42 protein-coding genes (1 of these 42 running past the window's edge) are annotated in these 47,380 nt (G+C 67.4%); 30 read left to right on the forward strand and 12 right to left on the reverse strand.

The genetic code is table 11. The features are described from left to right. The 3 genes from AC3WTE_RS23955 to eccD form a co-directional block, all read right to left on the reverse strand. Positions 1-215 carry the 5' end (the start) of a hypothetical protein gene (locus AC3WTE_RS23955; protein ID WP_492441505.1) on the reverse strand. The gene continues 280 nt to the left of window position 1, outside the view, so the window shows 215 of its 495 coding nt (coding positions 1-215); the start codon lies at positions 213-215; its stop codon lies off the left edge, out of view. Between the two features lie 290 nt (positions 216-505). Continuing rightward, on the reverse strand, positions 506-1,816 hold the full coding sequence (gene mycP / locus AC3WTE_RS23960; RefSeq protein WP_492441507.1) for a type VII secretion-associated serine protease mycosin: 1,311 nt from the start codon (positions 1,814-1,816) through the stop codon (positions 506-508). Beyond that, entirely contained in the window at positions 1,813-3,078 is a 1,266-nt protein-coding gene (gene eccD / locus AC3WTE_RS23965; protein WP_492441509.1) for a type VII secretion integral membrane protein EccD, read from the reverse strand. The genes mycP and eccD overlap by 4 nt, the downstream gene beginning before the upstream one ends. A 109-nt stretch (positions 3,079-3,187) precedes the next feature. On the opposite strand from eccD, the gene eccCb reads away from it, so the two are divergent. The 16 genes from eccCb (at position 3,188) to AC3WTE_RS24045 (ending at position 22,184) form a co-directional block, all read left to right on the forward strand. Beyond that, complete coding sequence (gene eccCb, locus AC3WTE_RS23970; protein WP_492441511.1) at positions 3,188-6,736, forward strand: type VII secretion protein EccCb; 3,549 nt, start codon at positions 3,188-3,190, stop codon at positions 6,734-6,736. Continuing rightward, positions 6,733-7,863 (forward strand): type VII secretion-associated protein, encoded by a 1,131-nt coding sequence (locus AC3WTE_RS23975; RefSeq protein WP_492441514.1) that lies wholly within the window; start codon positions 6,733-6,735, stop codon positions 7,861-7,863. Before eccCb ends, AC3WTE_RS23975 begins: the two co-directional genes overlap by 4 nt. A 74-nt stretch (positions 7,864-7,937) precedes the next feature. Then, on the forward strand, positions 7,938-8,261 hold the full coding sequence (locus AC3WTE_RS23980; RefSeq protein WP_492441515.1) for a WXG100 family type VII secretion target: 324 nt from the start codon (positions 7,938-7,940) through the stop codon (positions 8,259-8,261). A 13-nt stretch (positions 8,262-8,274) separates the two neighbouring features. Then, the gene (locus AC3WTE_RS23985) at positions 8,275-8,571 is read left to right on the forward strand and encodes a WXG100 family type VII secretion target (protein ID WP_138232125.1); all 297 of its coding nucleotides are present in this window, start codon (positions 8,275-8,277) and stop codon (positions 8,569-8,571) included. 162 nt (positions 8,572-8,733) lie between these two features. Continuing rightward, positions 8,734-10,026: a GAF domain-containing protein gene (locus AC3WTE_RS23990; RefSeq protein WP_492441518.1), complete on the forward strand. Its 1,293-nt coding sequence runs from the start codon at positions 8,734-8,736 to the stop codon at positions 10,024-10,026. A 112-nt stretch (positions 10,027-10,138) separates the two neighbouring features. Continuing rightward, positions 10,139-11,662 (forward strand): aldehyde dehydrogenase, encoded by a 1,524-nt coding sequence (gene adh, locus AC3WTE_RS23995; RefSeq protein ID WP_492441520.1) that lies wholly within the window; start codon positions 10,139-10,141, stop codon positions 11,660-11,662. 265 nt (positions 11,663-11,927) lie between these two features. After that, on the forward strand, positions 11,928-13,373 hold the full coding sequence (eat, locus tag AC3WTE_RS24000; RefSeq protein ID WP_492441522.1) for an ethanolamine permease: 1,446 nt from the start codon (positions 11,928-11,930) through the stop codon (positions 13,371-13,373). After that, on the forward strand, positions 13,370-14,779 hold the full coding sequence (locus AC3WTE_RS24005; protein WP_492441524.1) for an ethanolamine ammonia-lyase subunit EutB: 1,410 nt from the start codon (positions 13,370-13,372) through the stop codon (positions 14,777-14,779). The genes eat and AC3WTE_RS24005 overlap by 4 nt, the downstream gene beginning before the upstream one ends. Positions 14,780-14,783: 4 nt before the next feature. After that, on the forward strand, positions 14,784-15,566 hold the full coding sequence (eutC, locus tag AC3WTE_RS24010; protein WP_492441525.1) for an ethanolamine ammonia-lyase subunit EutC: 783 nt from the start codon (positions 14,784-14,786) through the stop codon (positions 15,564-15,566). 15 nt (positions 15,567-15,581) lie between these two features. Next, positions 15,582-16,856: a haloacid dehalogenase-like hydrolase gene (locus AC3WTE_RS24015; protein ID WP_492441527.1), complete on the forward strand. Its 1,275-nt coding sequence runs from the start codon at positions 15,582-15,584 to the stop codon at positions 16,854-16,856. Positions 16,857-17,103: 247 nt separating this feature from the next. Then, on the forward strand, positions 17,104-17,547 hold the full coding sequence (gene rplM / locus AC3WTE_RS24020; protein WP_020101494.1) for a 50S ribosomal protein L13: 444 nt from the start codon (positions 17,104-17,106) through the stop codon (positions 17,545-17,547). A gap of 11 nt (positions 17,548-17,558) precedes the next feature. Further along, the gene (rpsI, locus tag AC3WTE_RS24025) at positions 17,559-18,035 is read left to right on the forward strand and encodes a 30S ribosomal protein S9 (protein WP_459370464.1); all 477 of its coding nucleotides are present in this window, start codon (positions 17,559-17,561) and stop codon (positions 18,033-18,035) included. 88 nt (positions 18,036-18,123) lie between these two features. Further along, positions 18,124-19,461, forward strand: coding sequence for a phosphoglucosamine mutase (gene glmM / locus AC3WTE_RS24030; protein ID WP_492441529.1), 1,338 nt, complete (start codon positions 18,124-18,126; stop codon positions 19,459-19,461). 88 nt (positions 19,462-19,549) lie between these two features. Next, positions 19,550-20,332: an IclR family transcriptional regulator gene (locus AC3WTE_RS24035; protein ID WP_492441531.1), complete on the forward strand. Its 783-nt coding sequence runs from the start codon at positions 19,550-19,552 to the stop codon at positions 20,330-20,332. A gap of 128 nt (positions 20,333-20,460) precedes the next feature. After that, complete coding sequence (locus tag AC3WTE_RS24040) at positions 20,461-20,763, forward strand: type VII secretion target (protein WP_492441533.1); 303 nt, start codon at positions 20,461-20,463, stop codon at positions 20,761-20,763. Further along, a complete protein-coding gene (locus AC3WTE_RS24045) occupies positions 20,763-22,184 on the forward strand; it encodes a hypothetical protein (protein ID WP_492441535.1) in 1,422 nt (473 codons plus the stop codon). Before AC3WTE_RS24040 ends, AC3WTE_RS24045 begins: the two co-directional genes overlap by 1 nt. Here AC3WTE_RS24045 and pdxR read toward each other — a convergent pair. Further along, positions 22,164-23,588 carry a MocR-like pyridoxine biosynthesis transcription factor PdxR gene (pdxR, locus tag AC3WTE_RS24050; protein WP_492441537.1) on the reverse strand — a complete coding sequence of 475 codons (1,425 nt, stop codon included), beginning with the start codon at positions 23,586-23,588 and terminating at the stop codon, positions 22,164-22,166. The two genes, AC3WTE_RS24045 and pdxR, sit on opposite strands and share 21 nt — an antisense overlap. Before the next feature lie 30 nt (positions 23,589-23,618). Between pdxR and AC3WTE_RS24055 the strand changes: the two genes are divergently transcribed. Further along, positions 23,619-24,044, forward strand: coding sequence for a hypothetical protein (locus tag AC3WTE_RS24055; RefSeq protein WP_492441539.1), 426 nt, complete (start codon positions 23,619-23,621; stop codon positions 24,042-24,044). A gap of 68 nt (positions 24,045-24,112) precedes the next feature. On the opposite strand, the gene AC3WTE_RS24060 is transcribed toward AC3WTE_RS24055, so the two are convergent. Next, positions 24,113-24,964 carry a dienelactone hydrolase family protein gene (locus AC3WTE_RS24060; protein WP_492441541.1) on the reverse strand — a complete coding sequence of 284 codons (852 nt, stop codon included), beginning with the start codon at positions 24,962-24,964 and terminating at the stop codon, positions 24,113-24,115. A gap of 85 nt (positions 24,965-25,049) precedes the next feature. Here AC3WTE_RS24060 and glmS point away from each other — a divergent pair, with 85 nt between their 5' ends. Further along, positions 25,050-26,918 carry a glutamine--fructose-6-phosphate transaminase (isomerizing) gene (gene glmS / locus AC3WTE_RS24065; RefSeq protein ID WP_492441543.1) on the forward strand — a complete coding sequence of 623 codons (1,869 nt, stop codon included), beginning with the start codon at positions 25,050-25,052 and terminating at the stop codon, positions 26,916-26,918. A gap of 133 nt (positions 26,919-27,051) precedes the next feature. On the opposite strand, the gene AC3WTE_RS24070 is transcribed toward glmS, so the two are convergent. The 3 genes from AC3WTE_RS24070 to AC3WTE_RS24080 form a co-directional block, all read right to left on the reverse strand. Beyond that, the gene (locus tag AC3WTE_RS24070; protein ID WP_492441545.1) at positions 27,052-28,290 is read right to left on the reverse strand and encodes an HNH endonuclease; all 1,239 of its coding nucleotides are present in this window, start codon (positions 28,288-28,290) and stop codon (positions 27,052-27,054) included. Positions 28,291-28,641: 351 nt separating this feature from the next. Next, on the reverse strand, positions 28,642-29,400 hold the full coding sequence (locus AC3WTE_RS24075; RefSeq protein WP_492441547.1) for a DeoR/GlpR family DNA-binding transcription regulator: 759 nt from the start codon (positions 29,398-29,400) through the stop codon (positions 28,642-28,644). Positions 29,401-29,424: 24 nt separating this feature from the next. Next, a complete protein-coding gene (locus AC3WTE_RS24080; RefSeq protein WP_492441586.1) occupies positions 29,425-31,326 on the reverse strand; it encodes a PTS mannitol transporter subunit IICBA in 1,902 nt (633 codons plus the stop codon). 288 nt (positions 31,327-31,614) lie between these two features. Here AC3WTE_RS24080 and AC3WTE_RS24085 point away from each other — a divergent pair, with 288 nt between their 5' ends. The 10 genes from AC3WTE_RS24085 to AC3WTE_RS24130 all read left to right on the forward strand — a co-directional run bounded on the left by AC3WTE_RS24085 (position 31,615) and on the right by AC3WTE_RS24130 (position 41,109). After that, positions 31,615-32,688 (forward strand): zinc-dependent dehydrogenase, encoded by a 1,074-nt coding sequence (locus AC3WTE_RS24085; protein WP_492441549.1) that lies wholly within the window; start codon positions 31,615-31,617, stop codon positions 32,686-32,688. 190 nt (positions 32,689-32,878) lie between these two features. Next, positions 32,879-34,291: an NAD(P)H-hydrate dehydratase gene (locus tag AC3WTE_RS24090; protein WP_492441550.1), complete on the forward strand. Its 1,413-nt coding sequence runs from the start codon at positions 32,879-32,881 to the stop codon at positions 34,289-34,291. Positions 34,292-34,334: 43 nt separating this feature from the next. Next, entirely contained in the window at positions 34,335-35,684 is a 1,350-nt protein-coding gene (gene gad / locus AC3WTE_RS24095) for a glutamate decarboxylase (protein ID WP_492441588.1), read from the forward strand. A 99-nt stretch (positions 35,685-35,783) separates the two neighbouring features. Next, a complete protein-coding gene (gene alr / locus AC3WTE_RS24100) occupies positions 35,784-36,941 on the forward strand; it encodes an alanine racemase (protein ID WP_492441552.1) in 1,158 nt (385 codons plus the stop codon). 5 nt (positions 36,942-36,946) lie between these two features. Then, a complete protein-coding gene (locus tag AC3WTE_RS24105; RefSeq protein WP_492441554.1) occupies positions 36,947-38,038 on the forward strand; it encodes an alpha/beta fold hydrolase in 1,092 nt (363 codons plus the stop codon). Next, positions 38,031-38,492, forward strand: a complete 462-nt coding sequence (gene tsaE, locus AC3WTE_RS24110; protein WP_492441556.1) for a tRNA (adenosine(37)-N6)-threonylcarbamoyltransferase complex ATPase subunit type 1 TsaE — start codon at positions 38,031-38,033, stop codon at positions 38,490-38,492. Before AC3WTE_RS24105 ends, tsaE begins: the two co-directional genes overlap by 8 nt. After that, complete coding sequence (gene tsaB, locus AC3WTE_RS24115; RefSeq protein ID WP_492441557.1) at positions 38,489-39,112, forward strand: tRNA (adenosine(37)-N6)-threonylcarbamoyltransferase complex dimerization subunit type 1 TsaB; 624 nt, start codon at positions 38,489-38,491, stop codon at positions 39,110-39,112. Before tsaE ends, tsaB begins: the two co-directional genes overlap by 4 nt. After that, positions 39,109-39,609 carry a ribosomal protein S18-alanine N-acetyltransferase gene (gene rimI, locus AC3WTE_RS24120; RefSeq protein WP_492441558.1) on the forward strand — a complete coding sequence of 167 codons (501 nt, stop codon included), beginning with the start codon at positions 39,109-39,111 and terminating at the stop codon, positions 39,607-39,609. Before tsaB ends, rimI begins: the two co-directional genes overlap by 4 nt. Continuing rightward, complete coding sequence (gene tsaD / locus AC3WTE_RS24125) at positions 39,606-40,643, forward strand: tRNA (adenosine(37)-N6)-threonylcarbamoyltransferase complex transferase subunit TsaD (RefSeq protein ID WP_492441559.1); 1,038 nt, start codon at positions 39,606-39,608, stop codon at positions 40,641-40,643. The genes rimI and tsaD overlap by 4 nt, the downstream gene beginning before the upstream one ends. Positions 40,644-40,677: 34 nt before the next feature. Further along, positions 40,678-41,109, forward strand: coding sequence for a nuclear transport factor 2 family protein (locus AC3WTE_RS24130; RefSeq protein ID WP_492441561.1), 432 nt, complete (start codon positions 40,678-40,680; stop codon positions 41,107-41,109). 7 nt (positions 41,110-41,116) lie between these two features. Here AC3WTE_RS24130 and AC3WTE_RS24135 read toward each other — a convergent pair whose 3' ends face one another. Genes AC3WTE_RS24135 through AC3WTE_RS24145 form a run of 3 tightly spaced genes read right to left on the reverse strand, consistent with a single transcriptional unit; the run spans position 41,117 to position 44,845 of the window. Further along, complete coding sequence (locus AC3WTE_RS24135) at positions 41,117-42,832, reverse strand: GMC oxidoreductase (RefSeq protein ID WP_492441562.1); 1,716 nt, start codon at positions 42,830-42,832, stop codon at positions 41,117-41,119. Positions 42,833-42,842: 10 nt separating this feature from the next. Next, complete coding sequence (locus tag AC3WTE_RS24140) at positions 42,843-43,874, reverse strand: Rieske 2Fe-2S domain-containing protein (protein ID WP_492441563.1); 1,032 nt, start codon at positions 43,872-43,874, stop codon at positions 42,843-42,845. After that, entirely contained in the window at positions 43,871-44,845 is a 975-nt protein-coding gene (locus tag AC3WTE_RS24145) for a PDR/VanB family oxidoreductase (protein WP_492441564.1), read from the reverse strand. The genes AC3WTE_RS24140 and AC3WTE_RS24145 overlap by 4 nt, the downstream gene beginning before the upstream one ends. Positions 44,846-45,090: 245 nt before the next feature. On the opposite strand from AC3WTE_RS24145, the gene AC3WTE_RS24150 reads away from it, so the two are divergent. After that, positions 45,091-46,359, forward strand: a complete 1,269-nt coding sequence (locus AC3WTE_RS24150) for a PucR family transcriptional regulator (RefSeq protein ID WP_492441565.1) — start codon at positions 45,091-45,093, stop codon at positions 46,357-46,359. 89 nt (positions 46,360-46,448) lie between these two features. Then, complete coding sequence (locus AC3WTE_RS24155) at positions 46,449-46,622, forward strand: hypothetical protein (RefSeq protein ID WP_492441567.1); 174 nt, start codon at positions 46,449-46,451, stop codon at positions 46,620-46,622. A 20-nt stretch (positions 46,623-46,642) separates the two neighbouring features. Here AC3WTE_RS24155 and AC3WTE_RS24160 read toward each other — a convergent pair whose 3' ends face one another. Further along, positions 46,643-47,155: a DUF732 domain-containing protein gene (locus AC3WTE_RS24160; protein WP_492441569.1), complete on the reverse strand. Its 513-nt coding sequence runs from the start codon at positions 47,153-47,155 to the stop codon at positions 46,643-46,645. Positions 47,156-47,380: the final 225 nt, after the last annotated feature.

Genomic DNA, 47,380 nt, shown 5'->3' on the forward strand with positions numbered 1-47,380 from the left:
AAGTACGATTCCGAGGCGCCACCCGGCAAAGAGTTCTGCGAGCAATGCAACCCAGCAACCGCAGACGGCGGGGGCTTGAACCGCACGCACGCTTCAGCCGAATATCCCGGCGGGAGCGCTCGATAGAGCAGACTGTATGCGTCTGCTGTCGCGACCGACCCGAGACCGACGGCGGTCGCGGCGGCACCCACCACGTAAACCAATGCCGCACGCATCAGTCGAAGCATCGCGAATCAACCCCTAATTGCGCCATGTGCCGAGTTCGGCCGCGTCTATACCTCTCAGTCTTGGCGCTTCGAAGCCAAAACTGGAAGGGACTTAGGTCACCATCGGCGAGCCCGATAGCCCGGTCACCTTCATATGTGTTTGTCACGCCGCGGTCGACACCGCCGCCGACCCTACGTCGCACGACGACGCGTTTCGTTCTGGACCATCGGGATTTGGTGGAAGGATAAGAAATCGAAACAAGTTGTGCGATCGCCAAACCAACCAATTGTCTGCCCACCTAGCGTCGTGATCGCCGGCGACCGGTCGCTGCAATGGCCGCCACCGCGATGCAGATGGCGGTGCCGAGGAACGCGATGCGCCGCGATGGTCGACGATCCGGACCGGCCGCGGGTGCTGCTTGTGCGGCAGCCACCCGCGCCGGGGCGGGTGCCGGTCCGCCGCCGCTCAACGCGGCCAGCGGATCGACCACCCCGTGTCCGACCTGAGCGTTCCAGCCGTCCGCAGGGTGATGGGCGGTGTCCTCGATGCGGGCCATCACCTGCCGGGCGGACAGCTGTGGTGACCGCGAACGGACCAGTGCGACAACACCACTGATGACGGGTGCGGCGTAGCTGGTCCCGGACAGTGGTCGACCGTCGGGCCGGCTGTCGACCAATCCGTCGCCCTGTGTGCTCAGCGAGACCACCGTCTCGCCGGGCGCGGCGATGTCGACCCAGGGGCCGGCCAGGCTGAATGGTGATGGCGCTCCGCTCGGGCCGACGGATCCGACCGTGAGCACGTAGTCGTCGTACCAGGCGGGGCTGACCACGCTGTGCACGGTGTCCCAGTCCGGCGTTCCCGGCCGTTTGGGATCGGATAGTGGATTCTGTTGTGCGCATTCGCCGTTGGTGTTGCCGGCCGCGGCGACGACGACAACATTGCGCACATCGACCGCATAGGCCAGAGCGGCACCCAACGACCGGTCGTCGATCGGATCGGCGGCGGGCATGCAGGCAACGGACGAAATGTTGATGACGGTGGCGCCCGCGTCGGCGGCCGAGCGGACCGCGCGGGCGAGCGTCTCGACATCGCCGACACCGGACAGCTCGTGGTCGTCGGTGAGACGAAATTTGTTGCTGGACTGGCGAATCGCCAGGATGGCGGCTTCGGGTGCCACGCCACGGAAGGCGCCGGGCGTGGTGTCCGCGGCGGTGGCGCCGATCAGGCCGGCGATCGCCGTACCGTGGCCGTCGCAGTCCTGCGTGCCGTCACCCGACGAGACGTAGTCACCGCCTGCGACCAGATGCGGCAGCAATCGGTGCCGCCCCACGCCGGTATCGATCACCGCCACCGTTTGCCCGCCGCCGCGGGAAAGTGGCCACACCGCACCAAGATCGAGCATGTCGAGCTGGTGCGCGGGACGGTCGTCAGCCGGCTTTGCCGTCGAGCACCGGTCGGACTGTTCGGTTCTGCCGGGCGGCATCGGTGCTGCGGGTACGGGAAGTTGTCCATGGTCAATGGGCTGGGGAGCGATAGCGTGGGCGCACGGCGCCGCTGTCGTCATCACCACCGTCAGTGCGATCGCGACGGCCTGATGCATGCCGGTCATCCGCCGCGTACCAGACTGAAGATGTCTGCGGCCCACAGCGCACACGGCGGCACCGCGACCAGTGCTGCGCATTCGAGATACCTGAGGCGCTGGGCTGCCGGGGCGCTGACGTGCCCGATACGTTGGATACCCACCGCGATTGCCACGACGGCACCGCCGAGCCAGGCTGCCCAGGCGGGAAACGCCATGGCAGTGACGGCCAGAGCCGCAGTGGTGCACACCATTCCCGCGATCAGGATGCTCCACCGGCGGAGCGGAAGCCGATACGACGGGGTACGCAGCGCAACCGCGGCGGCCACCACCCAGCTGAACACCAACGTCGCGGTGGTGGGCCGGTCGACGGCGGCCAGCGCCACCAAGACCGCGCCGACTGCCGCGGCCGCAGCCGCACCCATCGCCGCCGCCGTGAGCACCCGATGTGCCAACTCGATGCGCTGAGCATCGCCGTCGACGACTTGCGCCGACTGTGGCGTGAGCCCCGCGACGGTGACAGCGCACCGCGGGGCGGCCGACAGGACCACCAAGGCCAGCGCGGTGGCGGCAGTCGCGGTACCGGTCGGCGGAAGCGACCAGATGCTCGCCACCGCCGACGCCATGATGATCGGCACCGAGAATGCCGCGGCCGCAACGGATATGCCGTGCGCACCGATCCGTAGCAGGACGAGGGCAGCCGCGAACATCGCCGCGGACCCGAGCAGTACGTTCGGAGCGGCCGGGCTGCCCGGTACAGCCGAGAATCCGGCCGCGAAGGCGAGCACGACGACGGCCGCGGGCCAGTGCGCACGACCCGACCACCACGACACCGTCAGCGCGGCCAGCACGCTCCCACCGCTGACGGCGGCTGCTGTGGTGTGGTCGCCGTGCGTGGCGGACCAGATCAGGGTCATGGCAGCGACGGTCACGGCCCACAGTCCGAGTGCTGGGCCGACGAGAGGACGGGTCGGATCAGGAGCGGACTGGCTTGCAGCCATCATCTCCACGTGCTTGCGCCGTATGCCGAGTTCCGGGATGGTCCCGCGCAGCAGCTGCAGCACGTCACCGTCGTGAACGCCGTTTTGCCGCAGCGACAATGACCCGTCGATCGGACCGCCGACGGCTCGATCCAGGCACCAACCCACACCGCCCGGCGATTGCGGCTGAGCCAGTGCCACGATGTCGGGTAGTAGCGAGTCCACGGCGGTACCCGCCGGCAGGATCAGATCAGTGATCTCGTCGGCCGTCTCGCCATCGGACCGGACTGAAAGGCGAACAGATTCGGACATCGCACCCCCCGGATCGATATGCCCGCTCTCACGCTAACCGCACTTCGGCCCCCTGCCCGACACGAAAATCGATGGAACCGAACGGTGTCCGGGTACGTCAGATAGTTCGATGGAATTCACCAGAGTCGAGCGATCTCCGGCGGCCCCACCGGCGGAGGGAGACATCGCGGTCCGTGCGGCACCACCGGTGCCGCGATTGGCGGCCGGCAACGTCGCTACCCGCGTCGCACCGGTACTGATGCTGTTGGCGATGGCCGGGATGATGGTGTTCTACTTCCGGTCGGGTTCGGCGAGCGGCCGGAATCCGATGTTCCTGCTGTTCCCGGCGATGATGGTGCTGTCCCTGGTCGGCAGCACCGTCCTCGGGTCGCGCGGTGCGCGCCGGGCGGGCGAGATCGACGCCGACCGCCGTGAATACCTGGTGTACCTCGACGCGATTGGTGAGTGCGCGGGCCGAACCGCGACTGAGCAGCACCGCAGGCTGCATCAGAACCATCCGCCGCCGGACGCGCTGTGGACTCTCGCCGGCACTGAGCGGATGTGGCAACGGCGTTGGCGCGACGACGATTTCACCGAGATTCGCGTCGGGCTCGGCGAGCGTCCGCTCTCCACCGCGCTGGTCCCGTCGCCGGCCGCCGGTGACGGTGCGGCCGACCCGCTGACGACCTCGGCACTCGACCGGTTGCTGCGGACCGCCGCCATCGTGCCCGAGGTTCCCGCGACCGTCGTCGTGAACCGGTTTCGGCGCATCGACGTCGGCGGCGACGATCCCGGGGGAGTGGTCCGCGCCATGGTGTGTCAGCTTGCGTCGTGGCATGGACCCGATGAGGTGAGGATTGCCGCGGTCACCGCGTCGGCGGAATGGGACTGGCTGAAATGGCTACCGCACCATTACCGCTCGGGTGTCCTCGGCGGAACGCCACTGCGTTTCGCCGATGTCGGCTCGGTGACCGCGATCGCCCGATGCCACCTGGTCGTGCTCACGGATGCCGCAGCGGTGACCGGGTTCGAGGACACGGCCGGGGTGACGCTGTTAGTGGTCGGCCAACCGGGTTCGGCGTCGACTCTGCCGTCATGCTCGACCGCGGATTCCCTCACGCTCACACAGGCGCAGACGTGCGCGCGGAGGCTGGCGCGCTACCGCTTGGCCGGCAGCACGGACGTGTCACGGTGCCAACATGATTGGGTTCCCCGGTGGTCGGACCGTCCGGGGCGACACCGGTTGCGCGTGCCGATCGGCACCGATGACGCCGGCGCGCCGGTCGAATTGGACCTCAAAGAACCGGCCGAGCACGGCATGGGTCCACACGGCTTGTGCATCGGCGCAACGGGTTCCGGAAAGTCCGAGTTCTTGCGAACTCTGACGTTGGGTCTGATCAGTGCCCACTCGCCGGACGAGCTGAACTTGATCCTGGTTGACTTCAAGGGTGGTGCAACGTTTCTCGGTTTCGAGAAAGCCAACCACGTCGCAGCCGTCATCACCAATCTGGCGCAGGAAGCACATCTGGTCGCCCGGATGCACGACGCCCTCGCCGGCGAGCTGACCCGGCGTCAAGGGCTGTTGCGGGCGGCCGGGAACTTGTCGGGCATCAGCGACTACCGGCGGGCCCGCGCGGCCGGTGCGGACCTGCCCCCGCTACCCGCCTTGTTCATCGTGGTCGACGAATTCTCCGAACTCCTGAGCCAGCACCCGGATTTCGCGGAGCTGTTCGTCGCGATCGGGCGCCTCGGGCGATCACTCGGTATCCATCTGCTGCTGGCGAGCCAGCGACTGGACGAAGGTCGCCTACGCGGCTTGGACACGCACCTGTCGTACCGGGTCTGCCTCAAGACTTTCTCGGCGGCAGAGTCCCGGGTGGTCATCGGGGTCACCGACGCGCATGAGTTGCCGGGAACCCCGGGCGCCGGACTGTTGCGGACCGCAGGCGGAAACCTGGTGCGGTTTCACACCGAATTCGTGTCGGGGCCGGTCCCACCTAGCCATCGCGACGATCCGGTGCCGAGCCTGTTCACCGTCGGGGCACCAACGGCGCTGCCAGAACAGCCGGCCGGCCCGACCCTCATGGACACGACCTTGGGCCGGCTGACCGGTCTCGGTACGAAAGCTCATCGGGTCTGGTTGCCACCCCTGGCCGGTTCACCCGTATTGCCCGACTTGCTCGCGGCCTGTCCGGACAGCGGTCCACTGCGTGCGCCGATCGGGTTGGTGGACAACCCCTTCCAGCAGCGGCGCGACCAGCTGGTCGTCGACCTCAATGGGTCCGGTGGGCATGTGGCTGTCGTCGGCGGCCCACGCTCAGGAAAATCGGTCGCGTTGCAGACGTTGTTGCTGGGGCTCGCTGCATCAACACGGCAGCTCAGCATCTACGGCCTCGATCTGGGGGACGGCGCTCTGACCGCGTTGCGTCGGTGTCCTCCGGTCGGCACCGTCGCCGGCCGGCATGAGCCGGAGTTGGTGCGGCGCATCGTGTCTCAACTGTTCGCTCTGTGCCGCCGCCGTCAGGAGTTTCGGCAGCAGCATGGGCCGCAGGTGCCGTTTCCGGACGACTATGGCGAGGTCATCCTGGCGGTCGACGGCTGGGCGGTGTTGCGCCGCGAGTTCGACGCACTCGAGGACACCGTCACTGCGATGGTGGCGCAAGGACTCTCGGTCGGTGTCCACGTCGTGCTCACCGCCAATCGGTGGGCTGAGTTACGGCCCATGCTGAAAGACCACGTCGGCACCCGGATCGAGTTGCGGCTCGGTGACCCGACGGAGTCCGAGATGGATCGTCGCCGCGCCCAGTTGCTCACCACGTGCCCGCCCGGCCGCGGCCTCACCAAGGACGGCAAGGAGTTCGTGGTCGCGCTGCCGCAGCTCGACCGGGTCGCGACACTTTCCTCGGTCCCCGCGCCCATGATCGAACTGCTACCACCGCATGTGGATTACGCCGAGCTGGTCTCGACGTCCGATGCGCCACCACCTCTGCGGTACGTCATCGGTGTTTCGGAGGAGGAGCTCCAACCGTTCGTTGTGGATCTTGCCGGCGATCCGCATCTGGTGGTGTTCGGCGACGCGGGTAGCGGTAAGACGTCCGTGCTGCGGACCTTGTGCCGCGCAATCATCGGGCAGACCGATCCCCATCGGGCTCGCCTGCTGATCGTCGACTTCCGGCGGACGTTGTTGGGCGTGGTGCCGCCGCCCCATCTGTGCGGCTATGCGATGTCGACCCTCACCACCGCGGCGGAGCTCACCGAGGCGCTGTCGCTGCTCACCTCACGGCTGCCGGGATCCGGCGTCACCCAACGGCAACTCCGCGACCGGTCCTGGTGGTCTGGCCCCGACATCCACGTCATCGTCGATGATTACGACCTCGTAGCGGGTGCCGCGGGAAATCCGTTGAGCCCCTTGCTCGACCTGCTTCCGCACGCATCGGACATCGGCCTTCACGTGGTGGTCGCGCGGCGCTCCGGCGGTGCCGCGCGCGCCATGTTCGATCCGCTGCTGTCGCGGATGCGGGACCTCGGCGCAGTGGGCATCGTCATGAGCACCAGTCCCGAGGAAGGGCCGCTGTTCGGGACCGCGCGGCCGATGACGCTGCCACCCGGCCGGGCGGTCGTCGTGCGCCGCGGTCAGCCCGATCAGCTGGTCCAGTTCGGCTGGACCGACCCGCCATGACAGCTGTGGTGGTCGGCCCGGCAACCATCCGCGGACCGGGGAGCATTGGTGCCGAGCTGGTTTCGTCCGCGCTGGAATGCATCGACGAGCAGCTGGGTCTGCTCGACACGACCGTCCTGCCCGCCGAACGCATCTGGCGCGAGGCGATGAGCGCGGCCATCGGTGCCGTAGCGGCGGTCACGGTGGTGTGCCCGACATGGTGGTCAGCGGCGAGGGTCAACCGGGTGCGATCGGCTGCACAGTCCGGCGGATCACACGTCGTCTTCGAGCCTCGGACCGATGCACTGCGCGCGGTTGTCGGCGACGCCGATTGCCCGGTGGTCGAATTGGGGGAGGACCTCGTCACCATCACTCGGCCGGGAACGGCGTCGTGCGTCGTGCGAAGAACCGGTGGCGCCATCGCAGAAGCCGTCGTTGCCCGGGTCGCGGCGGATTCCCACGTGGTGATCGACGCGCCGATCGATATTGCGGGTGCCGAGCACCTCGCCGCCGAAATCCGAGCGTTGCTGCACTATCGCGGTGTCAGGGCACAGATTCTGTGTTGCGACGACCTGCTAGACGCTGGGGTGTCGACAGTAGCCACACAGCGATCAGCGTGGGGACGCGCAGCGATTGGCGCCGCGGCGGCCGTTGCCGTCGTCGGTGCGGTGGGAGTGGGCCTGTCCAATCGGGACGGCCCCGCCGCGGCGGCCGTCGTGCCCGCGGATCCAGACCTCACGTGGCTGGTGGAAGGCCGCGTCGCGATGCAGATCCCGGCCCGCTGGGTCGTAGAGCGGACGCTCGCGGGCGCGGGATCGGCTCGGTTGCAGATCATTTCGCCCGACGATCGCGGTCAGATCATCCACCTCACCCAATCGGTGGTACCCCGAGATCAGACGCTGGACGTGGCGGCGCGGTCCCTGCGGGACGCCGCGGCGAGGCTGCCGGACGGCGTCATCGTCGGCTTCGAGGACTCCGCTAGCAGTGCCGGACGCGCGGCCATCCGGTACCGCGAGGTGCGGGGCGGGCGGATGGTCGACTGGTCGGTGCTGCTCGACGGCCCGGTGCGGATCGCCGTGGGGTGCCAGGGTACGTCCGTCCAGCCGGCCTGTGACTCCGCGATTCGTTCGGCGCGCAGAACCGATTGAAAAAACCTGGCCCGCAATGGAACCGAACGGCTTCGGGAAACGTCTAAACAATCAAACCCAATGGAGAGGAAATCATGACAGCTCCCGAAAGTGGCACTCTCACTACGGATTTCGACCTGATGACGGGCATCGCGGGAAAGGTGGAGGTCCGCAACGAGGAGATCCGGGCCATGCTCGGCAACTTCATCGGTCAGATGACGGCCATCCCGCCGACAGTGTGGGGTGGCGTCGCGGCGACCCGATTCCAGGACGTGGTCAACCGGTGGAATGGCGAGTCGATGAAACTGCATGCCTCGCTCCAGCGCATCGCCGAGACCATCCGGTCCAATGCCGCAGTACTGAGCCAGGCTGCCGATACCCACGCCCAGCGCATCGGCGCCACCGGCCACACGATCTGACGGGACCAGGCATATGCAATCGGCGCTGTCCTACCACTTCGGCGAGATCGAATTCACCGTCCGCCAACAAATCCATGCCACGTCGGCGCGGATGAACACGTCATTGGAAGAACTCCGGCACTTGGTCGCGCCTCTGCAGCAGTCGTGGACCCGCGAGGCGGCCGAGGCGTTCCAGGCCGAGCAGGCCCGCTGGAACCAGTCGGCGGCCGCCCTCAACGAGATCCTGCACAGTCTCGGCAACGCGGTTCGCGATGGTGCAGACGACGTCGCGGCGACCGACCGTCGCGCCGCCGGCGACTGGGTTTTCTGACCCACCGAAAGCCCTGTGTGGTCCTGCCCTTGGAGGAGAGCCGGGGGCAGGACCACACAGTCGCCGTTGCGGTCAAGGACCCAAGTTGTGTCCTGGAACACCCAGGTCGACTACCCTGGCGGCACGCGGGTGCGTATCCGACCTGCGAGGAGTGTGAGTGTCGTGGGAACCAGCCGCACCGAGGGGTCGCCGGCCGGCTCGACGCTGCGCGCGGTACACCAGCGGTTCGTCACCGGTGAAATCGACGTGCAGCACCTGGATCCGTCGGCGGTCCGGCCCATCATCGCCGACAGCTGGCGCCGCAGCCTGGCCACCGGGGTGGACCCGGACCTCGGTGGCGCGCAGTTCGGGCCCGTCGTACCGAAGACCCTGGACCAGCTTCGCGCCGAACAACCCATCGCGGCCGCATTGCCGGTGATCCGCAAGCTGCTGGTCGAAGATGCCAAGGACAGCGGCGTCATGGTGGCGGTGGCCGCGGCCGACGGCACCTTGCTCTGGGTGGAAGGCGACGAGACAGCTCTGAGCAAGGGCGAGGCCATGAACTTCGTGCCGGGCGCCAACTGGAGCGAGCGCAGCGCCGGGACCAACGCCCCAGGCACCGCGCTGGCCCTGGACCGCGAACTGCAGATCCACGGCTCGGAGCACTTCGCCCGCCTGGTGCAGCCGTGGACCTGCACGGCGGTGCCGGTGCACGACCCGTTGACAGGCGAACTCATCGGCTGCGTCGACCTGACCGGCGACAGCCAGATCGCCTCCGCGCAGACCTTGAGTCTGGTGCGCGCCACGGTGATGGCCATCGAGAATCATCTGGCTCTGCAACGGCTGCTGCAACCTGCCTCCGCTGCGGCGGCGGCACCGCGCCTGACGGTGCTGGGCGGCGACCGTCCGCGCTGGGTGGCCACCGGCGACGACGGGCAACCCCACCGGCACTCGCTCAGCGGGCGGCATGCCGACATCCTGGTCCTGCTGAGCCGTCATCCCGAGGGGCTGAGCGCCGACCATCTCGCAATGTTGTTGGACGACAACGACCTTGACGCGGTGACCATCCGCGTCGAGATGTCCCGGCTGCGCCGCGTCATCGGTGCGCAGTACGTGGCGTCGCGCCCGTACCGGCTGCTCACCCCGGTAGAGAGCGACGTCGCCGACGTCTTCGCCGCGCTGCACCGCGGCGACGTCGACACGGCACTGTCCCATTACTCGGGTGCGCTGCTGCCGCAGTCGGTATCGCCGGCCATCGCCCGGTTGCGCACTGAACTGGGGGAGAGTCTGCGTACGGCAGTGCTGTCCGCGTCCGCGGCGGGACAGGTCGGCCTGCTGCGCCGGTGGCTGGCGCTGCCCGACGGTCGCGACGACCGGCACGGCTGGCAGTTGCTGCGCAACCACCCCTCGGCCGACGCCGTGGTGCGGGCACAAGCCGTCGGACACCTGGCGGGACTCGACGCCGACCTCGGCTGATCCGAGCTCGCTTCCAGCGCGTTCAACGATGCAACTGTGTTGCAACCCACTTCTGCGTACCGTGAGTGACCAGCAGCACACTTGTGTTTGACCCACTGCGAGGAGTGAACCCATGACTGTTTACGCGCGTCCCGGTGCCGACGGTTCGGTGATGACCTACCCGGCCCGCTACGACAACTTCATCGGCGGCGAATGGGTGGCACCGGCTGCCGGACGCTACTTCGAGAACCGGACCCCGGTGACGGGTGAGGTGTTCATCGAGATTGCCCGCTCGGACGAATCCGACATCGAGAAGGCGCTGGACGCCGCGCACGCCGCCGCCCCCGCCTGGGGCAAGACCGCCCCGGCCGCCCGAGCCCGCGTGCTCAACCTGATCGCCGACCGCATGGAGCAGAACCTCGAGGCCATCGCGGTCGCCGAGTCCTGGGACAACGGCAAGCCGGTCCGCGAGACCCTGAACGCCGACATCCCGCTGGCCATCGACCACTTCCGCTACTTCGCGGGCGTGCTGCGGGCCCAGGAAGGCTCGATCTCCGAGATCGACGACGACACCGTCGCCTACCACTTCCACGAGCCGCTCGGCGTCGTCGGCCAGATCATCCCGTGGAACTTCCCGATCCTGATGGCCGTCTGGAAGCTGGCCCCCGCGCTGGCCGCCGGCAACGCCATCGTGCTCAAGCCCGCCGAGCAGACCCCGGCCTCGATCATGTTCCTGTTCTCGCTCATCGGCGACCTGCTGCCGCCGGGTGTGGTCAACGTGGTCAACGGTTTTGGCGTCGAGGCCGGCAAGCCGCTGGCGTCGAGCAACCGCATCGCCAAGATCGCCTTCACCGGTGAGACCACCACGGGCCGGCTGATCATGCAGTACGCCAGCCAGAACCTCATCCCGGTCACCCTGGAACTGGGCGGCAAGAGCCCGAATATCTTCTTCAGCGACATCATGGCCGCCGAGGACGACTTCCAGGACAAGGCGCTCGAAGGCTTCACGATGTTCGCGCTGAACCAGGGTGAGGTCTGCACCTGCCCGTCGCGCAGCCTTATCCAGGCCGACATCTTCGACGAATTCCTGGCGCTGGCCGCCATCCGTACCAAGGCCGTCCGCCAGGGCGACCCGCTGGACACCGAGACCATGATCGGCGCGCAGGCCTCCAACGACCAGCTGGAGAAAATCCTGTCCTACATCGAGATCGGCAAATCCGAAGGCGCACAGCTGATCACCGGTGGCGAGCGGGCTGAGCTGGGTGGTGACCTCAACGGCGGCTACTACGTCACGCCGACCATCTTCTCCGGCAACAACGGCATGCGGATCTTCCAGGAGGAGATCTTCGGGCCGGTGCTGTCGGTGACCTCGTTCAAGGACTACGACGACGCCATCTCCATCGCCAACAACACCCTGTACGGCCTGGGTGCCGGCGTCTGGTCGCGCAACGGCAACGTCGCCTACCGGGCGGGCCGGGACATCAAGGCCGGCCGCGTGTGGACCAACTGCTACCACATGTACCCCGCGCACGCCGCGTTCGGCGGCTACAAGCAGTCCGGCATCGGCCGGGAGAACCACAAGATGATGCTGGACCACTACCAGCAGACGAAGAACCTGCTCGTCTCGTACTCGACGAAGGCCCAGGGGTTCTTCTGACGAGCGCTTGCGCGAGGAAACGAGCACTCTGATGAACGCTCGCGCCAGGAAACGAAGCGCGTAGCTCCCACGAACTGCGAGCGCCCGCGTAACCCCCGAATACGCGGGCGCTCGCTTCCATTCCTCGGTCGACGCTGTCCAAAAGCGTTCGGCGACAAAATGATCACGGCCGGCACTGGACAACTGTCGGAGCACGCCGCTGTTCACCGTTCCCGTCGCTGTGCTCGCCCGCAGCATCAGCCATCCCATTTTCAGGAGTCCGGCAGTGTCCATCACCAACCCACCCAGTGAGCATTCCGCTCACGGCGTCGAAGAGCACGACGAGAGCAACGAATACCTGGCGAAGCGTCAGCTGAAGAAGGGCACGGCCGGCTGGCTGCTGCTCGCCGGCCTCGGTGTCAGCTACGTCGTGTCCGGGGACTACTCCGGCTGGAATTTCGGTCTGGCACAAGGCGGTTTCGGCGGCCTCGCCATCGCCGCCGTGATCATCGCCGGCATGTACCTGGCCCTGGTGCTGGGCATGGCCGAGCTGTCCTCGGCGCTGCCCGCCGCCGGCGGCGGTTACACCTTCGCCCGCCGAGCGCTGGGCCCCTGGGGCGGGTTCGCCACCGGCACCGCGATCCTGATCGAATACTCGATCGCGCCGGCCGCTATCGCGACTTTCATCGGCGCCTACGTGGAATCGTTGGGACTCTTCGGGATTCACAACGGCTGGTGGGTGTATCTCGCCGCCTACGCGTTCTTCATCGGTATCCACCTGTCCGGTGTCGGTGAGGCGCTCAAGGTGATGTTCGTGATCACCGCCATCGCGCTGCTGGGCCTGGTGATCTTCGCGATCTGTGCCATCGGGCAGTTCGACGTCGCCAACCTGACCACCATCGCCGTCGACAACAGCGCGGCGGGATCGTCCGCAATCCTGCCGCACGGCTACCTCGGCATCTGGGCCGCCATCCCGTTCGCCATCTGGTTCTTCCTCGCCATCGAAGGCGTGCCGCTGGCCGCCGAGGAAACCGCCAACCCGGAGAAGAACGTTCCGCGCGGCATCATCGCGGCGATGACGGTCCTGCTGGTCACCTGCGCCGTCGTACTGTTCCTCACCACGGGTGTCGGTGGGGCGCAACAGATGTCAGGCTCGGGCAACCCGCTCGTCGAGGCTCTCGGTTCCGGTTTCGGCGCCAAGCTGGTCAACTACATCGGTCTGGCCGGCCTCATCGCAAGCTTCTTCTCGATCATCTACGCCTACTCACGCCAGCTGTTCGCACTGTCCCGGGCGGGCTACCTGCCCACGCAGCTCTCGGTGACCAACTCCCGCAAGGCGCCGACGCTGGCGCTCATCGTCCCCGGCGTCATCGGCTTCCTGTTGTCGCTGACCGGCAAGGGCGACCTGCTGCTGAACATGGCCGTCTTCGGTGCCGCGGTGAGCTACGTCCTGATGATGGTCAGCCACATCGTGCTGCGCCGTCGCGAGCCGAACATGCCGCGGCCCTACCGCACCCCGGGCGGCATCGCGACCACGTCGTTCGCCCTCGTCGTCGCCGTCGTCGCGGTCATCGCCACCTTCCTGGTGAACCCGGTCGCTGCGGGCCTGTGCCTCGTGGTGTTCTGCGCCTTCATGCTCTACTTCGCGGTCTACAGCCGGCACCGTTTGGTGGCAAACTCTCCTGATGAAGAGTTCGCGATGCTTGCAGAAGCCGAGGATGAGCTGAAATGAAGTACCACCAGCGGCTTTCGGGGGTGAATTACACCTTCGACGGACTTGTGGACTTGATGGCCAAGGCCACGCCGCTGCGCTCCGGTGATGAACTCGCCGGGTGCGCGGCCCACAACGATGCCGAGCGGGCCGCCGCGGCATGGGCGCTGGCCGAGCTTCCGCTGGATACCTTCCTCAATGACGCGGTGGTGCCGTACGAGACCGACGAGGTCACCCGCCTGATCATGGATTCCCATGACCAGCAAGCATTTTCGGAAATCTCCCATCTCACCGTGGGAGCCTTCCGGGACTGGCTGCTGGACACGGTGGCGGGCGACGACGCCGCCACCCGGATCGCCGCGGTCGCACCCGGCATCACGCCGGAGATGGCGGCAGCGGTCTCGAAGATCATGCGGAACCAGGACCTGATCGCGGTCACCGCGGCCACCCAGGTGCATGCGGCCTTCCGCAGCACCATCGGGCTGCCGGGCACCCTGGCCACCCGGCTGCAGCCCAACCACCCGACCGACGATCCGCGCGGCATCGCCGCCGCCGTGCTCGACGGACTCCTGATGGGTTGCGGCGATGCCGTCATCGGCATCAACCCCGCCACCGATTCACCGCAGGCCACCGCCGATCTGTTGCACCTGCTGGACAACATCCGCAGCCGCTATGACATCCCGGCGCAGTCCTGCGTGCTGTCCCACATCACCACGACCATCGGCCTCATCGAGGCCGGCGCTCCGGTCGACCTGGTGTTCCAGTCGGTGGCCGGCACCGAAGGCGCCAACAGGGCCTTCGGGGTCGACATGGCGCTGCTGCGCGAAGGGAATGAGGCCGGCCGGTCCCTGAACCGCGGCACGGTCGGCAACAACGTCATGTACCTGGAGACCGGGCAGGGCTCGGCGCTCAGCTCAGGTGCCCATCTCGGCACCGGCGGCCGGCCCGTCGATCAGCAGACCCTGGAAGCCCGCGCCTACGGCGTCGCCCGCGCATTGGACCCGCTGCTGGTCAACACCGTCGTCGGCTTCATCGGCCCGGAGTACCTCTACGACGGCCGGCAGATCATCCGGGCCGGGCTCGAAGATCACTTCTGCGGCAAGCTGCTCGGCCTGCCCATGGGCGTCGACGTCTGTTACACCAACCACGCCGAAGCCGACCAGAACGACATGGACACCCTGCTCACGCTGCTGGCCGCTGCAGGTTGTGCGTTCGTCATCACAGTCCCCGGCGCCGACGACGTCATGCTCGGCTACCAGAGCCTGTCGTTCCACGACGTCGTGGCGGTACGTCGCACCCTCGGGCTGCGGCCGGCCCCCGAGTTCGAGGCCTGGCTCAAGAAGGTCGGGATGACCGACGACGCCGGCAAGCTCACCAAGTTCGATCTGCAGCGCTCGGCGCTGCGTGCGCTCACCGCGGCGGGATAGACGAATGACCTCACAAGACGCTGAAGCTGTGGCGCTGCAGAGTTTTTGGGACGAGCTCCGCAAGACCACCCAGGCCCGCATCGGCCTCGGCCGCGCGGGCAATGCGCTACCCACCCGCGAGGTGCTCGAACTGTCCGCGGCCCACGCCGCCGCCCGCGACGCTGTGCACGAGCCACTCGACGTCGACGACATGGTCGCCCGGGTGCGCCAGGTCGGCATCGGTGAACCGGCCGTGGTCCGCAGCCAGGCCGAGTCCCGCAGCGAGTATCTGCGCCGTCCCGATCTGGGCCGGCTGCCGGCCGCGCCCATGGACGTCCCGGAAACCCCGGCCGACATCGGCTTCGTCCTGGCCGACGGGCTCTCGCCGTACGCATTGGCCAAACACGGCCCGGCGCTGCTCGCCGAATTGGTGGCCGCGTTGCGCGACGACTACACGCTGGCGCCACCGGTGATCGCCACCCAGGCGCGCGTCGCCCTCGGGGACCACATCGGCGCGGCCGCGAAGGTGCGGACGCTGCTCGTCATCATCGGGGAGCGGCCGGGCCTGTCGGTCGCCGACAGTCTCGGCATCTACCTGACGCACCTGCCCATCCCAGGACGCACCGATGCCGACCGCAACTGCATCTCCAACATCCACCCGCCCGAGGGCCTCGGTTACGTCGAGGCGGCCAAGGTCGCGGCGGGTTTGGTGTCCGGTGCCCGCGCGTTGGGCCGGTCCGGCGTCGACCTGAAAGACACCTCTCGCGACACCTCCCTGGAAGCGCCCGGCGCCGCCGAGCTCACCTGACCGCACAGGAGAACAGTGCCCCGCATCACCCGACTGGCCTTCGCTATCGCGCTGGCCGGCCTCCTCGCCATGTCCGGCTGCAGCAGCCACGACACCACCCCGGCCGCCCAGTCGCCGACTACCAACACGGCGTCCTGCCGGACGCTGGCCGAGAGTTCGGCCTGGTACGGCGACAACCGGGACCGGATCGACGCCATGCTCGGCAAACTGGGCACGTGCGGCGCGGCCGGTTCGGTGAGCGCGGGTGCGCCGCTGGCGCTGTTCGACTGGGACAACACCGTCGTCAAGAACGACATCGGCGACGCCACGTTCTTCTGGATGGTGCGCAACGCCAAGTTGCGGGCCCCTGCTGACGGTAACTGGGCGTCCACCAGCACGTTCCTGACGCCGCAGGCCGTCGCGGCCCTCAGCGGTGCCTGCGCCGCGGCCAAGCCGGGCCAGCCGATGCCGACCGACACCAACGCCGGGTGTGCCGACGAACTCCTGTCGGTCTACACCGAAGCCAAGACGAAGGCCGGGCAGCCCGCCTTCGCCGGGTTCAATGCGCGCCGCATGGAACCGGCGTACGCGTGGGCCGCGCAGATGCAGGCCGGATGGCGCGAATCCGACGTGATCGAGTTCGCACAGAGCGCCCGCAAGGAGAACCTCGACGCCGCCGAGGGCGCCGAGCAGAAGGTCGGCAGCGGCATGCAGACCGGCTGGGTGCGCTACTACCCACAGATGCGCGACCTGGTGGAAGCCTTGCACGCCAACGGATTCGACGTGCGGATCATCTCGGCGTCGGCCGAGCCGGTGGCCCAGGTGTGGGCCGAAGAACTCAATATCCCGGCCGACCATGTGATGGGTGTGCGCACCGAACACGACGGTGATGTGCTGACGTCGCGCCTGGTGCCGTGCGGGGGCGAACCCGCCATCACCTACATCGAGGGCAAACGCTGCCGGGTCAACGAAGAGGTGTTCGGGGCGACCGGCCCCGCCGCGTTCGAACAGCTGCCGGAGCGCAAACGTGCCGCGTTCGCCGCCGGGGACTCCGACACCGACGTCACATTCCTCACCGACGCCACCGCGCTGCGGCTGGTGCTCAACCGGAACAAGACCGAGCTGATGTGCACTGCCTACGACAATGCCGGTGGAAACTGGCTGGTCAACCCGATGTTCATCGACCCCAAGAAGCAGAGCGAGCAGTACGCCTGCGCGACGAAGGGCTATATCGAGCCGACCGGCGCCAAGGCTCCGCTGCACCGGCCGGACGGCAGCGTCGTGCCCGATCAGCAGGACCGGGTGTACTAACGGCCGCGCCCGAGCATGAGCCGGTGTGCCGAGGACCAGCGGAAATCGGCGCACAGGCTCATTCCCGCGGCCGTCACCCGCGTTTTGACCTGCGGCGACGCCCGCGGGTAAGCTCCATCGTTGGTGCGCTGCAGGCCGCTAGGCCAATGCTCCCGGGTCACCGTCGGTCGCCGGGAATTCGCAGGTCGCGTACTTGACCGGCACCCGGATAGCACCGGGACTCAACCCGAGAAGAAGAGGTATAGCTGTGCCTACATTCACGCCGAAGGCGGGTGACACCACACGTCAGTGGTACGTCATCGACGCCCAAGACGTGGTGCTCGGCCGGCTGGCCGTCGAAGCAGCCAAGCTGCTCCGCGGCAAGCACAAGCCGACGTTCACGCCCAACTCCGATGAGGGTGACTTCGTCATCATCATCAACGCCGAGAAGATTGCCCTGTCGGGCAAGAAGCTCACCGACAAGTTTGCTTACCGTCACTCGGGTTTCCCGGGCGGTCTGAGCAAGCGCTCCATCGGCGAACAGCTGGTGAAGCACCCGACCCGCACCGTTGAGAACGCGATCGTCGGCATGCTCCCGCACAACAAGCTGTCCCGCCAGGTGCAGAAGAAGCTGAAGGTGTACGCCGGCCCGGATCATCCGCACGCCGCGCAGCAGCCGATTCCTTACGAGATCAAGCAGGTGGCCCAGTGACTGAAGTTGACGTGACTGAAGTGACCGAAGTGACCGAAGTTGCCGAGGCTCCTGAGTTCGAGGCGACCGAAGAGTCGGCTCCCCGTGAGCCCGTCTACATCGATCGCCCGATCCAGACCGTTGGCCGCCGCAAGGAAGCCGTCGTCCGCGTTCGCCTGGTGCCCGGCACCGGCAAGTTCAACCTGGACGGTCGCAGCCTCGAGGACTACTTCCCGAACAAGGTGCACCAGCAGCTGATCAAGGCCCCGCTGGTGACCGTCGACCGCGTCGACACGGTGGACATCTACGCCCACCTCGACGGTGGCGGCCCCTCGGGCCAGGCCGGCGCGCTGCGTCTGGCCATCGCCCGTGCGCTGATCCTGGTTCAGCCCGAGGATCGTCCGGCACTCAAGAAGGCCGGGTTCCTGACCCGTGACCCGCGTGCCATCGAGCGCAAGAAGTACGGCCTCAAGAAGGCCCGCAAGGCGCCTCAGTACAGCAAGCGCTGATCGTTTCTGCTCGTGGGCGGGCGTGTCGCAGTCTGGACACGCCCGCCTTCGGCGTTTCATGAGGGCATCGCTGGGAGAAAGAAGGTCCATGAGTCGGCTGTTCGGCACCGATGGCGTCCGTGGCGTCGCAAATCGTGATCTGACCGCAGAGTTGGCGCTGGCGCTGGGCTCAGCTGCCGCCCGCCGGCTGTGCTCGACCTCAGGAGCCGGGCGGTGTGTCGCGGTCGTCGGACGAGATCCCCGGGCCAGCGGCGAGATGCTGGAGGCCGCGGTCATCGCCGGCATCACCAGCGAGGGCGTCGACGTGCTCCGCGTCGGTGTGCTGCCAACCCCCGCGGTGGCCCATCTGACTGCCTCCTATGACGCCCAGCTCGGCGTGATGATCTCCGCCTCGCACAACCCCATGCCGGACAACGGCATCAAGATTTTCGGCGCCGGTGGGCACAAGCTCGACGACGACACCGAGGACCGCGTCGCCGAGCTGGTCGCCGCCGGTCCGGGTACCCGCCCCACGGGCGCCGGTATCGGTCGCGTGTTGGACGCCCCCGACGCGCTCGAGCGCTATCTGACCCACGCCGCCAAGGCCGCCGTCGCGCCGCTGGCCGGGCTGAAGGTCGTGGTCGACGGCGCCCATGGCGCTGCCTCCGTCGCTGCGCCGCAGGCCTACCGGGCCGCGGGCGCGACCGTCATCACGATCAACGCCGAGCCGACGGGCCTCAACATCAACGACGGCTGCGGTTCCACCCACATGGATCAGCTGCAGCGGGCCGTCATCGAGCACGGCGCCGACCTGGGTTTGGCCCATGACGGCGACGCCGACCGCTGTCTGGCAGTCGATGCGTCGGGCGCACTCGTCGACGGTGACGCGATCATGGCCGTGCTGGCGCTGGCGATGCGCGACGCCGGCGAGCTGGTGTCGAACACCCTGGTGGCCACCGTGATGAGCAACCTCGGACTGCACCTGGCCATGCGCGAGGCCGGCATCGAGGTGCGCACCACCGGCGTCGGGGACCGGTATGTGCTCGAGGAACTGCGCGCGGGAAGTTTCTCGCTCGGCGGCGAGCAGTCCGGCCATATCGTGATGCCCGAGTTGGGCACCACCGGCGACGGCATCGTCACCGGTCTGCGGCTGATGTCGCGCATGGCGCAAACCGGGCAGCCCCTGGCTCAGCTCTGCGCGCCGATGAAGACGTTGCCGCAGGTGCTGATCAACGTCGAGGTGGCCGACAAGACCACGGTGGCGCAGGCTCCGGCGGTGCAGACCGCGGTCGCTGAAGCCGAAGCCGAACTGGGTGACACGGGCCGAATCCTGTTGCGGCCCTCCGGAACCGAGCAGGTGGTCCGGGTCATGGTGGAGGCCGCCGATGAGGACACCGCGAGGATGGTCGCGTTCCGCGTGGCCGAGTCCGTCAGCGAACAGCCCTAGCGCCTACCCCGTGCGCGGCATGTGGTCGCGATGGTCGGCGGCCTGACGTACGCGACCGCCGGCGTCGAATTGTGGTTATCGTTGCGTAGTGAGCCACAGCGGGGTTGATTCTGGCAATGTCGGCGTGCAATCCGTCGACCGCGCGCTGTATGTCCTGGAGCTCCTCGCGCGCCGGGGCGAAGCCGGAGTCACCGAGCTGGCGTCAGACATCGGGGTGCACAAGTCGACGGTCTCGCGCCTGCTTGCGGCGCTGGAGGAGCGCGAACTCGTCGAGCAGGCTTTCGAGCGCGGCAAGTACCGACTCGGATTCGGCATCCTGCGACTGGCCAACGCGGTGTCGGGCCGTCTCGACGTCACACGGCAGGGTCGGGAGGTCTGCGAGCGGCTGGCTCTCGAGGTCGGTGAAACCGTCAACATCGCGGTGCTGCGGTCGGAGTATGCGGTGAACGTCGACCAGGCGCGCGGTCCGTCCGCCATCGGTACGCAGAACTGGGTGGGTGGACTCACGCCCTTGCATGCGACGTCGAGCGGCAAGGTGTTGCTGGCCTTCATGTCCGCGGATGCCCGTCGGGACTTGGTGACGGCAGCCGGGCTGCCGAATTTCACCGAGCACACCATCACGTCGGTCGACGAGTTGGAAGCGCAACTGCGGGACGTGCCCCGCGACGGCTACGTGGTGACGCTGGAAGAACTCGAGGATGGGCTCAACGCCGTGGCCGCTCCGATCCGCGACCATAGCGGAGTGGTGATCGCGGCGCTGGGTGTGTCCGGCCCGGCGTATCGACTCACCGCAGCACGCACGCGGGATATTGCGCCGGTGGTGGTCTCGGCCGCCGACGATGTCAGCCGTCGGATGGGTTACCACGGCTGACCGCCCAGGGGCACTGCCGGCCCCGTCCGCGAAGTCTGCCGATTCGTCGGCGGACTTCGACGAGGGTGGCTGCGGGTGTTTTTCGCTTCTGTGGAACCGAACGGCCCTGCCGCGCGTCATAGCAAGGCATGGGAGAACATGATGTCGCTCGGATAGACCCCTCGGCTGTGCGGGACATCGCGCAGCGCTGCGAATCGGTCGCCGATACCCTCGGCGCGGCGGTAGCCCCGTTGCTGCGGTGGTATTTCGACGGGTTCTGCGGCGGGCGGGACCACGTTGCACGCGCGGCCGCGCTGCGCGCCGCACTGGACCAGTCGGCCGACCAGCTACGTGCGTGGGCGTCCGCTTCGACGGAAGCTGCAGCGGCACTACGGTTTTCGTCAGATCGCTACGGGGACGTTGACGCCGACCTCGCGAATCGGTTGGTCTGATGATGGCATCTGCGGTCGACGTGGCTGCGCGGCTCGCCGAAGGGGAGCGGGCGCTGATGGTCTTCGATGACTATGTGGCAGCGTGCCAGGTGCTGGGTATGCCGTCGGCTGTGTCGTTGCAGGACCTGTATCGCGCCGAGAGCGGCCTGGACCTGGCCGCGTTGGCTGCTGACGCGCGCTCGCTCGGCGCCGCCGCGACGGCCGCCCAGGACGCATTGAGTCTGCAGGGCAACGGATATCGGGAGCTGGCGGCGCAGTGGTCCGGTGCGGGCGGGGACGCCGCCGGAGAGTTCATGCGCACCCTGACGGTCGCCGCCGAGGACGTGGTTGCGCAGCTGCGGCGCAGTGCCCAGGCATTGACCAACCTTCATGACGAACTGTGGCGCGCCGTCGGCACCAAGGTCGATGCGGTGCTGCGGGCCGACGCGCAGACATCCGGGTATCGCGACGAGTGGACCGCGGCCGCCCATGCGGTCCTCGGAGGAGCCGGGGACGCGGCGGCAGCCAGCGAGATCGTCGATCAGCAGGTCAAGCCTTTCGTGCTGCGGGTGGTGTGCGGCGACTTGGCCGCCGCGCTGCGGGCCGCGTCCGATACCGCTGTGGCAGCGTATGATTCGGCGGTCGCCGCAGCCACGCCGGGCGTCGTTTCCTTCGGATCGCCCGGACAGCTGCTACGTCCTTCGTTCAGCACACCTGTCGCTGCCGGCCCGCGCGATTACCCGGCGGCCGCGACGCCCGCTCTCGGCGCTGCGGCAGGTTGGTCAGCGGCGCCCGCGGCACCGGGCGGGACGCCCGCGATGTCGGGTGAACCGCTCTCCGGGCTGCCGGCGGCCCCGCTCGTCGCACCGGAACCTACATTGGGGACTTCGGCTGCCACATCGCCCGCCGGTGCGGCACTACCGCCTGCCGGTGCCTCCACGCCGCCCACCGAGGCGGCAATACCGCCCGCTGGTGGCGGGTCTGGTTCAGGTGTAGGAGGTTTGGGGCAGCAGCTGGTCGACGCCATCGGGGGAGTCCTCGGTTCCATGGCAGGCCTTGGTTCCGGCGCCGCCGGGCTCGGCGGTGTCGATGACCTGAGGAACAGCCTGGCCGACGATCTCGGGTTGGACGATGAGGCCGCGAATGACGACGTGGGTGACAAGGATGAGACCGGCAAGGATGCGCCGGAACCAGACGACAAGCCCGACGACACCACGAACGACGCTGCCGACGAGCCGACTTCAGACGACGGCGGGGGCGAGCACCCCGTCGATCCACCGGCCGCAGAACCCACCCCGCCTGTGGTCACCGCGGCCCCGTCGCCGATATCCGATCCGGCTCCCGTCACGCCGCCGGTGGAACCCGTTGCCGAGCAGGCGAATCCGACCACGAAGACGCCGTGTGAGATCGCGGCCGATGAATTACCGAACGTGGGCGAGTGAACCCAGTACCGCGATGGCTTGTCCGATATCGGATTCGGAGACCGAGCCATACCCGATCACCAGTGCCGGAGGCGCGGTCGACGGATCGGCCCAGTACCAGCGTGCACCGCCGACGAGCACGCCTCGGCCATACGCGGCGTCGACGATGGCGTCCTCGTCGCAGTGGTCGGGCAACTGCACGTGCAGGTGCAGTCCCGCGGAGACGCCCATGGGTGTGGCATCGGGAAATGAGACCGCGAGTGCTGCCAGGAGGGCATCGCGTCGTCGTCGATAGATCGGGCGGACCCGCCGTAGATGGCGGGCCATCCCACCACTGGCCATGAACCGGGCGAAGGCCAGTTGTTCGAGCAGTGTGTTGCCCATGTCGTCGTACAGCTTCTCGCGGGTGACGTCGTCGATCATCGACTGCGGTAAGGCAATCCAGCCGAGCCGAAGAGCCGGCGTCAGTGTCTTGCTGGCGCAGCCTGCGTAGGCGATCAGCTCTGGCGCCAATCCTTGGAGCGCGCCAATCGGCTGCCGGTCGTAGCGGAACTCCGCGTCGTAGTCGTCTTCGACGATGAGGGTGTTCCGGCGCCGGGCCCAGTCGACCAGAGCCGTACGGCGGTCCGGACTGAGCACCACCCCGGTCGGGTACGAATGAGCTGGTGCCACCAGGACGGCGTCGACATCGAGGCCGTCCAGGTGATCGACATCGATCCCGTCGTGATCGACCGGCACCGGGACCGCGATCAGCCCGGCGTTGGTGACGGTGTCGCGATGGAAGGCGAAGCACGGGTCCTCGACCGCGATCGCCCGGCCGCCGCGGGCTTTCAGCGCCCTGGCCACGAGTGTCACCGCTTGCGTGATACCCGTTGTCATCTGGATATTTTCGGCCCGCGCGGCGACTCCCCGGACACGCGCCAGATAGTCCGCGAGGGCTTGGCGCAAGGCCGGCGCACCGAGCGGTCCCGGATATGTCAGAGCGTTGTTCGGGACGTCGTTGACGGCCGCGCGGTAGTGGCGCAACCACTCGGCGCGAGGAAAGAGGGCGGGGTCGGGGAGCCCGCCGATCAGTCGGACGGCATTGCCGGGCACCTCGACGGTGGTCGCCGGCGGCACCGAAGCACCCAGATGCTGGACGTGAGTTCCCGACCCTTGTCGGCCGGCGAGGTAGCCGTCGGCGGTCAGATGCTCATACGCGGTGACGACGACACTGCGCGAAACACCCAACTGCTGAGCCAGAATTCGAGACGGCGGCAGGGTCGTGCCCGCGGTCAGCCGGCCCTGCTGGATCGCGACGCGCAGTTGGTGCTGGAGTTGAACGGCTAGTCCGGTGCGGATGGACCGGTCGAGGGTCACGAGGAGGTCGGCGGGGAATTCGTCGCGATTGGTCTGCTCCAAAGCTTCAGAATTGGACCATGACACGTACCAATCGTAAGGCGCAGGGTGGGTGTCATGACCGCTTTGAATCATGTTTCCACCGCACTGGGCCAGCCCGTCATCACCGGGTGGATGCCCGGGCCCGTGAATGCGGCAGGGCGTCCAGTGGTGGTCAGCGTGACCGATTTCGCTGCGCAGCAGCGTCGGGCTCTGCCCGGCATCGCCTATCGGGGGATGCGGATGCGCGAAGGCTGGTATGCCATGCCCGGTGCCATCGGGTTGTGGCTGTGGAGCCTGCCGGTGGAAGGCCGCAGCGGTTCAATCTCGATATGGGAGAGCGCAGAAGCTTTGCAGCAGTTCATCGTTCTGCCACGGCACCTGACCATCATGGACCGCTACCGTGATCGGGGAGACGTCAGGTCGACGACGTGGGAGGCCGACGGGTTCGACTCGGCAGAGACCCTGCAGCGGGCATATGCGTGGATCGGCCAGCGCTCGTGATGCCGTCGATGGCTTGACGCCGTCACGGACTCTCTTGCCCCCGGCGTCGGCGGCGAAACCGAACCCGATCAGCCCTTGAGCAGGGCGGCGACCTTGTCTTCCAGCGCCGGCACCTCGGCGTCGGGATCGGCGGCAACGGTCTTGGGCAGCACTACGTCGGCGTCGGCGAAATCTTTGTACGCCTTGTCACCGGTCAGCTGGAACAGCAGATATCCGGTCAGCAGCGCGCGCACCGTCTTCTGAGTGCGGCGATCCGCTCCCGGCATCCCGACCAGCTTGGACAACCGGAAGCCCTCGGCCAGCCCGCCCGGTTCGGCCTTGGCGACGGTTCGCACGGTGGCGGTTCGCCACGCGGCGGCCAGTGCAGTGACATTGGACTGGATGGTCAGCTCCGCGCCGGGCGCGTTCAGGATCATGCCGGGGACACGCAGGCCGGCAGCAGGCTGATCGGCGTCGGGCTTGCTCGCGGTCGGGAACACCGCGGCCACTGCCTTCAGTGGGGCGGTCGACGACCCCAGCCCGGCGGCGGTGAAGACCGCGGCCGACGCGCCGAAGCCGTGCCCGACCAGGCCCAACTTCGTCGGGTGCACGCTGATCTTGCCGGGGCCCAGCCGGACCCCGGTGATGATGTCGAGGGTCGTGCCCAGGTCGAAGGCCAGGTTGAGCACCGACGGCGCAATGCCGATCTCGGTGTTGGGTGCGGCCGCGACGATGCCCCAGGACGCCAGGTGCTCGAGCGTGCCGTTGTAACGTCCGACACCCTGCAGCCAGTCGTGGCCGAACGCCACGCCGGGCAGATTCAGCCCCGACTCGGGGGTGTAGACAGTGCCCGGCAGGCCGGCAAAACCCAGGTCACCACGCAGAACGCGGTATGGGCCGCGGCGCGTCAGGGCGCCGAAGAGCTTCTTCGTCTTGGCCACCCGATGACGTTAGCGCAGAGGCTGTGGTTTGTGCGCCACGCGTGCGCAGTCCGCGACTCAGGTGGCTGCACTACCCTGGATCACCATGTGTGGAATCGTCGGCTATGTCGGGCAACGCCCCGCCCGTGACATCGTGGTCGACGCGCTGCGACGGATGGAATACCGCGGCTACGACTCCTCCGGCGTCGCTCTGGCCGATGGCCACGGGGGTCTGACCATCCGGCGGCGCGCGGGTCGGCTCGCCAATCTGGAAGAGGCGCTGGCCGAGACCGATGCCGCCGACCTCGGCGGCACCACCGGCATGGGACACACCCGCTGGGCGACCCATGGCCGTCCCACCGACCGCAACGCGCATCCGCACAGCGATGCCAGTGGCAAGCTCGCGGTGGTCCACAACGGCATCATCGAGAACTTCGCGGGACTGCGCGCCGAGCTGGAAGCTGCCGGCGTCGAGTTCCAGAGCGACACCGACTCCGAGGTGGCCGTCCACCTGGTGGCGCAGGCCTACCGGAGCGGGCCGACGGCCGGCGACTTCGTGGCATCGGTGCTGGCGGTGCTGCGCCGGCTGGAGGGCCACTTCACGCTGGTGTTCACCAACGCCGACGAGCCGGGCACCATCATCGCGGCCCGCCGGTCCACTCCGCTGGTGGTCGGTGTCGGCGACGGCGAGATGTTCATCGGCTCCGACGTCGCGGCGTTCATCGAACACACCCGAGACGCCGTCGAGCTCGGACAAGACCAGGCCGTGGTGATCACCGCGGACGGCTACCAGGTGCTGGACTTCGACGGCAACGACGCTTCCGACCGTGCTCGTCCTTTTCATATCGACTGGGACCTGTCGGCCGCCGAAAAGGGCGGCTACGACTACTTCATGTACAAGGAGATCGCCGAGCAGCCCACGGCGGTCTCCGACACACTGCTCGGTCACTTCGTCGACGGCAAGATCGTGCTCGACGAGCAGCGGCTGTCGGATCAGGAGCTGCGCGACGTCGACAAGGTCTTCATCGTCGCGTGCGGCACCGCGTACCACTCCGGCCTGCTCGCCAAGTACGCCATCGAGCACTGGACCCGGCTGCCGGTCGAGGTCGAGTTGGCCAGCGAGTTCCGGTACCGCGACCCCGTGCTGGACCGCAGCACTCTGGTGATCGCCATTTCACAGTCCGGCGAGACCGCCGACACCTTGGAAGCCGTCCGGCACGCCAAGGGCCAGAAGGCCAAGGTGCTGGCGATCTGTAACACCAACGGCTCGCAGATTCCGCGCGAGGCCGACGCCGTTCTCTACACCCGGGCCGGGCCGGAGATCGGCGTCGCCGCCACCAAGACCTTCCTGGCGCAGGTCGCCGCCAACTACCTGGTCGGCCTGGCGCTGGCGCAGGCCCGCGGCACCAAGTACCCCGATGAGGTGGCCCGCGAGTACCGCGAGCTGGAGTCCATGCCGGCGTTGGTTGAGCAGGTGCTCGAACGGCTGGACCCGATCGCCGATCTGGGTCGCCAGTTCGCGCAGTCGCCGACCATCCTGTTCCTCGGTCGGCATGTCGGCTATCCGGTGGCCCTCGAGGGTGCGCTCAAGCTCAAGGAATTGGCGTACATGCACGCCGAGGGCTTCGCGGCAGGTGAGCTCAAGCACGGACCCATCGCGCTGATCGACGACGATCTGCCCGTGATCGTGGTGATGCCGTCGCCCAAGGGCTCGTCGATGCTGCATGCCAAGTTGCTGAGCAACATTCGCGAGATTCAGGCCCGTGGCGCGGTCACCATCGTCATCGCCGAGGAGGGCGACGAGACGGTGCGCCCGTACGCGGACTACATCTTCGAGCTGCCGTCGACCTCGACGCTGTTCCAGCCGCTGCTCTCGACCATCCCGCTGCAGGTGTTCGCGGCGTCGGTGGCTCGCGAGCGCGGGTATGACGTGGACAAGCCCCGCAACCTGGCGAAGTCCGTCACCGTCGAGTAGGTCGCCGAATCGGCATCGGTATCGGCACCGGCATCGCGGGCGTGCTGCTTCAGCTCCGCCGCCCAAGCAGCACGCCCGTGATGCGCTGTCACTGTTGAATTGTCAAGGTGCGCAATAGATTCGAGACTCTGCGCTACGCAGCTACGTCCAGTCGCATGGTGCGGCGGTTGTAGGCCGGGATGGGCTTCCGGTGTGGGTCCACGGTCACCGGTGGGATGAGCCAGGGGTGTTTGTCCAGGCCCATGACGACGTCCCAGCCGTCGTGATGGACATTGGCATGACAGCCCGGGCACAACAGGCATCCGTTGCTCAGTGATGTTTCGCCGTGGTGGGTCCAGTGCACGATGTGGTGGGCATGGGTACGCCCAGGTGAGGCGCCGCATTTGATGCAGCATTGATCGCGCAGATACAACGCTTTGCGCAGCGGTGCCGGGAACAGCCGTTTGTCCCGCCCCATGTCCAGTGGTACCTGTTCGCCGTCCACGATCACCGTGGTGACGGTGGTGTCGCAGGTCAGCCGGTCCAGCGTCGCCATGCTGATCGATCCCATGAACTCCAGCTGGGCCAGGTCCGGGGTGTCGGCGGGCACTGTCAGCAGCAGCTGGGTGCGCGGCGCCGAGGCGATGTCCCCGCCGCGGGCCGCGATGTCCAGCACCGCCTCCAGGGCGTCAGCGCGGCGCCGTCCCGCCGAGCGCGCATCCGGGCTGCCGTCGGGCTCGGGCCGCGGCGCCGAATACTGCTCCATCGCCGCGACGAGCTTGGCACCGACTTCGGCATCCAGATCCGCGCGCACCTGCAACCGCCCGTCACTGGTGACTCGGTGATCGACCGTGTTGACTGACCGGTCCTCCGCCGCCGGCAGCCCACCCTCAGAGGCGGCGTGGCGGTTGCCCAGTCGCCGGGCGCGGTCCGCGATCTGCGCCGGGGTGGCTCCGGAGAAGAACTGACCCAACAGGTCGGTCACCTGCGCGAACCGGGCCTCCTCGTCCACGGGGCCGGGTGAGCGAGCCCGAATGTGGTTGATGCCCTTGACGATCGCGTCCACATGCTCACCGGAGATCGCCCCGTCCGCGGCATGCGCCGTCAGCGTCGGCAACAGCGGCAAGGCGCCACCTACCCGCACCAGCCGCTCGGCCACCGCCGGTGCACACCCCAGTGAGATCAGCAGTTCCCGTTGCGTCCGCCCCTGCGCGGCGGCTACCCCGCAGCGGTTCAGCACCCCGGTCAGCATCGCCGCCAGGTGCTCCGCCACGTGCTTCAGCTTCAATGCGCACTGCATCGCTTCGACGGCGTCGTCCATGGTCGTCTCGTCGGGGATGACCAAGCCGCGCAGGTGGTCGAGAAGGGGTTGGAGATCTGGTGCGATTCCCATAACACATGCTATCGAACAGGTGTTCGAATAACAAGGGCGAATCTGGCGGCCGCGCGTGTTATGTCTCAGGACATCGGTGACAGTTCTGCATCAGGACAACGGTGACAGTTCGGGCGATCTTGGTGGAGGCCACAGGCTCGGTGCGGCCGTCCAGTCGCCGACCGCGTCCATACGGTGGCCTGACGATGCGCTCGCCGGTGGTACCGAGGTCGTCGACGCCACATTCGAGCGCATTGTGGAAGCCGGCCAGAAGGTGTGTAGCGCTATCACGTTGACAGGCAGGCGTATACACCAGATGCCGGCGACCCGAGAGGCTGAAGACTCCGCGGGGGAGCGGCTCGGTTGCGATGCTCAGGCGCGCACCAGCGACGGTCCCAGAGCTTCGTACCGGGCGGCCTCGGCGGCGGGCAACTCGGTGCCGGTCACGATGGTTTCGAAATCGCCTACATCGGCGAACCGGCAGAAGCTGGTGACACCGAATTTGGAGTGGGCGGCCACCAGGACACGGCGCATCGCGACCGACACCGCCGTCTGCTTGACCGCGGCCACAGCAGGATCCGGGGTGGTCAGTCCTTGTTCGGGCGTAATGCCGTTGGTGCCGAGGTAGGCGACGTCGATGACCAGGCTGCGCAATCGCTCCACCGCCCAGTTGTCGACCGTAGCCAGGGTGCGTCCGCGCATTCGTCCGCCGAGCAAGAACACCGTCACGGTCTCGCTGTGGGCGAGCGCTTCGGCGGCCAGAAGCGACGACGTCACCACTGTGAGCTCCTGGTCCGCCAGCCGCTCGGCGATCAGTCGCGGAGTGAAACCCTCATCCAGATAAACGGTTTCAGCTCCGTGGAGCAGATCTGCGGCTGCGGCCGCAACCCGGTGTTTTTGGGCCAGGTCGACCTGGCTGCGGTACTCCACCGTCGATTCGAATGCTGCTGTCTCCAGCGGTACAGCTCCGCCGTGAACCCGTTTGAGCATGCGTCGCCCGGCCAGCACCTTCAGATCGCGGCGGATGGTCTCCGACGCCACGTTCAGTTCTTCGGCCAGGGACAGCACCTCGACCCGCCCGCGGGTGCGGGCGAACTCGACGATGCGGCGCTGACGGCTGTCTGAATCCACGGATGACATTCTTGCGGTCGCCGGCTACCGGGTTTCGCTCAGCATCGCCCGGACCTCCTCGGCGGTGCTGGCCCGGCGCAACCGCTCCACCTCGTCCTTGTTCAGGAACACCTGAGCGATCCGGGTGAGAAGGGCCATGTGGTCCTTGCCGGCACCGGCGATGCCCACCACGAACTCGGCGGGCTTGCCGTTCCAATCGATGGGTTCGGGATAGCGGACGAACGAGATCCCGGAATGGCGGATCGCGCTCTTGGCATCGTTGGTGCCGTGCGGTATCGCCAGGCCGTTGCCCATGTACGTCGATACCGACTTCTCCCGCTCGTGCATCGCGTCGACATAGGAGACGTCGACGGCTTGTGCGGAGACCAACAGGTTGCCGGCCTCGGTGATGGCGGCCTCGGCGGTGGTGGCGGAGCCGGTCAACACAATCGAGCCGAGCGACAGCACATCGTCGGGCCGAGCATCAGCAGCGGCGGCCCCGGCGGTGGTGGCGGATTCGCCCGAGCGCCCAGGGGCGTCATTGGTGCGTCCGAGCAGTTCGAGGATTTCGTCGTAGCGGGGCGAGTTCATGAAGTCGTCGACCGAGACGTGGATCGCCGACGGGGTCTTCTGCCGGGCGCGCTCGGTGAGATCGCGATGGGTGACAACCAGTCCGTAGGTATCGGTGAGATTGGAGATGGCCTGATTGACCACCGTCACACCAGTGAATCCGGCGTCGCGGATCTTCTTGCGTAGCACCGAGGCTCCCATCGCGGAAGAACCCATGCCGGCATCGCAGGCGAACGCGATGTTGGCGATGGGAGCGGTCGCAGAGCCGCCGGTCAGCGCTGTTGCGACACTGGACCGCTTCCCCTTCAGCGCCTCCATTTCGGCTGTGGCGGCGGCCAGATCGGGCTCATCGGTGGCGCGGTCGGTCTTGAGCAGCACGGCGGCTACGGCGAACGAGACGGTTGCCGCCCCGAGCACCGACAGCGTGACGCCGAGGAAACTGCCGGTCGCGGTCTGGGCGTAGACGGCGATGATCGAACCGGGTGCGGCGGGAGCGCGCAGGCCGGAGCCGAACAGCACGTTGATGAAGATGCCCGTCATTCCGCCGAGGATGGTGGCGGCGATCAGCTTCGGCTTCATCAGCACGTACGGGAAGTAGATCTCGTGAATGCCGCCGAGGAACTGGATGATTGCGGCGCCCGGCGCCGATGCTTTGGCGGCGCCGCGGCCGAACACCATGAACGCCAACAGGATTCCCAGGCCGGGGCCGGGGTTGGCCTCCAGCAGGAACAGGACGGATTTGCCGGTGGCGAGCGCCTGGGTGGTGCCCAGCGGAGTGAGTACGCCATGGTTGATGGCGTTGTTGAGGAAGAGCACCTTGGCGGGTTCGATGAAGATCGAGGTCAGCGGCAGCAGGTCGTGCCCGACGAGGAGGTCGACAACGTGGCCGGCGCCGCGCGTGAAGGCCGACACCACTGGGCCGACACCGAAGAACCCGACGACGGCCAGCACCAGGCCCGCGATCCCGGCCGAGAAATTATTCACCAGCATCTCGAAGCCGGGGCGGATCTTGCCGTCCCACAACGCATCCAGCTTCTTCATGACCCAACCACCCAAGGGCCCCATGATCATTGCGCCCATGAACATCGGAACATCGGATCCGGCAACCACGCCCATGGTGGTGATGGCGCCGACGACGGCTCCGCGGGTTCCGTACACCATCCGGCCGCCGGTGGATCCGATGAGGATCGGCAGCAGGTAGGTGATCATCGGCCCGACGATGCCGCCCTTCTCGTAGGCTCCCCAGCCGCCGATATGGGCCACCCAGCCGTCCGGGGCCTGCAGGGTGTGAAAGAGGCTGGGCAGCCAGCCGGTCTTGATGAACAGTGCGGTGATCAGGCCCCACGCGATGAAGGCACCGATGTTCGGCATCACCATGTTCGACAGCGCGGTGCCGAGTTGCTGTACCCGCACGCGCAGACTGACGCGCCGCTGTGTTTCCGTCGTTGCCGTCACTGTGCTGGACCTCCGCCTGATCACCGTGAAGGTGATGCCCGTCACATCACCGTGTGCTACGAGTAAAGCCCACAAATGGTCATGGGTGCAAGCAAATGGTCAAAAGTGGGCAGAAAAAAGTTTGTATTTATGCCCGAATAGTGGTTACAGTGGCCGCAGCGTGAACCACGACACACCCGCCGGCCAGGCCGGAGAACCGGAAGGAACGCCATGAAAGCCCTGCGCTACTACGCACCAGAGGACGTCCGGCTCGAAGATGTGCCCGAACCTGTGTGCGGTCCCGACGAGATCAAGATCCGGGTGCGCAACTGTTCGACCTGCGGCACCGATGTGAAAATCCTGCACAACGGGCACCAGAACCTGACGCCACCGCGGACCATCGGGCACGAGATCGCCGGCGACATCGTCGAGGTCGGGGCCGAGGTGAACCCCACATACGGCGCCGACTGGGCGCCGGGCGACCGGGTGCAGGTGATCGCCGCCGTGCCGTGCGGTGAGTGCTACGAATGTGCCAAGGGCTGGATGGCGGTATGCCAGAACCAGACGTCCATGGGTTACCAGTACGACGGCGGATTCGCCGAGTACATGATCGTGCCCCGGCAAGTACTCAAAGTCGATGGGCTGAACCGCATTCCGGACAATGTCGGCTACGACGAGGCGTCGGCGGCGGAACCGTTCGCCTGCGCCATCAACGCCCAGGATCTGCTCGGCATCGAGCCGGGCGACACCGTCGTCGTATTCGGTGCCGGCCCCATCGGGTGCATGCATATCCGCATCGCGCGCGGGGTGCACAACTGCGGGCCGGTGTACCTCGTCGACGTCAACGACGCCCGGTTGAAGATGTCCGCCGATGCGGTGCACCCCGATGAGGTGATCAACGCGGCCGATACCGATGTGGTGGCACGGGTTCGGGAACTGACGGGTGGGCGTGGCGCCGACGTGGTGATCACCGCGACGGCCGCCAACATCACCCAGGAGCAGGCCATCGCGATGGCCGCGCGAAACGGCCGTATCTCGTTCTTCGGCGGCCTACCCAAGACCAATCCGACGATCACCTGCGATTCCAACGTGGTGCATTACCGGCAGCTGCACATCCACGGCGCCAACGGGTCTGCGCCCGAGCACAACAAGCGTGCGCTGCACTACATCTCGACCGGCCAGGTACCGGTGAAGGACTTGATCACCCGGCACATCGCCCTCGACGAGGTTCTCGACGCGTTCGGCATCGTCCAGAACGGCGAGGCCATCAAGGTGACGGTGGAGCCCGGCGCGGTGCTCGTCTGAGCCTCGGCCGCCGACGGCGGCCATGTACCCGCCGATCGCCCATGGCGGGATGGTATCCGCGCCGAACGTGAGCTCGGGTGCGGACTTCTGCCGATTCTTCGCACATGAGCTCATGTGCGCCAGGGGCCGGTGAGTCGAATTGACGCACTAGCCAAACCCGGGCGGAAGGTTTTGCGTAACCTTCGGAGCTATGCGGCACTACTACACCGCCGAGCAGATTCGCGCGGCCGAAGCGCCGCTGTTGGCATCCCTGCCCGATGGGGTGCTGATGCGCCGGGCCGCCTATGGATTGGCGACGGCGATCGCGGCCGAACTCAAGTCCCGCACCGGTGGGGTGGTGGGCCGTCGGATCTGCGCTGTCGTCGGCTCGGGGGACAACGGCGGCGACGCATTGTGGGCGGCCACCTTCCTGCGCCGGCGCGGGGTCGGTGCAACAGCGGTGCTGCTCAATCCGGACCACACGCATGTGAAAGCGCTGGCCGCGTTTCGGAAGAGCGGTGGGCGCATCGTCGGAAATATCCCGTCGACAACGGATTTGGTTATCGACGGCGTTGTCGGCATCGGGGCCACCGGACCGCTGCGGCCGGGTGCCGCCGCTGTCTTCGGCGCCAACACCGCACCCGTCGTCGCCGTCGATCTCCCCAGCGGTGTCGACGTGCAGACCGGTGCCGCCGACGGCCCGCACGTGCAGGCCGCGCTGACGGTGACCTTCGGTGGGCTCAAACCCGTCCACGGGCTGGCCGACTGCGGCCGCGTCCAACTGATCGACATCGGCCTCGAACTTCCTGAGCCCACGTTCCTCGGATTCGAAGCACGCGACGTGCGCGTCCGTTGGCCGGTGCCGCGAGCGACCGACGACAAGTACACCCAGGGCGTCAAGGGCGTGCTCGCCGGGTCGGCGACGTATCCGGGCGCGGCGATCCTGAGCACCGGTGCGGCCGTTGCCGCCACGTCCGGCATGGTCCGCTACGCGGGTACCGCGCACGCCGAAGTGGTGACGCACTGGCCGGAAGTCATTGCGGCGTCGGACGCGGCGGCTGCCGGCCGGGTTCAGGCCTGGGTGGTCGGCCCCGGACTGGGCACCGACGCCGCGGGCGAGGAGGCGATGCGCTTCGCGCTGGCTACCGATCTTCCCGTGATCGTCGACGCCGACGCACTCACTTTGTTGGCCGCCGATCTCGACCTCGTCGCCGACCGGACGGCGCCCACCGTGCTGACCCCACATGCCGGTGAATTCGCCCGGCTCGCAGGACATCCGCCGGGTCCCGACCGGGTCGGTGCTGCCCGCGGGCTGGCCGAACGCCTTGGTGCCACTGTGCTGCTGAAGGGCAACATCACCGTCATCGCCGACCCGGAAGGCCCGACATTCCTCAACCCGGCCGGCCAATCCTGGGCTGCCACAGCGGGATCCGGAGACGTGCTGTCCGGCATCGTCGGCGCCCTGCTGGCGTCCGGCATCGCACCCGGTGAGGCTGCTGCGATGGCGGCCTTCGTGCATGCCCGGGCCGCGGGCCTGGCCGCGGCCGATCCCGGCCCTCGTCCCGCGCCCACATCAGCGCACCGCATCTTGGCCCATGTCCGGGCCGCCATCGCATCGCTCTAGAAAGGGAATATTTGTGTCGCACAAGCATATTCGCGCATCGGTCATGAGCCCCGCCTACACCGGCAGACTCTCCACCGCGCCGGTGCCGTCGCTGCGCCTACCCGATGATCCGATGGACCCGCAGGCCGCCTACCGCTTCATCCACGACGAGTTGATGCTCGACGGCAGCTCCCGCCTGAACCTCGCCACGTTCGTCACCACATGGATGGACCCCGAGGCCGAGAAGCTGATGGCTGAGACGTTCGACAAGAACATGATCGACAAGGACGAATACCCGGCCACCGCGGCCATCGAGGCCCGGACGGTATCCATGGTCGCCGACCTGTTCCACGCCGACGACCTACGCTACGACGATCCGGCGTCTGCCTGCGGGGTGTCCACGATCGGTTCCAGCGAGGCTGTGATGCTGGCGGGCCTCGCCCTCAAATGGCGGTGGCGCGAAAAGGTCGGGGACTGGAAGGGCCGGACACCCAACCTGATCATGGGCTCCAACGTCCAGGTGGTGTGGGAGAAATTCTGCCGCTACTTCGATGTCGAGCCGCGGTACCTGCCGATGGCTGAGGACCGCTACGTCATCACCCCCGAACAGGTGCTCGCCAACGTCGACGAGGACACCATCGGCGTCGTGGGCATCCTGGGCACCACGTTCACCGGTGAGCTGGAACCCATCGCCGAGATCTGCGCGGCGCTGGACCAGCTCGCCGCCGACGGCGGGCTGGACGTCCCCGTGCATGTCGACGCCGCCAGCGGGGGCTTCGTGGTGCCGTTCCTGCACCCGCATCTGGAGTGGGACTTCCGGCTCCCGCGGGTGGTGTCGATCAACGTCAGTGGGCACAAGTACGGGCTGACGTATCCCGGCATCGGGTTCGTGGTCTGGCGCAGCGGGGAACACCTGCCCGAGGACCTCGTCTTCCGGGTCAACTACCTGGGCGGCGACATGCCGACCTTCACGCTGAACTTCTCCCGGCCGGGCAACCAGGTGGTGGGCCAGTACTACAACTTCCTGCGCCTCGGCCGGGCCGGGTACACGCAGATCATGCACTGCCTGTCGGACACGGCCCGCTGGATCGGTGACGAGTTGCGCAAGAGCGAGCACTTCGAGGTGATCAGCGACGGCTCGGCCATCCCGGTGATCGCCTGCCGGCTCAAGGGCAGGCGGCCGTACACCGAGTTCGACGTGTCACACGCCTTGCGGGCGTACGGCTGGCAGGTACCGGCCTACACGATGCCCGAGGGTGCGACGGACATCGCAGTTTTGCGCGTGGTGGTGCGCGAAGGCTTCTCGGCTGACCTGGCCCGCGCGTTGCGGGACGACCTGCTCACCGTCCTGAACAGCCTCGATGAGCTCAAACCCAAAGGCCAGTTCGACGACGTGCAGCCCTTCGCGCACTAGCCGCCAACCTGAGCTTGTGCTCGAGCAGCCCCCCCAAATTGTCGTGCACAAGCTCACGCTCGACGCGGACCGGCGGGCGTCTGGGAGAATTGTGGCGACATGACCCAGAACCCCGATTCCCCCACGCCCGGACCGACCGCGGAAGCGCTGGTCGATCTGGGTGCCGTCACCCACAACGTGCGGCTTCTGCGGGAACATGCGGGCAGCGCCGCGGTGATGGCAGTGGTCAAGGCCGACGGTTACGGACACGGTGCACCGCAGGTCGCCCGGGCCGCGCTGGCGGCCGGTGCCGCCGAGTTGGGTGTCACCAACATCAGCGAAGCGCTGGCACTGCGACAGGCCGGCATCACGGCGCCGGTGCTGTCCTGGCTGAACCTGCCCGGCACCGACTTCGCTCCGGCCCTGGCCGCCGACGTGCAGGTGGCGGTGTCCTCGGTGCGGCAGTTCGACGACGTGCTCGACGCGGTGCGCCGCAGCGGCGCGCCCGCCACCGTCACCGTCAAGGTCGATACCGGCCTCAGTCGTAACGGCGTCACCCCCGACGAGTACCCGGCACTGCTCACCGCCCTCGCCCGGGCTACCGCCGACGGGGCGGTGCACCCGCGCGGCATCATGAGCCACCTCGTGTGCGGTGACGATCCGCAACACCCGATGAACGACACCCAGGCCGCCCGGCTCACCACCGCCCGGGAACAGGCGCTCGCCGCGGGGGTGCGCTTCGAGGTGGCGCACCTGGCCAACTCGCCCGCGACCCTGACCCGGCCCGATTTGCACTTCGACATGGTGCGTCCCGGTATCGCGATCTATGGGCAGACGCCCATTCCCGCGCTCGGCGATTTCGGCCTGCGGCCCGTCATGACGCTGAAATGTCCCGTCTCCGCGGTGCGCTCGATCAAGGCCGGCGACGGGGTGTCGTACGGGCACATGTGGATCGCCGACCGGGACACCACCGTCGGGCTGATCCCGCTCGGTTACGCCGACGGGGTGTTCCGGGGCCTGAGCGGACGCATCGACGTCAGCATCAACGGTGCCCGGTACCGCAACGTCGGGCGAATCTGTATGGACCAGTTCGTCATTGACCTGGGGCCCGGCGGCGCCGGCGTGGCGGTGGGGGACGAGGCGGTGCTATTCGGCTCGGCGGCCTCTGGCGAGCCGACAGCCCAGGATTGGGCCGAACTGCTGGGCACCATCAACTACGAGGTCGTCACCAGTCCACGCGGCCGGATCGCCCGGACTTATCGTGAGTCGACAGGCTGACGTCCATGGGCGACAACAAGAATGCCCGGTGGCTGGCGGGCATGGCCGGTCTCACTGCCGTGGGGTCGGTCGCCGGAATCGGTGTGGTTCGCTCGCTGCGCCGCCGCAGTGGCGAAGATCCTTACGCCGGTGAAGATTTCACCACGCTCGACGCGGACCGCGGCTGCGTCGTGGCCGCCACCGACGGCGTGCCGCTGGCGGTGCGTGAGGTCGGTCCGAAGAACGCCCGGTTGACGGTGCTCTTCGCACACGGCTTCTGTAATAGCATGGGCTCGTTCCATTTTCAGCGGGCCCGCCTCGCCGAACGGTGGGGTGATCAGGTCCGCATGGTGTTCTACGACCAGCGCGGTCACGGCCGGTCATCAGCCGGGCCGGTCCACTCGTACACCGTGCCGCAGCTGGGGCAGGACCTCGAATCGGTGATGCGGGTGATGGCTCCGCGCGGTCCCGTCGTGCTGGTCGGCCACTCGATGGGCGGTATGACGGTGCTGTCCCACGCCCGCCAGTTCCCGCGGAACTATCCGGCACGGGTGTGCGGCGTAGCGCTCATCGCCTCTGCGGCACAAGGGGTTACCCGCTCGCCGCTCGGTGAGGTGCTGCAGAATCCGGCGCTGGAGGCAGCCAAGGTCGCCGTGCGGTTCGCGCCCGGGGCGGTCAGCGCGGGCCGGGGTGCGGCCAAGGCCGTCATCGGGCCGGTGCTCAAGGCCGCGTCCTTCGGTGATGATGCCGTCAGTCCCTCGGTGGTGCGGTATGTCGAGAAGATGATGCACGACACCTCGATGCGCACCACCGTGGAGTTCCTGCATGCACTGGAAACCCACGACGAGGCCGGCGCGCTGCCGGTGCTGCAGCAGGTGCCCACCCTGATTGCCTGCGGCGACCAGGATTTACTGACCCCGCCGGCCAAGTCCGAGGCGATGATGCGGCAGCTGCCGAAGTCCGAACTGGTGATCGTCGAAGGCGCCGGCCACATGGTGCACATGGAGCAACCCGAACTGATCAACGAAGCGCTGGAGCGTTTCGTCGAACACGCCACCCCGTCGCGATTGGTGGCGCTCACCCGGCATCTGCGTGGAAAGGCCAAGCGCAATGGATGATTCGCACGGCACCGAGCACCTGCCGACCGAGGCGGACACCATGGCCCTCGGCGCCCGCTTCGGCGCTGAACTTCGGGTCGGTGACGTCGTGGTGCTCACTGGTCCTCTCGGTGCCGGAAAGACAATGCTGGCCAAGGGCATTGCGCAAGGTATGGAGGTCGATGGAGCGGTGACGTCACCGTCCTACGTGCTGGCCCGGGTGCACCCCGCCCGTCGCGCCGGGCAGCCCGCGATGGTCCACGTCGACATGTACCGGCTGCTCGACTCGGGCAGCACCGACCTGCTCGGAGAACTGGACTCGCTCGACCTCGATACCGATCTCGATGACGCCGTGGTGGTCGTCGAGTGGGGCGAGGGCCTGGCCGAGCGCCTGTCGGCCAGCCATCTCGATATCCGGTTGGAGCGCGCCGACGACGACACCCGTACCGCTGTCTGGCTTTGGAGCCGTTCATGATTCTCGCCATCGACACCGCGACCCCGGCGGTGACCGCAGGGATCGCCCGGCGCACCGCCGCAGGCGTCGAAGTGCTCGCCGCACGGATCACCGTCGACGCCCGCGCGCACGCCGAGCAGCTGACGCCCAATGTGGTTGCCGCCGTTGCCGATGCGGGTATCACGTTCGCCGACCTCAGTGCGGTCGTGGTCGGCTGCGGGCCGGGCCCGTTCACCGGACTGCGGGTTGGGATGGCCACCGCTGCCGCCTATGGTCATGCGCTCGGCATCCCGGTGTACGGAGTGTGCAGCCTCGACGCGATCGCGCCCGAGACGCCAGGAGAGTTGTTGGTGGTCACCGATGCCCGTCGCCGTGAGGTGTACTGGGCGCGGTACCGCGACGGTGTGCGGGTCGACGGACCGGCCGTCAGTGCCGCGGCTGACGTCGCGCCGGGTGCGGGTTCGGTTGCCGGTCCGGCCGCGCAGGCTGCGCTCTTCTCGTTGCCCGTGCTGGCGGTGGAGTACCCGACGGTGGCCGGGCTCGTGACCGCCGCCGACTGGGACCAGCCGCCCGCCGCGCTGGTACCGCTGTACCTGCGCCGTCCCGACGCGAAAACTCTTGCCGAGCGGGGTCTCTCGTGACCATTGAATACGGGTCGCTGACCGTCGGTGACGCCGACCGGTGCGGCGAACTCGAAGCGATCCTGTTTCCGGGCGATGACCCGTGGCCGGCAGCCGCCTTCATTCGTGAGCTCGACTCGGACCACAACCACTATGTCGCGGCGCGCGACGACAAGCTGCTGGTGGGTTATGCCGGCATCAGCCGGTTGGGTCGCAAACCGCCGTTCGAGTACGAGGTGCACACCATCGGCGTCGAACCGGCGTATCAGGGCCAGGGCATCGGCCGGGAGCTGCTGGACCGGCTGTTGGCCATTGCCGACGGCGGCACCGTGTTCCTGGAGGTGCGCACCGACAACGCACCGGCGATCGGGCTGTACGAAAGCGTCGGATTCGTGAAAATGGGTGTGCGCAAACGGTATTACCGGATCAGTGGTGCGGACGCGTACACCATGCGGCGGGACGCGGATGTGAGCAGCGAATCAGGCGACGCGGACGTGAGGAGCAATTCAGCCCCATGACGATTATCTTGGCAATCGAAAGTTCCTGCGACGAAACAGGAGTCGGCATCTGCGAACTACGCGTCGACGAGGACGGGTCGGCGCACGTTTCTTTGCTGGCCGACGAGGTCGCCTCCAGCGTCGACGAACATACCCGCTACGGAGGCGTGGTGCCCGAGATCGCCTCGCGCGCGCACCTGGAGTCGTTGGGGCCCACCATGCGCCGGGCATTGGCGACCGCAGGCATCGAGCGGCCCGACGTCGTGGCGGCGACCATCGGACCCGGTCTGGCTGGGGCATTGTTGGTGGGTGTGGCTGCGGCCAAGGCGTATTCGGCGGCGTGGGGCGTGCCGTTCTACGGCGTCAACCACCTCGGTGGGCATCTGGCCGCCGACGTGTACGACCACGGCCCGCTGCCGGAGAGCGTCGGTCTGCTGGTGTCAGGTGGCCACACGCATCTGCTGCACGTCCGGTCCCTCGGTGAGCCGATCGAAGAACTCGGCAGCACCGTCGACGACGCGGCCGGCGAGGCGTACGACAAGGTGGCAAGGTTGCTCGGGCTGGGTTATCCCGGTGGCCGGGTGCTCGACGAGTTGGCCCGCCAGGGTGACCGGGGTGCCATCGTGTTCCCGCGCGGCATGACGGGGCCGCGAGATGACCCGTACGCCTTCAGCTTTTCCGGGCTCAAGACCGCGGTTGCCCGGCATATGGAGAAGCACCCGGACGCTTCGCATGCCGATGTAGCGGCCGGGTTCCAGGAAGCCGTCGCGGATGTGTTGACCCGCAAGGCTGTTCGTGCGGCCTCCGATCTCGGGGTGTCGACGCTGCTGATCGCCGGAGGAGTGGCGGCCAATTCGCGACTGCGGGAGCTCGCCGAAGAACGTTGTGCCGAAGCTGGTTTGACGCTTCGGGTGCCGCGGCCCCGGCTGTGCACCGACAACGGGGCCATGATCGCCTCGTTCGCCGCGCACTTGATTGCGGCGGGCGCCAAACCGTCACCGCTCGACGTGCCGAGCGATCCGGGTCTGCCCGTGGTGAAGGGACAGATCGCGTGAGCGCGGGCAGCGAGGAGCCGGAGGCGGATCGCGGATGACTTCCGACGTGACAGACAAGCTGGCGATCACCGAGCTGCTGTACCGGTATGCCGAGTTGATCGACGCGGGCGACTTCCACGGCGTCGGAGAGCTGTTGGGGCGTGGCAACTTCATGGGGGTCACCGGCGCCGAGGCCGTTGCTGCGCTGTTCGCCAAGTCGACTCGTCGTTTTCCCGATCATGGAAACACGCCGCGCACCCGGCATCTGGTGCTCAACCCGATCGTCGAACTCGACGGCGATACCGCCTACGCGCGGTCGACGTTCTGCGTTGTGCAGCAGACCGATACGGTGCCGCTGCAACCCATCGTGGTGGGTCGCTACGCCGATACGTTCGCGCGGGACGATGCCGGCTGGTACTTCACCGAGCGCATCGTGGACGTTCAGATGGTCGGCAACGTGTCCGACCACCTGAACATCACGCTGTAGGACGACGCTAAGCGTCGGTCGCGGTGGGTGCGAGCGGGATGAGCGGCAGCCGCAACGCCCCCGGAGCGCCTTCCGGCACAACCGGTTTGACCGGCGCGACAGCATCCACCCGACGGTAGGGCTGTCCCTGCCCGGGGCGGCGGTCGTCCTCGCCCTTGTTGGGCCACATCGCTGCCGCACGCTCGGCCTGGGCGGTGATGGTCAGCGAGGGGTTCACGCCGAGGTTGGCCGAAACCGCGGACCCGTCGACGACGCTCAAGGTGGGGTAGCCGTAGACCCGGTGGTAGGGGTCGATCACCGCATGCGCGGCGTCCGAGCCGATGGCGCAACCACCGAGGAAGTGCGCGGTCAGCGGGATGTTGAACAGCTCGCCCCAGGTGCCGGCCGTCACGCCGTCGATCTTCTCGGCGACCCGGCGGGTGGCGTCGTTGCCGGCCGGGATCCAGGTCGGATTGGGCTGGCCGTGTCCCTGCTTGCTCGACAGGTGCCGTCCTCGCAGTCCGCGCTTGGTAAACGTGGTGATCGAGTTGTCCAGGTTCTGCATAACCAGTGAAATCACCGTGCGCTCACTCCAATTGCCGACCGACAACACCCGCAACAGGGCGCGCGGATGCGCCGCCGCCAGCCCCAGGAACTTCAGCCAGCGCGGCCATCGGCCGCCGCCGTCGGTCATCAGCGTCTGTAGCAGGCCCATCGCGTTGGAGCCCTTGCCGTAACGGACGGACTCGATGTGGGTGTCGCCGGTCGGATGGAACGACGACGTGATGGCGACCCCGCGGGTCAGGTCCAGCGCCGGGTCGACCTGGTACTTCATTGCGCCGACGATCGACTCGGAGTTGGTGCGGGTGAGCACGCCGAGCCGATCCGACAGCTGGGGCAGGGTGCCGCTGTCCTTCATCTTGTGCAGCAGGTTCTGGGTGCCCCAGGTGCCGGCCGCCAGGACGACGTGCCGCGCCGTGAAGGTGTGCCGGTTCTTGCGCAGGGTCCGGCCGGTGCGGACGGTGTCGATTTCCCAGATCCCGCTCGGACTCTGCCGCACGGAGTCGACCGTCGTCAGCGGATGTACTGTGGCGCCGGCATTCTCGGCCAGGCCGAGGTAGTTCTTCAACAGTGTGTTCTTGGCGCCGTAGCGACAGCCCGTCATACAGCTGCCGCATTCGATGCATCCGGTGCGGTCGGGCCCGACGCCGCCGAAGAACGGATCGCGGACGGTCTTGCCGGGCTCGCCGAAGAACACCCCGACCGGTGTCTGGACGAACGTGTCACCCACACCCATGTCCTCGGCGACCGCCTTCATGATCTCGTCGGCCGGGGTCATGCTCGGGTTGATCACCACCCCGAGCATGCGCCGGGCCTGGTCGTAGAAGGGCGACAGCTCGTCGGACCAGTCGGTGATGTGGGCCCACTGCGGGTCGTTGAAGAACGTCGCCGGCGGTTTGTAAAGGGTGTTGGCGTAGTTCAGCGACCCGCCCCCGACACCGGCTCCGGCCAGGATGACGACGTCGCGCAGCATGTGGATGCGTTGCACGCCGAAGCAGCCGAGCTTGGGTGCCCACACGAATTTCCGGACGTCCCAACTGGTTTTCGGGAACTGGTCGTCGCTGAACCGGCGTCCGGCTTCCAGCACGCCTACGCGGTAGCCCTTCTCGGTCAACCGCAATGCGGTGACGCTGCCCCCGAATCCGGATCCGACGACGATCACGTCATAGTCGGTGTTGGACATGTACTTCTCCTCAATTGGCGGTGAAACGGCTGGTTTCGTCGTCGACCATGTCCATGGCGATACGCCGTGCCCGGATCGCGGCCCGATCGGCTTTGACGTTGATGTCGCGCCGGCGGGCGCCGGGCTCGTCTAGCCGGCGTTGGATCGTCTCCAGCAGCGCCGCATCGCGGACGGCCCACTCGTGGAACATGATGCGTAGGTACTCGGTGATGGTGTCCTCGGCGCTGTCGTAGTTGCGGGCCATCTGCAGGAAGACATGCGTCGCGCCGGGCGATTCCGGCGTGAAGCCATGAATTCGCAAGAGCTCGTGCGTTTTTCCGTCTTCGCCCTCGATGGCATAGTGCTGCGTGTGCAGGGCCGGCGACACGAATGTCCCCTCTTCGCGCCGGGTGGCCACCGTCTCCTCCGGTAAGCCGGTGATTGCCGATTCCCACGGGGCGAGGCGGCTCGGGGGAGTCTGGCGGGTGTAGGCCACCGAGCGTTCGGAGATCTCGACCTCGCCCAGCGGCGGCAGCTGCTGAATGTCCGGCGGCACGACCTCCGGGTGCGTGACGAAGACGTCGGTCAGATCGAGGTAATGCTCGTGCAGCAGAAGGTAGTTCGCGTCGACCCGCAGTACCTCGGTGGTACTGGTCCAGCCCGAACCGTCTACGTACCACGGCACCCGGGGCGGCGGACGCAGGGCGGCGGCCCGCGGCTCGCCGAGCCAGATCCAGACGAACGGCGCGGTCTCGACGATCGGGTACGCCGGCACCCGGGCACCGGGTGGGACGTTCTCCTGTGACGGCACGTCGGTCAGACAACCATCGGGCCCGTAGCTGAAGCCGTGGTAGCCACAGATCAGCCGATCGCCGTCGAGCCGGCCCTCCGACAGGGGATAGGCGCGATGCACGCAGAGGTCCTCCAGCGCCACCACTTCACCGGACGTGCGCCGGTACATCACCACGTGCTTGCCGAGTAGGCGGCGGGCCAGCAGTCCTTCGCCGACCTCATCGCTGAGCGCAGCCACGTACCAGCAATTCAACGGGTAGTTGGTTCTCATAGGTCGAGCACCAGCGTTTCCGACCGGGAGCGCGAGACGCAGATCATGATGGAGTTGTTCTCCGCCTTCTCCGAGTCGTTGAGCACGGAGTCGCGGTGATCGCCGAGGCCTGCGATGATTTCGCATTCACAGGTGCCGCAGACGCCTTCCATGCACGACCCCAGCACGTCGAGACCGGCTTCTTCGGCGACGTCGTAGATCGACTTGTCCAGCGGCACGGTCAGCGTGATGCCGGACCGCTGACATTCCACTTCGAACGTGTCGAGCGCGTCCGCCGGTTCCTCGACGATCTTGGCCGAGAACCGCTCGAGGTGCAGGCTGCCGCCGGGCCAGGCTACGCAGCCCTTCTCGACCGTGTCCAGCAGACCCTCGGGGCCGCAGCAGTAGACCAGCGTGTTCGCCTGCGGCGCGGCCAGCACCGCCGCCAGCTTGGTCCGGAACGCGTCGCCCTGCTCGTCGCGCGCACAGATGGTCACGCGGTCGCCGAAGCGTTCCAGCGCATCCAGGTATGCCATCGACGAGCGGGAGCCGCCGCCGTAGATCAGCTGCCAGTCGGCACCGGTGGCCTCGGCGGCTTCGATCATCGGCAGCATCGGCGTGATGCCGATACCGCCCGCGACGAACTGGTAGCGCGGCGAGTTCACGAGCGCGAAGTGGTTGCGCGGGCCGCGCACGCGGATTGTGGTTCCTTCGTGCAGCTTGTCGTGGACGTACCGCGAGCCCCCGCGGCTGTTGGGGTCGAGCAGGATGCCGACCTGCCATTCGCTCCTGCTGGCGGTGCTGCCGCACAGGGAGTATTGCCGGGTCAGCGAGGGCGTCAGGACCAGGTCGATGTGAGCGCCGGGGGTCCACTCGGGCAGGTCGGTGCCGGAGGGATCGGCGAGAGTCAGCGTGACGACACCGTCTGCGGACTGCTCGCGCCGGCGTACCTCGAGGTCGACCTCGGCTTCCCGGTAGGCGGCGTTACTCATCGCGACCGCCGGACGGGAACCGACGTGTACTGGCGAACAACACCGGCGAGGTACGCATCGGTTACGTTTGCGGTGGTCACGATTGCCTCCTTGCTGGTCAGCTGCTGCGAAAGCTATTCGCCATGGCGGTCCGGATCGACGTCTCTGGGCGACCAAGTATCGAGGTGTTTGCAGGGAGTCGTTGTCCCGCGGCGACAAAGCCCGATTTGCAGCAACTTCGGCGCTTCGTGACCTACGGTCATTTCATGCTTGAACGACGCGTCGACGAGAGTGCCGTCGTCGCACGCGCAGCGGAGATCATCGGCGCCCTCGACGGCAAGTTGAACGACATGATGCAGTCGATCCAGAAAATCCTGCTGACCGAGATCTCCGAGCTCAGTGAGGATGCGCAGCTCCTCGAATTACAGGCGCACACCGTCGCGGCGAATGTCGACACCGTCTTCGCCTCGATTCGTCACCGCATCCCGATCGAGGACGTCGTGCCGCCGACGGAATCGCTCGAACACGCGCGCCGCATGGCGCAGCGGGGCGTCTCCGCAAATGCCGTCGTCCGCGCCTACCGGTTGGGGCACCAGGAAGTGCTGAACTTCGTGCTCGACGAGATCGCGGCGTCGGACCTGGACCCCCGGGTCAGTCTCGACGTTTTCAAGTACTTCCAGACGGTCTCGTTCGGCTACATCGACTGGATCTCGCAGCAGGTTCTCAACACGTACCAACGGGAGTACGACCGGTGGGTGGAAAGCCGAAACAGTATGCGGGGCCAACGCGTTCGCGCCATCCTCGCCGCGGCCGGCGGTGACGTCGATGAGCTGACCGAGGACATCCGATACCCGCTGCGGCGCGTGCACCTGGCGTTGGCGCTGTGGTATCCGGACGACACCGGCGGCGACGAACTGGTGCGCATGGAACGTTTCGCCAACCACCTGGCCACGTCCCTGGGCACACATGAGCCGCCGCTGTTCCTCTCGGTCGACTACCTCACCGCTTGGGTGTGGCTGCCGCTGTCGGCGCGCGGCGCCGAGGACGCGGCCAACCGAATCCGTGAAGTCGCAGCGGCGCAACAGGATTCACCGTGGATCGCCATGGGCAATCCGTTGCCGGGTATCGAGGGCTTCCGCCGTTCGCACCAACAAGCGGTGGACGGCCGCGCCGTGGCGGTGGTGTCGGGAGCTGTCGAGCGTCGCGTCACCGCGGCGAGCGATCCGGGGCTACCCGTCGCGACGCTGCTCGGCGACAACGTCGGGTCGGTCGGCGCTTGGGTGGCCGAAATCCTGGGTCCGCTGGCGAGTGACACCGAGAGCGATGAGCGGTTGCGCGAGACGTTGCGAGTATTTCTGCGGACAGGGTCGAGTTTCAAGGCCGCCGCCGATGAAATGCACCTGCATTCGAATTCGATCAAGTACCGGGTGAACCGTGCGATCAGTCGCCGCGGCACGCCGATTGTCGATGACCGCATCGAGGTCGAGGTCGCATTGCTGCTTTGCCATTGGTTCGGACAGGCAGTTCTGAACTGACAAATCGCGTCGGCGGCCCGTTTGTGGGCGAGGAGACCCTGAATAACGTTGCACGCCAATTGAAATATGTCGACTCCCTGGATAGACGGGTGCTTTTGGGTGATCCGGCCGACGCGCTCGCGGCCGCAGACCAGAACCTCCTGGCGATCGGCAATCGCGGTATGGCGGGTATGGCCCGGGTGCTGGGTGCCACCGCGAACACGGTCACCCACTGGGTGACGTCCAACTTGCTGCTGGTCAACGCGGCGCCGGGGCGTGGATAGCGGCTCCAGTTCGACTGGAATCAGGAGCGGTTGGCGTCCGTCCCGATTTTATGATTTACCACGACCATCGGTCCCCAATCCGTGGGCGCGGCCGAGTCGACAGGCGCCGGGCTGTACCCGGGCGGGTACCACGCGATCGGGGGATAGGTGGGCCGCGGGTTCACCGGAGCCGAAGTATTGACCCAGTCACTCTCGCCGGCAGGGCCGATATGCCAAGGGCAGTAGACGGCTTCTGCCGCCGAGGTAATCGAGTTGGCGATATCGAATGTGTATGGCCCTCGGGGGTACTGCAGGTCCTTGAGTGCTTGGTATGGCGGCTCTCCGGCATCCTGACGCTGGCATGCGGCGATGCCTTGTGCCCGCACCAATGGGAAATTCGTTATCGTCAGGTTGTCTCCGTCTGGGCGGGTTAACAACCAATAGAAGTTTTGGTCCTGCTGTGCGTCAGCCTGTGCTGGGGCGGCTGCCAGAAGGCTGCCCAGCCCGGCGGCGGCGACCGCGGCGCCCGCCGTGATCTTGATTAGCGTACTCATGGCTAATCGTAGGAACGACGGCCAGGATCACCTTAGCGCCGTAGGTCCCGATGTATTGGTGACTTAAGTCCGTTGGGCACCGCATCCGCAGGCTGTAACTGTCAAGAACTTCGCCCACGAGATGCTCGACGGAGCCAGTGCCGACAAGACACCGAAACCTCATCTGCAGAACCGGGGGGGGGGGGGGGGGGGGGGGGGGGGGGGGGGGGGGGGGGGGGGGGGGGT

The organism is Mycobacterium sp. FW102-FHT13B02 (assembly GCF_058790275.1).

Coding starts and splice junctions, on each gene's coding strand:
- mycP (WP_492441507.1), bottom strand. CDS start 1,816: ATGACCGGCATGCATCAGGCCGTCGCGATCGCACTGACGGTGGTGATG.
- eccD (WP_492441509.1), bottom strand. CDS start 3,078: ATGTCCGAATCTGTTCGCCTTTCAGTCCGGTCCGATGGCGAGACGGCC.
- eccCb (WP_492441511.1), top strand. CDS start 3,188: ATGGAATTCACCAGAGTCGAGCGATCTCCGGCGGCCCCACCGGCGGAG.
- AC3WTE_RS23975 (WP_492441514.1), top strand. CDS start 6,733: ATGACAGCTGTGGTGGTCGGCCCGGCAACCATCCGCGGACCGGGGAGC.
- AC3WTE_RS23980 (WP_492441515.1), top strand. CDS start 7,938: ATGACAGCTCCCGAAAGTGGCACTCTCACTACGGATTTCGACCTGATG.
- AC3WTE_RS23985 (WP_138232125.1), top strand. CDS start 8,275: ATGCAATCGGCGCTGTCCTACCACTTCGGCGAGATCGAATTCACCGTC.
- adh (WP_492441520.1), top strand. CDS start 10,139: ATGACTGTTTACGCGCGTCCCGGTGCCGACGGTTCGGTGATGACCTAC.
- AC3WTE_RS24005 (WP_492441524.1), top strand. CDS start 13,370: ATGAAGTACCACCAGCGGCTTTCGGGGGTGAATTACACCTTCGACGGA.
- eutC (WP_492441525.1), top strand. CDS start 14,784: ATGACCTCACAAGACGCTGAAGCTGTGGCGCTGCAGAGTTTTTGGGAC.
- glmM (WP_492441529.1), top strand. CDS start 18,124: ATGAGTCGGCTGTTCGGCACCGATGGCGTCCGTGGCGTCGCAAATCGT.
- AC3WTE_RS24040 (WP_492441533.1), top strand. CDS start 20,461: ATGGGAGAACATGATGTCGCTCGGATAGACCCCTCGGCTGTGCGGGAC.
- AC3WTE_RS24045 (WP_492441535.1), top strand. CDS start 20,763: ATGATGGCATCTGCGGTCGACGTGGCTGCGCGGCTCGCCGAAGGGGAG.
- AC3WTE_RS24055 (WP_492441539.1), top strand. CDS start 23,619: ATGACCGCTTTGAATCATGTTTCCACCGCACTGGGCCAGCCCGTCATC.
- glmS (WP_492441543.1), top strand. CDS start 25,050: ATGTGTGGAATCGTCGGCTATGTCGGGCAACGCCCCGCCCGTGACATC.
- AC3WTE_RS24070 (WP_492441545.1), bottom strand. CDS start 28,290: ATGGGAATCGCACCAGATCTCCAACCCCTTCTCGACCACCTGCGCGGC.
- AC3WTE_RS24080 (WP_492441586.1), bottom strand. CDS start 31,326: ATGGTGATGCCGAACATCGGTGCCTTCATCGCGTGGGGCCTGATCACC.
- AC3WTE_RS24085 (WP_492441549.1), top strand. CDS start 31,615: ATGAAAGCCCTGCGCTACTACGCACCAGAGGACGTCCGGCTCGAAGAT.
- AC3WTE_RS24090 (WP_492441550.1), top strand. CDS start 32,879: ATGCGGCACTACTACACCGCCGAGCAGATTCGCGCGGCCGAAGCGCCG.
- gad (WP_492441588.1), top strand. CDS start 34,335: ATGAGCCCCGCCTACACCGGCAGACTCTCCACCGCGCCGGTGCCGTCG.
- alr (WP_492441552.1), top strand. CDS start 35,784: ATGACCCAGAACCCCGATTCCCCCACGCCCGGACCGACCGCGGAAGCG.
- AC3WTE_RS24105 (WP_492441554.1), top strand. CDS start 36,947: ATGGGCGACAACAAGAATGCCCGGTGGCTGGCGGGCATGGCCGGTCTC.
- tsaE (WP_492441556.1), top strand. CDS start 38,031: ATGGATGATTCGCACGGCACCGAGCACCTGCCGACCGAGGCGGACACC.
- tsaB (WP_492441557.1), top strand. CDS start 38,489: ATGATTCTCGCCATCGACACCGCGACCCCGGCGGTGACCGCAGGGATC.
- tsaD (WP_492441559.1), top strand. CDS start 39,606: ATGACGATTATCTTGGCAATCGAAAGTTCCTGCGACGAAACAGGAGTC.
- AC3WTE_RS24130 (WP_492441561.1), top strand. CDS start 40,678: ATGACTTCCGACGTGACAGACAAGCTGGCGATCACCGAGCTGCTGTAC.
- AC3WTE_RS24135 (WP_492441562.1), bottom strand. CDS start 42,832: ATGTCCAACACCGACTATGACGTGATCGTCGTCGGATCCGGATTCGGG.
- AC3WTE_RS24140 (WP_492441563.1), bottom strand. CDS start 43,874: ATGAGAACCAACTACCCGTTGAATTGCTGGTACGTGGCTGCGCTCAGC.
- AC3WTE_RS24145 (WP_492441564.1), bottom strand. CDS start 44,845: ATGAGTAACGCCGCCTACCGGGAAGCCGAGGTCGACCTCGAGGTACGC.
- AC3WTE_RS24150 (WP_492441565.1), top strand. CDS start 45,091: ATGCTTGAACGACGCGTCGACGAGAGTGCCGTCGTCGCACGCGCAGCG.
- AC3WTE_RS24160 (WP_492441569.1), bottom strand. CDS start 47,155: ATGAGTACGCTAATCAAGATCACGGCGGGCGCCGCGGTCGCCGCCGCC.